This is a genomic window from Amycolatopsis sp. ATCC 39116, from assembly GCF_000231075.2.
GTDB classification, from domain to species: domain Bacteria; phylum Actinomycetota; class Actinomycetes; order Mycobacteriales; family Pseudonocardiaceae; genus Amycolatopsis_E; species Amycolatopsis_E tucumanensis.
On the sequence record NZ_AFWY03000006.1, the window covers coordinates 1 to 56050 of the forward strand.

At 72.1% G+C, this 56050-nt stretch carries 60 protein-coding genes, 1 pseudogene and 1 riboswitch (1 of these 62 cut by a window edge); of the genes and pseudogenes, 49 read left to right on the forward strand and 12 right to left on the reverse strand.

Features of this window, described 5'->3' with window-relative positions; all coding sequences use genetic code 11:
- The 10 genes and pseudogenes from AMY39116_RS46580 to AMY39116_RS47790 all read left to right on the forward strand — a co-directional run.
- Positions 1 to 724 (forward strand): annotated as a pseudogene (locus AMY39116_RS46580) (hypothetical protein); the annotation flags it as partial.
- Positions 725 to 749: 25 nt separating this feature from the next.
- Entirely contained in the window at positions 750 to 1523 is a 774-nt protein-coding gene (locus AMY39116_RS0309025; protein ID WP_020417368.1) for a sugar phosphate isomerase/epimerase, read from the forward strand.
- Between the two features lie 83 nt (positions 1524 to 1606).
- Positions 1607 to 2533, forward strand: coding sequence for a proline dehydrogenase family protein (locus tag AMY39116_RS0309030; RefSeq protein WP_020417369.1), 927 nt, complete (start codon positions 1607 to 1609; stop codon positions 2531 to 2533).
- The gene (locus tag AMY39116_RS0309035; protein ID WP_020417370.1) at positions 2530 to 3354 is read left to right on the forward strand and encodes a thioesterase family protein; all 825 of its coding nucleotides are present in this window, start codon (positions 2530 to 2532) and stop codon (positions 3352 to 3354) included. The genes AMY39116_RS0309030 and AMY39116_RS0309035 overlap by 4 nt, the downstream gene beginning before the upstream one ends.
- 324 nt (positions 3355 to 3678) lie before the next feature.
- Positions 3679 to 4485, forward strand: coding sequence for a pyrroline-5-carboxylate reductase (gene proC / locus AMY39116_RS0309040; RefSeq protein ID WP_020417371.1), 807 nt, complete (start codon positions 3679 to 3681; stop codon positions 4483 to 4485).
- Between the two features lie 189 nt (positions 4486 to 4674).
- On the forward strand, positions 4675 to 4887 hold the full coding sequence (locus AMY39116_RS0309045; RefSeq protein WP_017986393.1) for a helix-turn-helix domain-containing protein: 213 nt from the start codon (positions 4675 to 4677) through the stop codon (positions 4885 to 4887).
- Between the two features lie 234 nt (positions 4888 to 5121).
- Positions 5122 to 5223 carry a 30S ribosomal protein bS22 gene (locus AMY39116_RS45315; protein WP_017986394.1) on the forward strand — a complete coding sequence of 34 codons (102 nt, stop codon included), beginning with the start codon at positions 5122 to 5124 and terminating at the stop codon, positions 5221 to 5223.
- 191 nt (positions 5224 to 5414) lie between these two features.
- Positions 5415 to 6440 carry an NAD-dependent epimerase/dehydratase family protein gene (locus tag AMY39116_RS0309055; protein WP_020417372.1) on the forward strand — a complete coding sequence of 342 codons (1026 nt, stop codon included), beginning with the start codon at positions 5415 to 5417 and terminating at the stop codon, positions 6438 to 6440.
- A 28-nt stretch (positions 6441 to 6468) separates the two neighbouring features.
- Complete coding sequence (locus tag AMY39116_RS0309060) at positions 6469 to 7458, forward strand: lysophospholipid acyltransferase family protein (RefSeq protein WP_020417373.1); 990 nt, start codon at positions 6469 to 6471, stop codon at positions 7456 to 7458.
- 24 nt (positions 7459 to 7482) lie between these two features.
- Positions 7483 to 7614 (forward strand): hypothetical protein, encoded by a 132-nt coding sequence (locus tag AMY39116_RS47790; RefSeq protein ID WP_020417374.1) that lies wholly within the window; start codon positions 7483 to 7485, stop codon positions 7612 to 7614.
- Between the two features lie 247 nt (positions 7615 to 7861).
- On the opposite strand, the gene AMY39116_RS0309070 is transcribed toward AMY39116_RS47790, so the two are convergent.
- The gene (locus AMY39116_RS0309070; protein WP_223843283.1) at positions 7862 to 8698 is read right to left on the reverse strand and encodes an HAD family phosphatase; all 837 of its coding nucleotides are present in this window, start codon (positions 8696 to 8698) and stop codon (positions 7862 to 7864) included.
- Between the two features lie 182 nt (positions 8699 to 8880).
- Between AMY39116_RS0309070 and AMY39116_RS0309075 the strand changes: the two genes are divergently transcribed.
- A complete protein-coding gene (locus AMY39116_RS0309075) occupies positions 8881 to 10836 on the forward strand; it encodes an AarF/ABC1/UbiB kinase family protein (protein ID WP_020417375.1) in 1956 nt (651 codons plus the stop codon).
- 2 nt (positions 10837 to 10838) lie between these two features.
- Positions 10839 to 10901: riboswitch (guanidine-III (ykkC-III) riboswitch) on the forward strand.
- Between the two features lie 33 nt (positions 10902 to 10934).
- A complete protein-coding gene (locus tag AMY39116_RS0309080; protein WP_020417376.1) occupies positions 10935 to 11249 on the forward strand; it encodes a multidrug efflux SMR transporter in 315 nt (104 codons plus the stop codon).
- Here the strand turns inward: AMY39116_RS0309080 and AMY39116_RS0309085 are convergent.
- A complete protein-coding gene (locus tag AMY39116_RS0309085; protein ID WP_020417377.1) occupies positions 11246 to 12244 on the reverse strand; it encodes a DUF5667 domain-containing protein in 999 nt (332 codons plus the stop codon). The two genes, AMY39116_RS0309080 and AMY39116_RS0309085, sit on opposite strands and share 4 nt — an antisense overlap.
- Positions 12245 to 12283: 39 nt before the next feature.
- A complete protein-coding gene (locus AMY39116_RS0309090) occupies positions 12284 to 12874 on the reverse strand; it encodes a sigma-70 family RNA polymerase sigma factor (RefSeq protein WP_235716097.1) in 591 nt (196 codons plus the stop codon).
- Between the two features lie 212 nt (positions 12875 to 13086).
- Here AMY39116_RS0309090 and AMY39116_RS0309095 point away from each other — a divergent pair, with 212 nt between their 5' ends.
- The 14 genes from AMY39116_RS0309095 to AMY39116_RS0309160 all read left to right on the forward strand — a co-directional run bounded on the left by AMY39116_RS0309095 (position 13087) and on the right by AMY39116_RS0309160 (position 26220).
- The gene (locus AMY39116_RS0309095; protein WP_020417379.1) at positions 13087 to 14580 is read left to right on the forward strand and encodes an AMP-binding protein; all 1494 of its coding nucleotides are present in this window, start codon (positions 13087 to 13089) and stop codon (positions 14578 to 14580) included.
- A 7-nt stretch (positions 14581 to 14587) separates the two neighbouring features.
- A complete protein-coding gene (locus tag AMY39116_RS0309100) occupies positions 14588 to 14824 on the forward strand; it encodes a glutaredoxin family protein (protein WP_020417380.1) in 237 nt (78 codons plus the stop codon).
- A gap of 47 nt (positions 14825 to 14871) precedes the next feature.
- Entirely contained in the window at positions 14872 to 16386 is a 1515-nt protein-coding gene (locus AMY39116_RS0309105) for a molybdopterin-dependent oxidoreductase (protein ID WP_020417381.1), read from the forward strand.
- Between the two features lie 165 nt (positions 16387 to 16551).
- A complete protein-coding gene (locus AMY39116_RS0309110; protein WP_020417382.1) occupies positions 16552 to 17334 on the forward strand; it encodes a redox-sensing transcriptional repressor Rex in 783 nt (260 codons plus the stop codon).
- Positions 17335 to 18660, forward strand: a complete 1326-nt coding sequence (locus AMY39116_RS0309115; protein ID WP_020417383.1) for a glutamyl-tRNA reductase — start codon at positions 17335 to 17337, stop codon at positions 18658 to 18660.
- Complete coding sequence (gene hemC / locus AMY39116_RS0309120; RefSeq protein WP_020417384.1) at positions 18657 to 19613, forward strand: hydroxymethylbilane synthase; 957 nt, start codon at positions 18657 to 18659, stop codon at positions 19611 to 19613. The genes AMY39116_RS0309115 and hemC overlap by 4 nt, the downstream gene beginning before the upstream one ends.
- A gap of 55 nt (positions 19614 to 19668) precedes the next feature.
- On the forward strand, positions 19669 to 21204 hold the full coding sequence (locus AMY39116_RS0309125; protein ID WP_017986409.1) for a bifunctional uroporphyrinogen-III C-methyltransferase/uroporphyrinogen-III synthase: 1536 nt from the start codon (positions 19669 to 19671) through the stop codon (positions 21202 to 21204).
- Positions 21205 to 21375: 171 nt separating this feature from the next.
- Positions 21376 to 22347 (forward strand): porphobilinogen synthase, encoded by a 972-nt coding sequence (gene hemB / locus AMY39116_RS0309130; RefSeq protein ID WP_051123504.1) that lies wholly within the window; start codon positions 21376 to 21378, stop codon positions 22345 to 22347.
- 49 nt (positions 22348 to 22396) lie between these two features.
- The gene (locus tag AMY39116_RS0309135) at positions 22397 to 22915 is read left to right on the forward strand and encodes a hypothetical protein (protein WP_020417386.1); all 519 of its coding nucleotides are present in this window, start codon (positions 22397 to 22399) and stop codon (positions 22913 to 22915) included.
- Positions 22916 to 22918: 3 nt separating this feature from the next.
- Positions 22919 to 23341: a DUF3093 family protein gene (locus AMY39116_RS0309140; protein ID WP_020417387.1), complete on the forward strand. Its 423-nt coding sequence runs from the start codon at positions 22919 to 22921 to the stop codon at positions 23339 to 23341.
- Between the two features lie 12 nt (positions 23342 to 23353).
- On the forward strand, positions 23354 to 23698 hold the full coding sequence (locus AMY39116_RS0309145) for a hypothetical protein (RefSeq protein WP_020417388.1): 345 nt from the start codon (positions 23354 to 23356) through the stop codon (positions 23696 to 23698).
- Between the two features lie 25 nt (positions 23699 to 23723).
- Positions 23724 to 25025, forward strand: a complete 1302-nt coding sequence (hemL, locus tag AMY39116_RS0309150; protein ID WP_027935775.1) for a glutamate-1-semialdehyde 2,1-aminomutase — start codon at positions 23724 to 23726, stop codon at positions 25023 to 25025.
- Positions 25022 to 25648 (forward strand): histidine phosphatase family protein, encoded by a 627-nt coding sequence (locus tag AMY39116_RS0309155; protein WP_020417390.1) that lies wholly within the window; start codon positions 25022 to 25024, stop codon positions 25646 to 25648. The genes hemL and AMY39116_RS0309155 overlap by 4 nt, the downstream gene beginning before the upstream one ends.
- Complete coding sequence (locus AMY39116_RS0309160; protein ID WP_020417391.1) at positions 25645 to 26220, forward strand: TlpA disulfide reductase family protein; 576 nt, start codon at positions 25645 to 25647, stop codon at positions 26218 to 26220. The genes AMY39116_RS0309155 and AMY39116_RS0309160 overlap by 4 nt, the downstream gene beginning before the upstream one ends.
- Here the strand turns inward: AMY39116_RS0309160 and AMY39116_RS0309165 are convergent.
- Complete coding sequence (locus tag AMY39116_RS0309165) at positions 26157 to 26723, reverse strand: hypothetical protein (RefSeq protein WP_020417392.1); 567 nt, start codon at positions 26721 to 26723, stop codon at positions 26157 to 26159. The two genes, AMY39116_RS0309160 and AMY39116_RS0309165, sit on opposite strands and share 64 nt — an antisense overlap.
- 121 nt (positions 26724 to 26844) lie before the next feature.
- Here AMY39116_RS0309165 and AMY39116_RS0309170 point away from each other — a divergent pair, with 121 nt between their 5' ends.
- From AMY39116_RS0309170 to AMY39116_RS0309185, 4 genes are read left to right on the forward strand one after another with little or no spacing between them, the layout of a single operon-like run.
- Positions 26845 to 27618, forward strand: coding sequence for a cytochrome c biogenesis CcdA family protein (locus AMY39116_RS0309170; RefSeq protein WP_017986418.1), 774 nt, complete (start codon positions 26845 to 26847; stop codon positions 27616 to 27618).
- A complete protein-coding gene (locus tag AMY39116_RS0309175; RefSeq protein WP_020417393.1) occupies positions 27615 to 29216 on the forward strand; it encodes a cytochrome c biogenesis protein ResB in 1602 nt (533 codons plus the stop codon). The genes AMY39116_RS0309170 and AMY39116_RS0309175 overlap by 4 nt, the downstream gene beginning before the upstream one ends.
- 3 nt (positions 29217 to 29219) lie before the next feature.
- Positions 29220 to 30209, forward strand: a complete 990-nt coding sequence (gene ccsB / locus AMY39116_RS0309180; protein ID WP_020417394.1) for a c-type cytochrome biogenesis protein CcsB — start codon at positions 29220 to 29222, stop codon at positions 30207 to 30209.
- Positions 30209 to 31309 carry a MinD/ParA family protein gene (locus AMY39116_RS0309185; protein WP_020417395.1) on the forward strand — a complete coding sequence of 367 codons (1101 nt, stop codon included), beginning with the start codon at positions 30209 to 30211 and terminating at the stop codon, positions 31307 to 31309. Before ccsB ends, AMY39116_RS0309185 begins: the two co-directional genes overlap by 1 nt.
- Before the next feature lie 191 nt (positions 31310 to 31500).
- Here the strand turns inward: AMY39116_RS0309185 and AMY39116_RS46775 are convergent, their stop codons facing one another.
- Both AMY39116_RS46775 and AMY39116_RS0309195 read right to left on the reverse strand, forming a co-directional pair.
- Positions 31501 to 31674, reverse strand: a complete 174-nt coding sequence (locus AMY39116_RS46775; protein ID WP_017986422.1) for a hypothetical protein — start codon at positions 31672 to 31674, stop codon at positions 31501 to 31503.
- A 132-nt stretch (positions 31675 to 31806) separates the two neighbouring features.
- Positions 31807 to 32016: a BldC family transcriptional regulator gene (locus tag AMY39116_RS0309195; RefSeq protein ID WP_020417396.1), complete on the reverse strand. Its 210-nt coding sequence runs from the start codon at positions 32014 to 32016 to the stop codon at positions 31807 to 31809.
- Positions 32017 to 32228: 212 nt separating this feature from the next.
- Between AMY39116_RS0309195 and AMY39116_RS0309200 the strand changes: the two genes are divergently transcribed.
- From AMY39116_RS0309200 to AMY39116_RS0309210, 3 genes are read left to right on the forward strand one after another with little or no spacing between them, the layout of a single operon-like run.
- Positions 32229 to 32702 (forward strand): Lrp/AsnC family transcriptional regulator, encoded by a 474-nt coding sequence (locus AMY39116_RS0309200; protein ID WP_020417397.1) that lies wholly within the window; start codon positions 32229 to 32231, stop codon positions 32700 to 32702.
- Between the two features lie 11 nt (positions 32703 to 32713).
- Positions 32714 to 32995, forward strand: a complete 282-nt coding sequence (locus tag AMY39116_RS0309205) for a DUF4229 domain-containing protein (protein WP_020417398.1) — start codon at positions 32714 to 32716, stop codon at positions 32993 to 32995.
- Entirely contained in the window at positions 32979 to 34052 is a 1074-nt protein-coding gene (locus AMY39116_RS0309210; protein ID WP_039791359.1) for a PLP-dependent cysteine synthase family protein, read from the forward strand. The genes AMY39116_RS0309205 and AMY39116_RS0309210 overlap by 17 nt, the downstream gene beginning before the upstream one ends.
- Here the strand turns inward: AMY39116_RS0309210 and AMY39116_RS0309215 are convergent.
- Genes AMY39116_RS0309215 through AMY39116_RS0309230 form a run of 4 tightly spaced genes read right to left on the reverse strand, consistent with a single transcriptional unit; the run spans position 34045 to position 37192 of the window.
- Entirely contained in the window at positions 34045 to 34917 is an 873-nt protein-coding gene (locus tag AMY39116_RS0309215; protein WP_020417400.1) for a 1,4-dihydroxy-2-naphthoate polyprenyltransferase, read from the reverse strand. The two genes, AMY39116_RS0309210 and AMY39116_RS0309215, sit on opposite strands and share 8 nt — an antisense overlap.
- Positions 34918 to 34940: 23 nt before the next feature.
- Positions 34941 to 35081 (reverse strand): hypothetical protein, encoded by a 141-nt coding sequence (locus AMY39116_RS46780; protein ID WP_020417401.1) that lies wholly within the window; start codon positions 35079 to 35081, stop codon positions 34941 to 34943.
- Between the two features lie 31 nt (positions 35082 to 35112).
- Positions 35113 to 36261: an o-succinylbenzoate--CoA ligase gene (menE, locus tag AMY39116_RS0309225; protein ID WP_020417402.1), complete on the reverse strand. Its 1149-nt coding sequence runs from the start codon at positions 36259 to 36261 to the stop codon at positions 35113 to 35115.
- A gap of 7 nt (positions 36262 to 36268) precedes the next feature.
- On the reverse strand, positions 36269 to 37192 hold the full coding sequence (locus AMY39116_RS0309230) for a 1,4-dihydroxy-2-naphthoyl-CoA synthase (RefSeq protein WP_020417403.1): 924 nt from the start codon (positions 37190 to 37192) through the stop codon (positions 36269 to 36271).
- Between the two features lie 57 nt (positions 37193 to 37249).
- On the opposite strand from AMY39116_RS0309230, the gene menD reads away from it, so the two are divergent.
- Genes menD through AMY39116_RS0309250 form a run of 4 tightly spaced genes read left to right on the forward strand, consistent with a single transcriptional unit; the run spans position 37250 to position 41471 of the window.
- Positions 37250 to 38914: a 2-succinyl-5-enolpyruvyl-6-hydroxy-3-cyclohexene-1-carboxylic-acid synthase gene (gene menD / locus AMY39116_RS0309235; RefSeq protein ID WP_020417404.1), complete on the forward strand. Its 1665-nt coding sequence runs from the start codon at positions 37250 to 37252 to the stop codon at positions 38912 to 38914.
- Positions 38915 to 38970: 56 nt separating this feature from the next.
- On the forward strand, positions 38971 to 40470 hold the full coding sequence (locus tag AMY39116_RS0309240; RefSeq protein ID WP_027935776.1) for a M1 family metallopeptidase: 1500 nt from the start codon (positions 38971 to 38973) through the stop codon (positions 40468 to 40470).
- A gap of 24 nt (positions 40471 to 40494) precedes the next feature.
- Complete coding sequence (locus AMY39116_RS0309245; RefSeq protein WP_202961411.1) at positions 40495 to 40980, forward strand: DUF3592 domain-containing protein; 486 nt, start codon at positions 40495 to 40497, stop codon at positions 40978 to 40980.
- 23 nt (positions 40981 to 41003) lie between these two features.
- Positions 41004 to 41471, forward strand: coding sequence for a dihydrofolate reductase family protein (locus AMY39116_RS0309250; RefSeq protein WP_020417407.1), 468 nt, complete (start codon positions 41004 to 41006; stop codon positions 41469 to 41471).
- On the opposite strand, the gene AMY39116_RS0309255 is transcribed toward AMY39116_RS0309250, so the two are convergent.
- Both AMY39116_RS0309255 and AMY39116_RS0309260 read right to left on the reverse strand, forming a co-directional pair.
- Entirely contained in the window at positions 41468 to 41848 is a 381-nt protein-coding gene (locus tag AMY39116_RS0309255) for a zinc-ribbon domain-containing protein (protein WP_020417408.1), read from the reverse strand. The two genes, AMY39116_RS0309250 and AMY39116_RS0309255, sit on opposite strands and share 4 nt — an antisense overlap.
- Before the next feature lie 35 nt (positions 41849 to 41883).
- Positions 41884 to 42729, reverse strand: a complete 846-nt coding sequence (locus AMY39116_RS0309260; RefSeq protein ID WP_027932757.1) for an inositol monophosphatase — start codon at positions 42727 to 42729, stop codon at positions 41884 to 41886.
- 143 nt (positions 42730 to 42872) lie between these two features.
- Between AMY39116_RS0309260 and AMY39116_RS0309265 the strand changes: the two genes are divergently transcribed.
- From AMY39116_RS0309265 to AMY39116_RS0309320, 12 genes are all read left to right on the forward strand, one after another.
- Entirely contained in the window at positions 42873 to 43994 is a 1122-nt protein-coding gene (locus AMY39116_RS0309265) for a glycosyltransferase family 1 protein (protein ID WP_202961412.1), read from the forward strand.
- Positions 43995 to 43998: 4 nt separating this feature from the next.
- The gene (locus AMY39116_RS0309270) at positions 43999 to 45105 is read left to right on the forward strand and encodes a glycosyltransferase (RefSeq protein ID WP_020417411.1); all 1107 of its coding nucleotides are present in this window, start codon (positions 43999 to 44001) and stop codon (positions 45103 to 45105) included.
- 1 nt (position 45106) lies between these two features.
- On the forward strand, positions 45107 to 45811 hold the full coding sequence (locus AMY39116_RS0309275; RefSeq protein ID WP_020417412.1) for a demethylmenaquinone methyltransferase: 705 nt from the start codon (positions 45107 to 45109) through the stop codon (positions 45809 to 45811).
- Positions 45808 to 47079 (forward strand): geranylgeranyl reductase family protein, encoded by a 1272-nt coding sequence (locus AMY39116_RS0309280; protein WP_020417413.1) that lies wholly within the window; start codon positions 45808 to 45810, stop codon positions 47077 to 47079. The genes AMY39116_RS0309275 and AMY39116_RS0309280 overlap by 4 nt, the downstream gene beginning before the upstream one ends.
- A gap of 409 nt (positions 47080 to 47488) precedes the next feature.
- On the forward strand, positions 47489 to 48499 hold the full coding sequence (locus AMY39116_RS0309285) for an acyl-CoA desaturase (protein ID WP_020417414.1): 1011 nt from the start codon (positions 47489 to 47491) through the stop codon (positions 48497 to 48499).
- A 322-nt stretch (positions 48500 to 48821) separates the two neighbouring features.
- A complete protein-coding gene (locus AMY39116_RS0309290; protein ID WP_051079579.1) occupies positions 48822 to 49226 on the forward strand; it encodes an NADH-quinone oxidoreductase subunit A in 405 nt (134 codons plus the stop codon).
- Positions 49227 to 49238: 12 nt separating this feature from the next.
- Entirely contained in the window at positions 49239 to 49781 is a 543-nt protein-coding gene (locus AMY39116_RS0309295; protein WP_020417415.1) for an NADH-quinone oxidoreductase subunit B family protein, read from the forward strand.
- A 7-nt stretch (positions 49782 to 49788) separates the two neighbouring features.
- Positions 49789 to 50541 carry an NADH-quinone oxidoreductase subunit C gene (locus tag AMY39116_RS0309300; RefSeq protein WP_020417416.1) on the forward strand — a complete coding sequence of 251 codons (753 nt, stop codon included), beginning with the start codon at positions 49789 to 49791 and terminating at the stop codon, positions 50539 to 50541.
- On the forward strand, positions 50538 to 51920 hold the full coding sequence (locus AMY39116_RS0309305) for an NADH-quinone oxidoreductase subunit D (RefSeq protein WP_020417417.1): 1383 nt from the start codon (positions 50538 to 50540) through the stop codon (positions 51918 to 51920). Before AMY39116_RS0309300 ends, AMY39116_RS0309305 begins: the two co-directional genes overlap by 4 nt.
- Complete coding sequence (gene nuoE / locus AMY39116_RS0309310; RefSeq protein ID WP_020417418.1) at positions 51917 to 52651, forward strand: NADH-quinone oxidoreductase subunit NuoE; 735 nt, start codon at positions 51917 to 51919, stop codon at positions 52649 to 52651. The genes AMY39116_RS0309305 and nuoE overlap by 4 nt, the downstream gene beginning before the upstream one ends.
- Complete coding sequence (nuoF, locus tag AMY39116_RS0309315) at positions 52651 to 53931, forward strand: NADH-quinone oxidoreductase subunit NuoF (protein WP_020417419.1); 1281 nt, start codon at positions 52651 to 52653, stop codon at positions 53929 to 53931. The genes nuoE and nuoF overlap by 1 nt, the downstream gene beginning before the upstream one ends.
- Positions 53928 to 56050, forward strand: the 5' portion of a protein-coding gene (locus AMY39116_RS0309320) for an NADH-quinone oxidoreductase subunit G (RefSeq protein WP_020417420.1). The gene runs 346 nt beyond the window's last position; 2123 of the gene's 2469 nt are visible here — the first part of the coding sequence; its start codon is at positions 53928 to 53930; its stop codon lies beyond the right edge, outside the window. Before nuoF ends, AMY39116_RS0309320 begins: the two co-directional genes overlap by 4 nt.

Below are 56050 nucleotides of genomic sequence, written 5' to 3' on the forward strand. Positions count from 1 at the left end.
CCCGGCGCGGGTCACCCCGCCGCCGGACCCGAGCACGGAGCAGTTCGAGCCGGTCGGCGAGGTCAAGCCGGCCGAGGAGCCCGCCCCGGACGCGCCGCCCGCCGGGCTGTCCGCGCCGCCCGCGGGGCTGCAGCGCTGGCGCCGCGGCCGGGACGAGACCCCGGCGGAGGAGGAGACCGAGGTCGGCCTGATGCCGCCGGTGCGGGACGCGCCGGACCCCGACGAGCCCACCGGGTTCCACGCGCCGTTCGCGCCCGGCCGTCCGCCCCAGGACGACCCCGGCGAGGCGCTCGAGGCCACCGGGTTCCACGACCCGTTCGCCGACGATGACGACGACGTCGACGAGTTCGGCGACTTCGGCCCCGCCGAGGAGGCCGCCGAGCAGCCCTACGACTACGACGACGAGCCCGCGGCGGACGCCGACGAGCCCGCCCGCGCGAAGAAGCGGGAGCCGGAGCCCTCGCCGGCCAAGCAGTGGCTGTCGATGGCCGGCCAGCTGGCCGGTGGCGTGGTCGGCGGCGCGGCCGTGTGGCTGGGCTTCAACTGGCTGTGGGGCCAGATCCCGGCCGCCGCGCTGATCGCCGCGCTGGTCGTGATCGTCGGGCTGGTGTGGATCGTGCGGCGCATCCGCCGCGCGGACGACATCCAGACCACGGTGCTCGCGGTGCTGGTCGGTCTCGTGGTGACCGTCTCGCCCGCGGCGTTGTTGCTCTTGTCGAGGTAGCGCGAGCGTGCCGGTACCGATCGGGATGTCCACCGCGTCGGTCTGGCCGTTGCGGGCCGGCGCCGGTTTCGAGCTGGCCCAGCGGCTGGGTTACGACGGGGTCGAGGTGATGGTCTGGGTCGACCCGCTCAGCCAGGACGTCGGGGCGTTGCGGCGGCTGTCGCGGCAGACCGGGGTGCCGGTGCTGTCCGTGCACTCGCCGTCGCTGCTGATCACGCAGCGGGTCTGGTCGCCGGACCCGGCGGTGCGGCTGCGGCGCAGCGTCGAGGCGGCCATCGAGCTGGATGCGCGCACCGTCGTGGTGCACCCGCCGTTCCGGTGGCAGCGCCGCTACGGCGACATGTTCGCCGACCTGGTGGCCGAGCTGGAGGACGAGACCGGGGTCGAGATCGCGGTCGAGAACATGTTCAAGGTCCGGCCGCCGGGTGGCCGCAAGGATGCCCGGGTGTCCGCGTTCCGGCCGTCGATCGACCCTACGGAAGTCGGGTATCGCCACTACACGCTCGACCTGTCGCACAGCGCCGCGGCGGGGATGGACGCGATGGAGCTGGCCGAGCGGATGGGCCGCGGCCTGACGCACGTGCACCTCGCGGACGGGACGGGTGTCCCGAAGGACGAGCACCTCGTCCCGGGCCGTGGGAACCAGCCGTGCGCGGAGCTGCTGGAGAAGCTGGTCGCGGCGTCGTTCACCGGTCAGGTGGTTCTCGAGGTCAACACGCGGCGCGCGGTGAGCGCCGCGGACCGCGCCCGCGATCTTGCCGAAGCGCTGCTGTTCGCGCGGTTCCACCTGGGCCAGTGAGGCTCGTTACAAGATCAACTTCTCCCGTTCGGGGGCGGCGCGGATCATGGGCTTCCGATAGATGAACACGTAAAGTTTCCGCTGTGAACCCGCTGCGCTCGCTGATCCTCGCCGCCGCCGGAAGCGAGGTGGTCCGCCACCTCGTGGCGACAACCCCGGGAACGTCGGGAGTGGTGGAGCGGTTCGTCGCAGGGAACACGATCGCGGACGCGGTGACGCACGTCGCCCGGCTCGTGGACGACGGCCTGTGGGTGACGCTGGACTACCTCGGCGAGGACGTCACCGAGACCGGGCAGGCGGAGCGGACGGTCCAGACCTACCTGGCGCTGCTGGACCGGCTCTACGCCGAGGGCCTGGCGGCGCGGGTCGAGGTGAGCGTCAAGCTGTCCGCGCTGGGCCTGCGGCTGGACGAGCGGCTCGCGCTGGACAACGCGTACCGGGTGTGCGCGGCGGCCGAGCAGTGCGGCACCACCGTGACGCTCGACATGGAGGATCACACCACGACGGACGCGACGCTGCGCGTGCTGGCCGAGCTGCGCCGCACCTGGCCGTGGGTGGGCGGCGTGCTGCAGGCGTACCTGCGCCGCACCGAGGACGACGTGCGTGCGCTGGCGGTGGCGGACTCGCGGATCCGGTTGTGCAAGGGGGCCTACGCCGAGCCGGAGGAGGTGGCGTTCACGCGGGCGCACGAGGTCGACCTCGGTTATGTCCGTTGTGCGAACTCGCTGCTGGCCGGTGACGGTTACCCCATGTTCGCCACGCACGACCCACGGTTGATCGCCATCCTGGCCGAGCGCGCCCGCTGGTACGGCCGCAAGCAGGGCAGCTACGAGTACCAGATGCTCTACGGGGTCCGCCCCGACGAGCAGAGGCGCCTTGCCGGTGAGGGGGAGACGGTGCGCGTCTACGTGCCGTTCGGGGAGCACTGGTACCCGTACCTGATGCGGCGGCTGGCCGAGCGCCCCGCGAACCTGTCGTTCTTCCTGCGCGCGCTGGTAAGCCGTTCGTGAGCGCGGCAGAGGTTCCGGAGCCCGCGTCCTTCGAGGCCGCGTGCGCGGTCCGGTCGCTGGGCGACGGCACGTTGACGGCCGACCTGCGGCACGAGTGGTCGATCGGCACCCACCCGCACGGGGGATTCCTGATCGCGTTGATGGCCCGCGCGGCGCTGGCGGTGCTGTCCGAACGCGGCGAGCCCTCGACCGATCCGCTGGCCGTGAGCGCCGAGTTCCTCCGGCCGCCCGCGATCGGCCCGGCGCTGCTGCGGACCGACATCCGGAAGGTCGGCCGCCGGGCGACGGTCGTCGCGGTGCGGCTGGAGCAGCGGGGACGCAGCTGCGTCGAAGCGACGGTCACCACCGGGCGGCTGCCGGTGCGCCGGGCGGACTGGGCGGACCTGCCGCAGATGCCGGTCGAGCCGCCGCCGCGGGCGATCCACCTGGCCGGGGAGACGTCGGAGGGCGTGTTCAACCTGGCGAAGGGCTGCGACGTGCGGATCGACCCGGCGACCGCCGGGTACCTGGCAGGCCGCAACGGCGACCCGCGGCTGCGGCTGTGGGTGAAGCCGCGCTACTCGGTGCCGGACACGTACTTCGCGCTGCTCGCGGGCGACATCAACCCGCCGGTGGTGTTCAACCTCGGGCGGATGGGCTGGGCGCCGACGGCCCAGCTGACGGCGCTCGTGCGCGCCCGGCCGGCGCCAGGGTGGCTCCGCGTGCAGGTCGACTGCCGCACGGTGCAGGAGGCGTGGTTCGACTCGGACGCGACGGTCATCGACTCGGCCGGACGGCTGGTCTGCCAGGCGCGGCAGCTGGCCCTGGCACCGGCCCCCTGAGCGGGCTCGCCCGGGAGTCGGCGTCGTGCGCGCTGGGCGGCGCCGTTGCCGTTGCGATGCCTCACCTGAGGGCGAGGGCTGTTCCTCGATGCTGGGCCGGCCTTGCCCTGGGGCCCGCCGCTGCGCCACCCCAGCACGGTTGCCCGGGTGGTCGCGCCGCTCGTGGAGGCGGTCGCGCTCATCCTGGAGCCGGCCCCTGAGCGGGCTCGCCGATGGGCCGGCGTTGTCCGCCCCGGACGGCGGCGGGGTGGTCGCGCCGGCCGGGCCAGGCGTCGTGCTCACCCTGGCACCGGTGGGCCGAGCACGATTTGGCACGCTGGTGCCATGACGGTTATCGCGGTTCTCGGGGCGGGGAAGATCGGTGAGGCGCTGCTGGCCGGCCTGCTGCAGGGCGGTCGCAGTGCCGAGGAGCTGCTGTTCACCGAACGCCACCCGGAACGCGCCGCCGAGCTGACCGAGCGCTACGGCATCGCCGGGGTGGAGGTCGCCGAGGCGGCCAAGCGCGCCGACGTGCTCGTCGTCGCCGTCAAGCCGCAGGACATCGAGCCCGTGCTGGCCGAGCTGGCGCCGCTGGTCGGGCCGGGCTCGCTGGTCGTGTCGCTCTGCGCGGGCCTGCCCACCAGCCTCTACGAGCGTCGGCTGCCGGACGGCGTGCCGGTCGTGCGGGTCATGCCGAACACGCCGATGGTCGTCGGCGAGGCGATGAGCGCCGTGTCGCCCGGCAAGCACGCCACGCCCGGGCACGTCGCGCTGGTCAAGGAGATGCTCGGCACCGTCGGTCAGGTCGTCGAGGTGCCCGAGGCGCAGCAGGACGCCGTCACCGCGCTGTCCGGGTCCGGGCCCGCGTACTTCTTCTTCCTGGTCGAGGCCATGATCGACGCCGGCATCCTGCTCGGCCTGCCCCGCGCGGTGGCGGAGAAGCTGATCATCCAGTCGGCCGTGGGCGCCGCGAAGATGCTCGCCGAGACCGACGAGCACCCGGTGATCCTGCGGGAGGCCGTCACGTCCCCCGCGGGCACCACGATCAACGCGATCCGCGAACTGGAGAAGCACGGCGTGCGGGCCGCGCTGCTGGCGGCCATCGAGGCGGCCAGGGACCGGTCCGTCGAACTCGGCAAAGCCCACGAATAAACCCGCGCGCACCGCGTCTGACTAGGCCGAACGGGCTCCGCCGAGTGGGCTCTTTCGCGGGAAAGTACCGGCCGGGCGTCGCATTGGCCCCAGGTGTCCCGCTACCCTCAAGGGTGAAGCACGTGCGTGTCGGTACCGCCCGGTGGGGAAGCCGAGCGGCACGGCACGTGTCGAAGGGCACGGTGACGTATGCCGTCGAACAACAAGGACGTGCCCGCCGTCGGGCAGGTCCAGTTCCTGACGGTCGCCGAGGTGGCCTCGCTGATGCGGGTCTCCAAGATGACCGTCTACCGGCTCGTGCACTCGGGCGAGCTACCGGCCGTTCGCGTCGGCAAGTCGTTCCGGGTGCCCGAGAAGGCAGTCCACGAATACCTGGAGAGTGCCTACTTCGATGTGGGCTGAACAGTGGTGTGGAAGCAGCTTGCGTGGCGCTGCGGGTAGAGCAACCCGCTGCGATGCAAGTTGCGAGCGTGGTGCGAGCGGCTCCGCCGCTTCAAACACGCACTAGGCCGGGGGCCCGCGCTGGTGCGCGGGCCCGCCCGGTAACCTTAAAGGCCGCTCGTGCCTGTAGCGCTTCAACTCTTTGGACGTTGCGCTGGGCAGCGTGTGAAGCAGACGAAACGTGAAGGAGCACCTGTGGGCTCGGTGATCAAGAAGCGCCGCAAGCGCATGTCCAAGAAGAAGCACCGCAAGCTGCTGCGCCGGACGCGGATGCAGCGCCGCAAGCAGGGCAAGTAAATCCTGCGCGAACGCCTCTTCACGCGGCCCGTCCAGATCCTGGGCGGGCCGTGCGCTTTTTCCGGCGATCAGTGACCAAAGTCCCTGACCTGGGTTAATAGCGTGTTAGGCCTCCTGACTCCGGCCCGGGTCCGGGGTAGCATCGGCCACTGCCGCGAACACCACATCCCACACCCTTGTCAGGGGGTTTCATGGCGTCCAACGTCGTGCTGGTCACCGGGGTCGGCGGCGAACTCGGAGGCAGGCTGCTGGTACGGCTTGGCAACAACCCGGACCTGGAGCGGGTCATCGGCGTCGACACCGCGCCACCGCCCCGCAAGGTCCTGCAGCGCCTCGGCCACGCCGAGTTCGTCCGGGCCGACATCCGCAACCCGCTGATCGCCAAGGTCATCGACTCCGCGGGCGTCGACACGGTCGTGCACTGCTCGACCACCGTGCACCCGGCAGGCCCGGCCCGCCGCACGGCGATCAAGGAAGTCAACGTCATCGGCACGATGCGCCTGCTCGCCGCCTGCCAGCGCGCGCCCCGGGTGCGCAAGCTCGTCGTGAAGTCCACCGCCGCCGTCTACGGCGCCGGGCCCCGCTCTCCGGCCGTCTTCACCGAGGACTCCGAGCTGATCCCGACCTCGTCCAGCGGCTACGCCAAGGACGCCGTCGAGATGGAGGGCTACGTGCGCGGCCTGGCCCGCCGCAGGCCCGACCTCACCATCACCACCACGCGCTTCACCAACGTCATCGGGCCGGACGTCGACACCGTGCTGGCCCGCTACTTCGCGCTCCCGGTCGTGCCGACCGTGCTCGGCTACGACGCGCGCCTGCAGTTGCTCCATTCGTCGGACGCGCTGGCGATCCTGGAAAAAGCGACCCTGGAAGACAAACCGGGCGTGTTCAACGCCGGCGGCGACGGGGTACTCACACTGTCTCAAGCGATCCGGCGCGCGGGCCGGGTCGAGCTGCCGGTGCCGCGAACCATGGTGGGCACGGTGGCCAAGATGCTGCGTGGCGCGAGGGTCGACTTCTCGCCGGACCAGGTGCGCTTGCTGAACTACGGGCGGGTCGTCGACACGACGCGGCTGACCGACGTGTTCGGTTACCGGCCGCGGTGGTCCACCGAGGCGGCCTTCGACGACTACGTCACCGGGCGCGGTCTGCGGCCCGTGCTGGACGGTGAGCAGCTGGCCGGAGCGGCCGGCAAGGTGCTGGCGGCAGTCCGATGACCGAAGAGAGGAAAGCGGGGCAAGAGAAGTGACGACCAGCGCGCAAGCCCAGGTCATCCCCCTGCACGCACCCGGACGAGAGAAGCCGGCGGACGTCGAGGCGCGCGCCGGGGAAACCCCCGCCGACGCGCCCGTCGTGGCGTTCCCGACGAGGAGCGCGCCGGAGGAGCCGCCCGCACCGGAACCGGACGCGCTGAGCAGGTTCCTCGGGTTCCTGCGGCACCGGCTGACCGGCGACTACGAAGTCGACGAGTTCGGGTTCGACCCGGAGCTGACCGACAACCTGCTGCTGCCGCCGTTGCGGCTGCTGTACGAGAAGTACTTCCGGGTGACCACCCACGGCTCGGAGAACCTGCCCGCAGACGGCGGCGCGCTCATCGTGTGCAACCACTCCGGCACGGTGCCGCTGGACGCGGTGATGACGGCGGTCGCCGTGCACGACGAGACGCCGGGGCACCGGCACCTGCGCATGCTCGGCGCGGACCTGGTGTTCCAGACGCCGCTGCTCGGGGCGCTGGCCCGCAAGACCGGGCAGACGCTGGCGTGCACGGCCGACGCCGAGCGGCTGCTGTGCTCGGGCGAGCTGGTCGGGGTGTGGCCGGAGGGTTACAAGGGCATCGGCAAGCCGTTCTCGGCGCGGTACCGGTTGCAGCGGTTCGGGCGCGGCGGGTTCGTGTCGGCGGCGCTGCGGACGCGGGTGCCGATCATCCCGTGCTCGATCGTCGGGGCGGAGGAGATCTACCCGAAGATCGGCGACCTGAAGCCGCTGGCGCGGTTGCTCGGGCTGCCGTACTTCCCGGTGACGCCGTTCTTCCCGCTGCTCGGGCCGCTGGGCGCGATCCCGCTGCCGACGAAGTGGCACATCGAGTTCGGGGAGCCCATCCGGACCGACGGTTTCGCCGAGGAGGACCTCGACGACCCGATGCTGGTGTTCTCGCTGACCGACCAGGTGCGCGAGTCCATCCAGACGACGCTGTACCGGAGGCTGGCGCACCGGCGGAGCGCGTTCAAGGACTGAGCGGCTCCGTGCCATCCTGGTGGCATGGGGTTGATCAAGCGGATCGGGTACACGGTGGGCCGGGTGGTGGGCACCGTGCTGAAGGTGGCGAACCTGGTCACCGGCATCCCAGCCGGTGAGTCGACGCGGAACCGGCGACCGCAACGGCGGCCGTAGGTTCGCCGCGCCCGGTTGGGGCGTGCGGCGTCAGCGGCCGCCCGCCTGCGCGGCCGTTTTTCACTTCGGGGGCCGACACGCTGCCCGGAGCGGCCAACACGCCACCCGGGGATGGCCAACACGCCCCAGCAGGGAACGACTCGCCGCCGGGAACCGCCCATCCGGTGCCGGAGGGGCCAACTCGGTGTCCGGGGCGGCAAACACGGCGCGGGGCGGAGGTGCCGCGGGGGTCGCGCGGGGGCTGGGGTCAGCGGCGGCGGTAGGCCATTCCGGCCGCCACCGCGCCGGCCAGTGCGCCCGCCCCCAGCACCGACGGCACCCCGATCTTCGCGGCCTTCCGGCCGGTCCGGAAGTCGCGGATTTCCCAGCCGCGGGCGCGTGCCACCTCGCGCAGGCCGGCGTCCGGGTTGACCGCCACCGCCGTGCCGCACACGGACAGCATCGGGATGTCGTTCGACGAGTCCGAGTACGCCGTGCAGCGCCGCAGGTTCAGGCCCTCCCGCGCGGCCAGCGCCCGCACCGCGTGCGCCTTCGCCCGGCCGTGCAGCAGGTCCCCGACCAACCGCCCGGTGTAGACGCCGTCCACGTGCTCCGCGACCGTGCCCAGCGCGCCGGTCAGCCCGAGCCGCCGGGAGATGATCGCCGCCAGTTCGACCGGCGTCGCCGTCACCAGCCACACCCGCTGGCCCGCGTTGAGGTGCATCTCGGCCAGCGCGCGCGTGCCCGACCAGATCTTGTCGGCCATCAGCTCGTCGTAGATCTCTTCGCCGACCTGGTTCATCTCGGCGACCGTCTTGCCCGCGACGAACGACAACGCCTGCTCACGGCTGGACTGCACGCCGCTGTGCGACTCGCGCCCGCCGACCCGGAACTTGATCTGCTGCCACGCGAACCCGGCCAGATCGGAGGTCGTGAAGTACTTGCGCGCGGCGAGACCGCGGGCGAAGTGGAAGATCGACGCGCCCATCATCATCGTGTTGTCGACGTCGAAGAACGCGGCCGCGGTCAGGTCCGGCGGGGCGGGCGGCACGTCGAGCTGGGACTCCATGGCCACGGCGGCGTCGGCCGACGCCTCGCCGGCCATCTCGGCGAGCCGCTCGCGTTCCGGGCCGTCACCCCTGCTGCGCCACACGCACACCGCCTCCTGCGCTCGTCCCTGGGGTCAGCGTAGCGAGCACGTCACGGATCCGGATCAGGCGATCCCTCCGCGCCTGGCGCCGATGTGCTTCGATTCGGGGCAGTGACTGCGACCCCGGGGGAATCGTCATGTCGACCGTGCTGCTGGGGCTGCTCAGCGTGCCCGTCTACGTCCTGATGCTGTGGCCGCTCGTGGTCGCTTCGCGCCGCGTGCTCGGGGTGCGGATCGGGGCGTTGCGGGCGTTGCTCGGCGCGGCCGCCGGGTGGGCCGTCGCCGGGGGCCTCGCCGTCCGGATCGCGCCCCTCACCCGCGACTCCGACCCCGTCTACCTGGGCTTCCTCATCCCACTCGCGGGGTGCGCGTTCCTGGCGACGCTGATCTTTCTGTTCCTCGCCGAGATGGCGGTCCCCAGCGGCGGCGGGCTCGGGCTGCTCGGCCGCCTCCGGGCGCTGCGCGCGCGGTTCGCCCGGACCCGCCGGTACTCGCAGATCATGCGGATCGCGGTGAAGCACGGCATCGGGCCGTACCTGACCGGCCGTCGCGTCACCGACTCCGGCAGGCACGCCACCCTGGCGCGCTCGCTGCGGCGCGCGCTGGAGGACGGCGGCGCGACGTTCGTCAAGCTCGGCCAGGTCCTGTCGACGCGGCCGGACGTGCTGCCGCAGGTGTTCGTCGACGAGCTGAGCCTGCTGCAGGACCGCGTCGCGCCCGCCCCGTTCGCCGACATCGAGCGCGAGCTGGAGGCCGAGCTGGGCCGCCCGACCGCCGAGGTGTTCGCCGAGTTCGACCCCGAACCGCTCGGCGCCGCGTCGATCGCGCAGGTGTACCGGGCCCGGCTGCACAGCGGCGAGGACGTGGTCGTCAAGGTGCGGCGGCCGGGCATCGACCGGATCGTGGAGCGCGACCTGGACATCGTCTTCCGCGTCGCGCGCTCGTTGCAGCTGCGCGCGGCCTGGGCCCGGTCGCTGGGCGTCCTCGACCTCGCCGAGGGGTTCCGCGCCGCGCTCACCGAGGAGCTGGACTTCCGGGTCGAGGCCCGCAACCTCACCGCGGTCGCCGCCGCGGAGAACGGCACGGGGCTCGCGCTGCCCGCCGTGCACGCCAAGCTGTCCGGCGAACGCGTGCTGGTCATGCGGCGGCTGGACGGCGTGCCGGTGCGGGAGGGCATCGGCGACGTCCCGGCCGAGCGGCGCGCGGTGCTGGCCCGCGGCCTGCTCGACTCGCTGCTGCGGCAGGTCCTGCTGCACGGCGTCTTCCACGCCGACCCGCACCCGGGCAACGTCCTGCTGCTCGCCGACGGCAACCTCGGCCTCCTCGACTTCGGTTCGGTGGGCCGGCTCGACTCGTCACTGCGCGGCGGGCTGGCGAACCTGTTCGCCGCCGTCGACCGCGGCGATCCGGAGGGGCTGCGGGACGGGCTCTTGGAGATCGTGGACCGGCCGGACGAGATCGACGAGCAGCGCCTGGAGCGGGCGCTGGGCGCGCTGATGGCCAAGCACCTGTCGCACGGGCGATCGCCGGACGTGGACATGTTCACCGACCTGTTCCGGATCATCGCCGAGTTCCGGCTGTCGATCCCGCCCGCCATCGCGGCGGTGTTCCGCGCGCTGGCGACGGTGGAGGGCACGCTCGGGCTGCTGTCGCCCGGGTTCGACATCCTCGGCGAGTCCCGGAAGTTCGCCGGGTCCCTGGTGGGGGAGCGGCTGCAGCCGGGGTCCCTGCGCGGCGCGGCGACCGACGAGCTGCTCGCGCTGCTGCCGGTGCTGCGACGGCTGCCCCGCCGCGTGGACCGGCTGACGTCGGCGCTGGAGCAGGGCCGGCTGACCGTGAACGTCCGCACCTTCGCCGACGAACGGGACCGCGCGGTGGTCTTCGGCATGCTGCACGAGGTGCTGCTGGCCCTGACCGGCGCCGCGACCGGCCTGATGGCGGTGCTGCTGCTCGCGAGCACCGGCGGGCCGCGAGTGCTGCCGGAGCTGACGCTGAACCAGCTGTTCGGCTACAACCTGCTGGTGGTCAGCGCGCTGCTGGGGCTGCGGCTGCTGTTCGTGGTGTTCCGCGCCCAGCGACGCGGGCCGGGGTAACGTCGGCGGCGGTGGCGCGCCACCCCGGACGAGACGTCGTACCCGGCAGGACAAGACGACGTGGGAGGACGTCGGCTTTCGTTCGGAGGTTTCTCGTCGTGGCGTGGATCGTGCTCATCGTGTCCGGGATCCTGGAAACCGTCTGGGCCGCGGCGCTGAACGCGGCGCGCGGCTTCACCAGGGTGGGGCCCAGTGTGTTGTTCGTCGTCGCGCTGGTCGCCAGCATGGCCGGGCTCTCCTACGCGATGCGGTCGATCCCCATCGGCACCGGGTACGCCGTGTGGGTGGGCATCGGCGCGATCGGCACCGCCGTCTACGGCATGGTCGCGCTGGGCGAACCGGCCACCGCGGCCCGGCTGGTGTGTCTCGGGCTGATCGTGGCCGGGGTCGTGGGGTTGAAGGTCCTGCACTAGCCGATGCCGAGCCCCGGCAGGCCGGGGATCAGCGGCGGGATCGAGATCAGCGGCGGTGGCGTCGTGGTCGTCGGGGTGGGGAGCCGGGTGCTGGTCGGCGCGCTGATCGGCGGCGGCAGGACCGTCGGCGTCCATCCGCTGCTCGACGGGGGCACCGGGCCGGTCGCGGTGGGCACGACCGGGGCGCTGCTGCCCGGCGCGGTGGGCGTCGTGGCGATCTCCACCGGCGGCGGGGACACCGTGCTCACCGGCGGCAGCGGCGCGCCCGACGGGATCCCGAGCAGCGCGTCCGGCGGCACGGCGCACTCGCCGGTGGCCGGGACCGCGCCGAGGTCGTCCGCCTCGCCGGTGGTGATGCGGTAGCAGGACAGCCGCCCGGCCAGCGCCGCCGCCCGCGCGTCGATGCGGTTGAGCAGCGTTCCGGCCTGCGTGAACCCGTTGCGGGCGCCGTCCGGCACGTCGAGGGCGGCGAGCTTGCCCGCCTGCTCGCTCGCCCACGTCCGCAGCTGGTCCAGCCGGGCCGTGTCGCCCTGCACACCGAGCACCGTGAGCTGCGCCGTCCCGGCCGTCGCCTCCGCGGCGAATGCCGACAACGTTGTCAGAAAAGCGCCGGTGTCCGCCGACGGCATCGCGGCGAGTTCGTCCAGCCGGTTCGACGCGAACTGCAGGTGCTTGGACCCGCGCGCGGCTTCGTCGAAGGTGAGCTGCAGCTCGGCGTCCTCGCTCGCCAGCTTCATGCCGTAGAGCGGGTCACCGGGCAGCGAGCCGCGGGAGAGCAGCAGGCCGACCCCGCCGACGAAGACGATCAGCGCGGCCGCGCCGGCGAGGACGGTCGCCAGCGCGCGGCGCCGCCTGCTGGGTTCCGCATCCAGCTTCCGCGAGATCTCGGCGCGGATCCGCGCCTTGGTGTCGTCGTCCGGTTCGACGGCGCGACCGAGCCCGCGGAGACCGGAGATGACTTCCAGCTCGCGCGCCGTCCACCGGTGCTCGTCCACACCTGCTGCAACGACGCAAACCGTCCGGTTGTTACGCGTTCAGCGCCACCCGTCCGGGAGGAGCTGGGCGAGCTTGCGCACCGCGCGGTGCTGCAACGCCTTGATGGCGCCCTCGTTGCGCTTCATGATCTGCGCTGTTTCGGCCAGCGACAGGCCCTGGATGAACCGCAGGACGATGCATTCCCGCTGGTCCTCGCCCAGCCCGGCGATCGCGGACAACAGCGCGTCGCGCGTCGCGCTGGTGACCGCCTGCTGCTCCGGGCCCGGTTCCGCGCCCGAGGGCGCGGCGAACGGCGCGGATCCCGAGTCGGCCACCTCGTCGGTCACCACCTCGAGCTTGTACCGGCTGGACTTGAGGTGGTCGAGCACGATGTTGCGGGCGATGGTGACGAACCAGGCACCCACGTCGCGGCCCTGGTAGCTGACCGACGAGATGCGCCGCAGCGCCCGCAGGAACGTCTCGCTCGTGATGTCCTCGGCGAGCTCGCGGTCGCTGAGGCGGAAGTACACGTAGCGGTACACGACGTCGACGTACTGGTCGTAGAGCGCGCCGAAGGCGGCGGTGTCACCCTGCTGGGCAGCGCGGACCAGGGCCCACGGCCCCGCCTGCTCGTCCGGCACCTCGTGCACGCGGGTGACCGTGCCGACGTGCAGACCCGCTGGGCGGGCGGCAAGCCAGTTCGTCACGGCGACTCCTTCGTCCGACCCGAGTGATCATCACCACTACGACGCGAGAAGCAGCATACGGGTAGTTACCCGGAAGTAGGTAGTGGCGGGGGTCTCGGAAGAGCGACGATCGCCGAGCTTCCCCATGACGGGTGAGCTGGTGCCACACTGACCCCATGAAAACCGGCAACATCGCCGACCTGCTCACCGGCGCCGCGGAGCAGTGGCCGGACGCCGTCGCGGTGATCGACACCGCCGCCGGCGTCAGCCTGACCTGGTCGCAGCTGGACGCGGCCGCCGGTGGGCTCGCGCAACGCCTCGCGGACCGGGGCGTCGGTGCCGGCGACCGGGTCGCGCTGCGGCTGCCCACCTCGGCGGACTTCGCCGTCACCCTCTTCGGCGTCACCCGGTGCGGTGCGATCGCGGTGCCGGTCTCGCCGCTGGCCCCGCGCCCCGAGCTGGACACCGTGCTCGCCCACAGCGGCGCGCGCCTGGTGATCAGCCGGAACCCCGACGACGGGACGGACGACGCGCCGGTGCTGCGGCCGGAAATCGGTCCCGGTGCGAATTTCCCCGTCCGCGGCGGCGGTGAGGACATCGCCGTGCTGTCCTACACCTCGGGCACCACCGGGCCGCCGCGCGGCGTGATGCTGTCGCACCGCGCGCTGCTGGCCAACCTCGAACAGCTGGGCCGGATCGACCCGGCGCCGGTCGGGCACCCGGACCGGGTGCTGATCGCCATCCCGCTGTTCCACGTCTACGGCCTCGGCCCCGGCCTGCTGCTGAGCACCGCGGTGGGCGCGACGGCGGTGCTGGCCGAGCGGTTCGACGCGCGGCAGGCGCTGCAGGCGTGCGTGGACCACCGCGTCACCGTGATCGGCGGGGTCCCCGCGATGTACGCCGAGCTGGCCCAGCTGGAGCCGGACGAGCTGGCCGCAGGCCTCGGCACGGTCCGCCTGCTCACCTCGGGCGCGGCGCCGCTGCACCCGAAGGTCCTCGCCGCGATCCGGGAGAAGACCGGGCTGGGCGTCTTCGAGGGCTACGGGCTCACCGAGACCGCGCCGGTGGTGACGTCGACGCTGGTCACCGGCTACCCGAAGCCCGGCTCGACGGGCCGGCCGCTGCCCGGCGTCGAGGTCCGGCTGGTCGGGCCGGACGGCTCCGGCGAGCCGGTGCCGCTCGACCCGGACGACCCGGAGGACGTGTTCGAGGAGGACGGCGACGGCACCGGCCTGGTCGCGATCCGCGGCGCCAACCTGTTCTCCGGCTACTGGCCGGACGGGGCGCACGGGCCGGACGCGGACGGCTGGTTCCGCACCGGCGACGTCGGGTTCCTGGACAGCGACGGCGACCTGCACCTGGTGGACCGCGCCAACGACCTGATCATCGTGAACGGCTTCAACGTGTACCCGCACGAGGTCGAAGAGGTCATCGCCGGTCTGCCGGGGGTCGCCGAGGCGGCCGTGGTGGGGGTGCTCGACGAGCGCAGCGGCGAGGCGGTCAAGGCGGTCGTGGTGCCCGCGCCCGGTGCGTCGCTGTCCGAGCAGCAGGTCGTCGAGCACTGCGCGGAGCGGCTGGCCGGGTACAAGGTGCCGCACACGGTCGAGTTCGCCGAGCGGCTGCCGCATTCGGCGACCGGGAAGCTGCGCCGGGTCCAGCTGCGGGGATGATTTCCCCATGGCCCACGAAGTGACCGTGATGACCCGCCAGGGCTGCTCGTCGTGCGTCCAGGCGGAGCGGGACGTCGAGCGGATCTGCGCCGAGCTGGGCGTGCCGTGGCGCGCCGAGGACGTCGACAGCGACCCGGAGTGGCAGGCCGAGTACGGCGACCGGGTGCCGGTGATCCTGGTCGACGGCGCCGAGCACGGCTACTGGAAGGTCGAGGAGGACCGGCTCCGGGCCGCGCTGGCGTAAGCGATCGGTAACCCCTCGGGGGTGCCCCGCCGGGCCAGACTGGTGGCGTGAGCACGAACCTCGAGTCGCCGCGGCTGTCCGCGCCCGTCGCCGGGCTGATCGGCGTGATCGCCCTGGTCGCCGCGCTCGGGGCCGGGCACCTGGTGGCCGGGTTCGTCGGCGCGGGCGCGTCGCCGTTCTTCGCCGTCGGCAACGCGGCCATCGACCTGACCCCGGGCTGGCTCAAGGACTTCGCGGTGCGGGCGTTCGGCACCGCGGACAAGGCCGTGCTGCTGACCGGTATGGCCGTCGTCGCGCTGGTGCTCGCGGTGGCCGCCGGGCTGGCCTCCCGCCGCCGGGCCGCGCCCGGGCTGGTGTTCGTGGCCGTGGTCGGCGTGCTCGGCGGAGCCGCCGTGTTCACCCGTCCCGACCTGGGGCAGATCGCGTTGCTGGCGCCGGTGGTCAGCCTGGTCGCCGGGCTCGCGGTGTTCGCGTGGCTGCACCGCACCGCGCTCGACGGGCAGTACTCGTCGGCCGCGCGGCGGAACTTCCTGATCGCCGTGGCGGGCGCCGGCGTGGCCGGGATCGCCGGGCAGCTGGTCGGCACGAGCAAGGACGCCGAAGGGTCCCGGGCGGCGGTCGGCCCGCTGGTCCCCGCGCGGACCGCGCCACCGGTCCCGGCCGGCGCGGACTTCGCGAAGTTCGGCACGCCGGCGTTCCTCACGCCCAACGCGGACTTCTACCGCATCGACACCGCGCTCGTGGTGCCCCAGGTGCGCACCGAGGACTGGTCGCTGCGGGTCCACGGCATGGTCGACCGCGAGATCACCTACTCCTGGTCCGACATCCGGAACCGGCCGCTGGTCGAGCGGATCGTGACCCTGTGCTGCGTGTCCAACCCGGTCGGCGGGCCCTACATCTCGACCGCGCGGTTCATCGGCGTCGACCTCGCCGAGCTGCTGGCCGAGGCCGGTGTCCGGCCGGGCGCCGAGCAGGTGTTCTCCACCAGCGCGGACGGCTGGACCGCGGGCACGCCGGTGGCCGCGATGGCCGATCCGTCCGTCGGCGCGATGCTCGCGATCGGCATGAACGGCGAGCCGCTGCCCATCGAGCACGGCTTCCCGGCGCGGCTGGTCGTGCCCGGGCTCTACGGCTACGTCTCGGCGACGAAGTGGGTCACCGACCTGGAACTCACCACCTGGGACGCGCGCACGCCGTACTGGCTGCAGCGCGGCTGGGCGCGGCAGGCGCCGGTGAAGACCGAGTCGCGGATCGACGCGCCGCGCGGCCCGGTCGCCGCCGGGCAGGTGCGGATCGCCGGGATCGCGTGGGCGCAGCACACCGGGATCGACCGGGTCGAGGTGAGCGTGGACGACGGCCCGTGGGCGACGGCGGAGCTGTCCACCGAGGTGACGGTGGACGCCTGGCGCATGTGGTGGGTGGACGTGCCGGTCGCGCGGGGTAGCCATGCCGTGCGGGTGCGGGCGACCGACCACAGCGGCTACACGCAGACCGATCAGCTCGCCGACGTCGTCCCGGACGGCGCCACCGGCTGGCACACGATCACCTTCACCGCGCGCTAGATGTGCTTTCGGTCATGCCGTTGACCAGCCACTTTGTGCCTGCGTTCACAAGTGGCTACCGTATTGCCGGTACCCCTCACGGCGGCCGTGCATCAAACCCGACTTCGCGGCCCGGGTCAAGAGGGATTTCGAAGCTCATCGAGGGCGTGGAACGAGGAGGCCGGCGTGGTGTCACAGCGTGGCCGGCGAAACGGTTCGGCCGTCGCCCGGAAGCTGTCCACCCCGGACGCCGACAACGCCCCCACCGCGGAGATGCCCGCGGTCACCGAGAACGGCGCCGAGGAGGCCAGGGTCCGCGCGATCCCGGAGGCCGCCGTCGCCCGTCTCGCCGTGTACCTGCGCGTCCTGTCCGCCATGTCCGAGCAGGGCGCGACCACCGTGGCCAGCGAGGAGCTCGCCACCGCCGCCGGCGTGAACTCCGCCAAGCTGCGCAAGGACCTGTCCTACCTCGGCTCGTACGGCACCCGCGGCGTCGGCTACGAGGTCGCGGTGCTGGTGGCCCAGCTCGAGCGCATATTGGGACTCACGCGACAGCACAAGGTCGCCGTCGTCGGAATCGGTAACCTCGGTCATGCGTTGGCCAATTACGGAGGCTTTCCCGGCCGGGGGTTCCCGGTCGAGGCGCTGTTCGACATCGACCCCGACCTGATCGGCGTTCCGGTCGGCGGGATCCCGGTGTCGCACCTCAACGACATCCCCGAGGTGTGCTCGGAGCGGGGGATCTCGATCGGCGTCATCGCGACGCCGCCGCCCGCGGCCCAGACGGTCGCCGACCGGCTGGTGCAGGGCGGGGTGCAGTGCATCCTGAACTTCGCGCCGGTGGTCCTCCAGGTGCCCGACCATGTCGAGGTGCGCAAGGTCGACCTGGCCGTGGAGCTGCAGATCCTGTCGTTCCACGTCGCCCGGCGAGCGGAGAACGTGGGTGGTAACGGAATGGTGGTGCGCTAAGTGAGTGTCCTGGCCGTCGGGCTGTCGTACCGCACTGCCGATCTCCGGACGCTGGAGAAGGTCGCGGTGCCCGCGACCGAGCTGGAGAAGGTGCTGCACGAGCTCCAGCAGTCGCCGCACGTGAACGAGGTCATGCTCGTCTCGACGTGCAACCGCATCGAGGTCTACTCGGTGGTCGAGGCGTTCCACGGTGGTCTGGCCGACATCTCCGAGGTGCTCGCGCGCCAGGCCGGCTGCGACGCCGCCGACCTCTACGACAACTTCTACGTGCACTACGCGGGCGCCGCCGTCGAGCACATCTTCTCCGTGGCCTCCGGCCTGGACTCGATGGTCGTCGGCGAGACCCAGATCCTCGGCCAGGTGCGCAACTACTACGCCGCCGCGCGCGAGGCCGGCACCGTCGGCCGCACCCTGCACGAGCTGATCCAGACCACGCTGCGCGTCGGCAAGCGCGTGCACACCGAGACCGGTCTGGACCACCTCGGCGCGTCCGTGGTGTCCGAGGCCCTCGGCGAGGCGCCCGACCTGGCGGGCAAGCACGCGGTGATCGTCGGCGCCGGCTCGATGGGCGCGCTGTCCGCGAGCCAGCTGCGCAAGAGCGGCATCGGCCGCATCACGGTCGTCAACCGCACCCTGGCCAACGCCGAGCGGCTCGCGGCCAACGTGACCGAGCAGGGCGTGCCCGCCGTGGCCGCGGGCATGGACGAGCTGACCGCCCGCCTCGCCGACGCCGACGTCGTGGTCGCCTGCACCGGCGCGCAGGACGTCGTCATCACGCCCGCGCACCTGGCCGGCCGCGGCGAGCGCCCGGTGGTGGTGTGCGACCTCGGCCTGCCACGGGACGTCCACCCCGACGTGGACAGCCTGCCCGGCGTCCGCCTCGTCGACCTGGAGACCGTCCGGAAGCGGATGGACTCGCTGGGCTCGGCGGGCAGCGCCAAGCAGATCGCCAAGGCCAACGGCATCGTGCTGGACGAGGTGCGCGAGTACCTCGCCGCCCAGCGCAGCGCCGCGGTCACCCCGACCGTCACCGCGCTGCGCAAGCGGGCCGCCGAGGTCGTCGACGCCGAGATGCTGCGGCTGGACAACCGGCTGCCCGGCCTCGACGCCGAGGTCCGCGACGAGTTCAACCGGACCGTGCGCCGGGTCGTGGACAAGCTGCTGCACGCGCCGACGGTGCGTGTGAAGCAGCTCGCCGCGGAAACCCAGGGCACGGACTACGCCAACGCGCTGCGGGAGCTGTTCGAGCTCGACCCGGCATCGCCTGCCGTCGTGTCGAGCCCGACCACCGAGCGCCTGCCCAGGACAGACGGTGAAAGCAAGTGACGAGGACCATTCGGATCGGGACGCGGGGCAGTGCCCTCGCCCTGACCCAGACCGGCACGGTCGCCGACGCGCTGCGCAAGGCGGGCCTGGAGGTCGAGATCGTCAAGGTCTCGACGCCCGGTGACCGCTCCAGCGCGCCGATCGCGGAGATCGGTGTCGGCGTGTTCACCTCCGCGCTGCGCGAGGCCCTGCTGAACAAGCAGGTCGACGTCGCGGTGCACTCGTACAAGGACCTGCCGACGGCGCCCGAGCGCGGCATCGTGCTGGCCGCCGTGCCGCCGCGGGAGGACCCGCGTGACGCGCTGATCGCCCGCGACGGGCTGACGCTGGGCGAGCTGCCCCCCGGCGCCCGCATCGGCACCGGTTCGCCGCGCCGCACGGCGCAGCTGCGCGCGCTCGGCCTCGGCTTCGAGGTCGTGCCCATCCGGGGCAACATCGACACCCGGCTGAACAAGGTCTTCGACGGCGAGCTGGACGCCGTCGTGCTCGCCCGCGCCGGCCTGGTCCGCCTCGGCAGGGCCGACGTGATCACCGAGACCCTGGACCCGATCCAGATGCTGCCCGCGCCCGCACAGGGCGCGCTGGCGGTGGAGTGCCGCGTCGACGACGTGGACATCGAACACCTTCTTCGGTCCATTGTGGACGACGAAGCGACACGGGCCGCGGTGACGGCGGAGCGGGCCATGCTGGCCGCGCTCGAAGCCGGCTGCAGCGCGCCCGTCGGCGCACTCGCCGAGGTGGTGGAGGATCTCGACGCGGACGGCTCGGTCATCGAGAACGTGTCGCTGCGCGGGGTCGCCGCCGCCGGCCTCGACGACGAGGGTGTGCAGCTGCTGCGCGCCTCGGCGGTCGCCGGCAAGAGCGAAGCGGAGCAACTCGGCCGCGACCTGGCCGCGGAGCTGCTCGACCTCGGAGCCGGCGCGCTGTCCGGCCCGGGCCGCGAATCACGGTGAAACAGTTCCTCGAACGGTTCGGCGCGCTCGCGCCGACTCATAGGAGAAAGACACGATGACCCCCGCGCGGACAACCGCTGGGCGCGTCGCCTTCGTGGGCTCCGGCCCCGGCGACGCCGGACTGCTGACCGTACGTGCCCAGGAGCTCCTGGCGAAGGCCGAGGTCGTGGTTACCGACCCGGACGTGCCCGCCGGCGTGCTCGCGGGCGCCAGCGCGGACGCCGAGGTCAGGCCCGCCGTCGGCGAGCCCGCCGAGGTCGCGAAGGACCTCGCCAACGAGGCCAAGGGCGGACGGCTCGTGCTGCGCCTGTCCAGCGGTGACCCGCTGACCAGCGCCGCCGCCGTCGCCGAGGTGCAGGCCGTCGCGAAGACCAGCGCGGTCTTCGAGGTCGTCCCCGGCATCACGCCGGGCTCGGCCGTGCCCGCCTACGCCGGCATCGCGCTCGGCGGCAGCTACACCGACGTGGACGTCCGCGGCGACGTCGACTGGGCGAAGGTGGCCGCGGCGCCGGGCCCGATCGTGCTGCACGCGACGTCCGGCCAGCTGGCCGAGGCCGCGGGCGCGCTGACCGAGCACGGCCTGGCAGGCACCACCCCGGTCGCCGTCACTGCCAACGGCACGATCAACACCCAGCGCACGGTCGACACCACGCTGGCGAGCCTGTCGCAGGACGCCGGTGAGCTGGTCGGCCCGCTCGTGGTGACCGTCGGCGAGCAGGCCGGGCAGCGGTCGAAGCTGTCCTGGTGGGAGTCGCGCGCCCTCTACGGCTGGAAGGTCCTGGTGCCGCGCACCAAGGAGCAGGCCGGTGAGATGGCCGAGCGGCTGCGCATCCACGGCGCCACCTCGCACGAGGTCCCGACCATCTCGGTCGAGCCGCCGCGCAGCCCCGCCCAGATGGAGCGGGCGGTCAAGGGCCTTGTCGACGGCCGCTACCAGTGGATCGTGTTCACCTCGGCCAACGCGGTGAAGGCCGTGTGGGAGAAGTTCGAGGAGTTCGGCCTCGACGCCCGCGCCTTCTCCGGCGTGAAGATCGCCTGCGTCGGCGAGGCCACCGCGGCCCGCGTGCGCGCGTTCGGCATCAACCCGGAGATGATCCCGCAGGGCGAGCAGTCCAGCGAGGGCCTGCTGGCCGAGTTCCCGCCGTACGACGACGTGCTGGACCCGGTGAACCGCGTGCTGCTGCCGCGGGCCGACATCGCCACCGAGACCCTGTCCGCCGGCCTGGTGGACCGCGGCTGGGAGGTCGACGACGTGACGGCCTACCGGACCGTTCGCGCCGCGCCGCCGCCGGCCGAGACCCGCGAGATGATCAAGACCGGCGGGTTCGACGCGGTGTGCTTCACCTCGTCGTCGACCGTGCGGAACCTGGTCGGCATCGCGGGCAAGCCGCACACCCGCACGCTGGTCGCGTGCATCGGGCCGAAGACCGCGGAGACCGCGGTCGAGTTCGGCCTGCGGGTGGACGTGCAGCCGGAGGTGGCCGACGTGCCGCACCTGGTCGACGCGCTCGCCGCGCACGCCGCCAAGCTGCGCGCGGAGGGCGCCCTGCCGCCGCCGCGGAAGGCGAAGCGCACCCGGCGTTCTTCCTGATCGTCCGGTGTTCCGGGGCCGTTCGTGGATTGCCACGGGCGGCCCCGAGCCATTTCCGGGGGACGGGTAAGCGCACCCGGCGTTCTTCCTGATCGTCAGCCCGTTGGGGCCGTCCGTGAGATCCCACGGGCGGCCCCGAGCGCGTTCCGCCGCCGGAGTACCGTCGATGGGGTGTTTCCCGAGCATCGTCCCCGCCGGTTGCGGAGCACGGCGGCGCTGCGGCGCCTCGTCAGTGAGACCACCCTCCGGCCGCGTCAGCTGATCCTGCCCATGTTCGTCGCCGAGGGCGCCACCGCGCCGCGGCCCATTTCGAGCATGCCGGGCGTCGTCCAGCACACCCGGGACACGCTGCGCAAGGCGGCCGTCGAAGCGGTGCAGGCCGGCGTCGGCGGGCTGATGCTCTTCGGCGTTCCCGCGAACCGCGACGCGACCGGCTCCGGCGCGGTCGACGAGAACGGCATCCTCAACGTCGCCCTGCGCGACCTGCGTGCGGAACTCGGCGACTCGACGGTCCTGATGGCCGACACCTGCCTGGACGAGTTCACCGACCACGGCCACTGCGGCGTGCTGGACGACCGCGGAGCCGTGGACAACGACGCGACGCTGGCGGTGTACGCGGACATGGCCGTGGCCCAGGCCGAAGCCGGGGCGCACCTGCTCGGGCCGAGCGGCATGATGGACGGCCAGGTCGGCGTGATCCGCCGGGCGCTCGACGAGGCCGGCCACACCGAGACCGGCATCCTGGCCTACTCCGCCAAGTACGCGAGCGCGTTCTACGGCCCGTTCCGCGAGGCGGTGGACTCCCAGCTCAAGGGCGACCGCAAGACGTACCAGCAGGACCCGGGCAACGCGCGCGAGGCGCTGCGCGAGATCGAGCTGGACGTCGAAGAGGGCGCCGACGCGATCATGGTCAAGCCGGCGCTGTCCTACCTGGACGTGATCCGCCTGGCGGCCGACGCGTCCCCGGTGCCGGTCGCGGCGTACAACATCTCCGGCGAGTACGCGATGGTCGAGGCGGCCGCGGCGAACGGCTGGCTGGACCGCGAGCGCACGATCCTCGAGGTGCTGACGTCCATCCGCCGGGCGGGCGCGGACATGATCCTCACGTACTGGGCCACGGAAGCGGCGGCCTGGCTCGACTGAGCCAGCGGCCGCTGCCAGTGCCCTCCACGTGCGCAGTAGGCTCTTCAGGGTGACCGCAGGGAACGAATCGGACGACGAGCGCCGCGCCCAGGGCCTGCCCCCGGCGCCGAGCCTGCCGGGCGACGAGGTCGAACGGCCCGAGCCGCCGAGGCCGGTGCAAGTGTCGTTCTGGTTGTGGGTCGCCTCCGCGGTGGTCCTCGTCATCGCCTACCTGGTGGTGTTCCTCGCCCGCCAGCAGGTCATCGACACCCTGGTCAAGGCCAACACGAACACCCAGATCACCCCGGACAAGATCGCCTCCGGCACCACGGTGCTGTTCGCGATGCTGCTGGTCGGCTCGGTGTCGTTCGCGGCCTTCTTCGTGCTGTTCGCCTGGAAGGCGCGGCAGGGCACCCGCTCCGCGCGCACCGTCCTGACGGTCCTGGTGGCGATCACGCTGGTGTTCCAGTTCGTGATGCAGGCCTACACCGGCATCTCGCTGATCGCGACGCTGCTCAGCCTCGTCGCGCTGGCGCTGATGTACATCCCGTCGGTGCAGCCGTTCTTCCCGAAGGTCGGCCGCCGGTAAGCCGTGGACCGGTACCTGGAGCGCGGAGCGAGCTGGACGGCCCTCGCGTACGGGCCCGGCTTCGCCCTGCTCGGGTTCCTGGCCGAGCTGCTCACCGGCGCCACGCACACGGTCGCGTGGGTGATCGTCGGCCTCGGGCTGGCCGCGATCACCGCGCCCTGGGTCTACGCGCGGCGGCGGTTCCTGACCGTCCGCGTCACCGGCGACGCGCTGTGGCAGGGCCGCGAACGCCTGCCGCTGACCGACATCGCCGAGGTCACCGACGTCGGCGCGCCGACCGGGGCGCGGGTCCTCGGCGGCGGCTGGACCACCCCGAACAAGTACGAGGCCCTGCCGATCCGGCTCACCGACGGCACCGTCGTGCTCGCCTGGGCCAAGGACGTCGAGGCGCTGCGGACCGCGCTGCGCCAGGCGCGGACGGCATGAGAGGCTGCTCACGTGACTGAACAGGCCCGCCTCAACCAGCCCGTGCGCGCGGTGGTCGCGCTGGCCGAGGTGCTGCTCGCGGCGGTCGCCGTGTGGGGCGCGTTCCAGTTGTGGCAGCAGGGCGTGCACACGGTCGTGGTGACCCTCACCGACGGCACCGTCCTGACCAGCACGCGCTGGGTCGGGAGCTGGATGTCCGGCGCGATCGGCCTCGGCGTGGTCGCCGGGGTCCTGCTGGTCGACGCCGTGCGCGAGGTCCTGCTCGCGGTCCGCGTCAAGCGCCGCCGCAAGAGCCGCGAGTCCGAGCGCGACGAGGACGACTTCGGCTACTTCACCGGACACCTGAACCAGGCCTGACGGGACCTTTGCAAGACTGGGGTCTGTGACGCAAGCAGTCGACAAGTCCAGGGCATGGTTCGACCGGGCCGCCGCTGTGACGCCGGGTGGGGTGAACTCCCCGGTGCGGGCGTTCAACTCGGTGGGCGGCACGCCGCGGTTCATGGTGCGCGGCGAGGGCCCGCACCTGTGGGACGCGGACGGCAACCGCTACGTGGACCTGGTGTCCTCGTGGGGGCCGATGATCCTCGGGCACGCGCACCCGGCGGTCGTCGAGGCGGCCCGCGCGGCCGCGAGCTCGGGCCTGTCGTTCGGCACGCCGACGATCGGCGAGGTCGAGCTGGCCGAGGAGATCATCGACCGGGTCGACCCGGTGCACCAGGTGCGGCTGGTCAACTCGGGCACCGAGGCGACGATGAGCGCGATCCGGCTGGCCCGCGGGTTCACCGGCCGCAGCAAGATCATCAAGTTCGCCGGCTGCTACCACGGGCACGTCGACGCGCTGCTCGCCCAGGCCGGGTCCGGCGTCGCCACGCTCGGCCTGCCGACCTCGCCCGGGGTGACCGGGGCGCAGGCCGCGGACACGATCGTGCTGCCCTACAACGACATCGAGGCCGTGCGGCAGTCGTTCGCGGAGAACCCGGACTCGATCGCGGCGATCATCACCGAGGCCGCCGCGGGCAACATGGGCGCCGTCGCGCCAGCCGGCGACTTCAACGCGCAGCTGCGCGACATCGCGCACGACAACGGCGCGCTGCTGATCATGGACGAGGTCATGACCGGCTTCCGGGTGTCCCGGTCCGGCTGGTTCGGCATCGAAGGCGTGCCCGGCGACCTCTACACCTTCGGCAAGGTCATGTCCGGCGGGCTGCCCGCCGCGGCGTTCGGCGGCCGCTCCGACGTGATGGCCCGGCTCGCCCCGACCGGCCCGGTCTACCAGGCCGGCACGCTGTCCGGGAACCCGGTCGCGGTGGCCACCGGCCTGGCGACCCTGCGCGCGGCCGACGACGAGGTGTACCGCCGCCTCGACGCCAACTCGCAGCGCCTCGGTGCGCTGTTCAGCGAGGCGCTGACCAAGGCGAGCGTGCCGCACCACGTCGCCTACGCCGGGAACCTGCTCAGCGTGTTCTTCCGCGAGGAGCCGGTGCGCGACTACCACGACGCCACCAGCGCGGACACCTGGCGCTTCCCGCCGTTCTTCCACGCGCTGCTGGAACGCGGCGTGTACGGGCCGCCGAGCGCGTTCGAGGCCTGGTTCGTCAACTCCGCGATGGACGACGCGGCGTTCGAGGTCATCGAGGCCGCGCTGCCCGCGGCCGCGAAGGCCGCTGCGGAGGCCCGTCAGTGACGACCATCGTGCACCTCCTGCGGCACGGCGAAGTGCACAACCCGGAGGGGATCCTCTACGGCCGCCTGCCCGGCTTCCACCTGTCCGAGCGCGGCCGCCGCCAGGCGCTGACGGTCGCCGAGGCCGTCGCCGCCCACGACATCACCCACGTGGTCGCCTCGCCGCTGCAGCGCGCGCAGGAGACCGCGGCCCCGATCGCCGCGGCGCACCGGCTCGACGTGCAGACCGACGAGCGGCTGATCGAGGCGGGCAACATGTTCGAGGGCCAGAAGGTCGCGGTCGGCGACGGCGCGCTGCGCCAGCCGCGGCACTGGTCGAAGCTGCGCAACCCGTTCCTGCCCTCGTGGGGCGAGCCGTACGTGGAGATCGCCCACCGGATGCTCGGCGCGGTCCTGCGGGCCCGCTCCAAGGCCGAGGGCCACGAGGCGCTGTGCGTGTCGCACCAGCTGCCGATCTGGACGCTGCGCCGGTTCCTGGAGGCCAAGCCGCTGTGGCACGACCCGCGCCGCCGCCAGTGCTCGCTCGCGTCGCTGACCAGCCTGGTCTTCGACGGCGAGGAGCTGGTGAAGATCGTCTACAGCGAGCCGGCCGGCGCCACCGACCCGAAGGTGACCGGGGCATGAAGCGGATCCTCGCGGCCGTGCTGGCGAGTGTTTGCGTGCTCGCCGGGTGCAGCACCGGGAACGACGCGGTGTCGCAGGGCAGCAACTTCGAGTTCGTCGCGCCCGGCGGCAAGACCGACATCCTCTACGAGGGCGCCGACCGGCAGCCGATCCCGAACCTGTCCGGCGAGGACCTGATGACCGAGGGCAAGACGATCTCGGTCGCGGACTACGCCGGCAAGGTCGTCGTGATCAACATCTGGGGCCAGTGGTGCGCGCCGTGCCGCACCGAGGCGCCGGAGCTGGAGAAGCTCTACCTGGCGCACCAGGCCAACGGCGTGCAGGTGCTCGGCCTCGACGTCCGCGACGACGACCGCTCGGCGCCGCAGGACTTCGTGCGCAACCGGCAGCTGACCTACCCGTCGATCTACGACCCGCCGGGCCGCAGCCTGCTGCAGCTGTCCGGCTACCCGCGCAACGTCGTGCCGTCCACGATCATCCTGGACAAGCAGCAGCGGGTGGCCGCGGTCTACCTGCGGTCCATCCTGGCCAGCGACATCGAGCCGGTGGTCCAGCGGCTCGCGGCCGAATAACCCGAGCGCAGGAAGACCCCGAGCGCCAGCGCGCCGCCGAACAGCAGGAACGCGGTCCCGGCGACCGTCGGCGGGTGCGGTGTCGCGAGCTGGGGCGAGACCCGCGCCCACTGCTGGATCGCGACGGCGGCCGCGGCGGTGGACAGCGTCAGCCCGGCCACGCCCAGCGGGGCGCCCCACTTCCCGGCGCCGCGCAGCACGATCACCAGCACCGCGAGCACGCCGGCGACCTGCACGGCGGGCAGGTTCACCACCTCGGGCCGGGCGACGAGGTGGTCCATCGCGAGCTGCGCACCGGCCGAGCCGAGCACGCCGGCGGAGGCCATCAGCGCCCCGGCCCACCACCGCAGGTGCAGCGCGGCCCACGGCGCGGCGGCGGTCAGCGCGCAGCACAGCAGGAACGGGACCGAGCGCCAGGCGACTTCGGTGCGGGTGATTTCCCACACCAGCGGGGCTCCGACCAGCACGGACAGCGACGCGTGGACACGCAGCGGAATCGTCATGGGCGAAAAGGTATGGTGCGGACCACGGCGCCGGCTTCGGTCGAAGAGCTCGCCGTCCTCGGCCGATCGGCCGAGACCATCCCGGTGAACTCACACCGAACTCACTGCTTACCCTCGAACCGTGAACTCCGTGACCGAGCTGGCGACCTCCGGGCCGCTGCTGCTCGCCGCCGGGGTCGCCCTGCTCGCCGGCGCCATCTCGTTCGCCTCGCCGTGCGTCGTCCCGCTCGTGCCGGGTTACCTCGCCTACCTCGCCGCGCTGGTCGGCGCCGACGCGCCCGCCGTGACCGCGGACGAGGACCGCAAGAAGGGCCGCTACGCCGTCGTCGGCGCGGCCGGCCTGTTCGTCCTCGGCTTCACCGTCGTGTTCGCCGCGGGGGTCGGCAGCCTGGTGTGGCTCGCCGACGCCCTGCTGGTCAACCAGGACCTGCTGCAGCGCGTCGGCGGCGTGGTGACGATCGCGATGGCCCTGGTGTTCCTCGGCCTCATCCCGGCCCTGCAGCGCGACGTCCGGTCGCACCGCGTGCCGCGCGGCGGCCTGCTCGGCGCGCCGCTGCTGGGTGCGGTGTTCGGTCTCGGCTGGACGCCGTGCATCGGCCCGACGCTGTCCGGGGTGCTCGCGCTGGCCGCGGGCACCGGCTCCAGCGGCGCCCGCGGGTTCCTGCTGGTCCTGGTCTACTGCCTGGGCCTCGGCCTGCCGTTCCTGCTCATCGCGTTCGGCGCGCGCTGGGCCGTGCGCGCCACCGACTGGCTGCGCCGCAACGGCCGCCGGGTGCAGATCTTCGGCGGCGGGCTGCTCCTCGTCGTCGGGGTCCTCCTGGTCACCGGCCTGTGGGGCGAGCTGGTCAGCTGGCTGCGCGACGCCTTCGTCACGGACACGGTGCTGCCGCTGTGACCGCCACCGAAGCGCCCCCGGACCCCAAGCCGTACCGCAACTCGCCCGCCAAGCGCGTCCTGGCGTTCCTGCGCAACACCTGGCGCGGGCTCACCGCGATGCGCACCGCGCTGATCCTGCTCTTCCTGCTCGCGCTGGCTGCGCTGCCCGGCGCCCTGCTGCCGCAGCGCACGCTGAACGCCCCGAAGACCGAGCAGTACATCGCCGACCACGGCTGGTGGGGCACGCTGCTGGACCGCCTGCAGTTCTTCGACGTCTACTCCAGCGTCTGGTTCTCGGCGATCTACCTGCTGCTGATGATCTCGCTCATCGGCTGCCTGCTGCCGCGCAGCGTCGAGTACTTCAAGTCGATGCGCGCCAAGCCGGTGCTGACCCCGCGCAACCTGTCCCGGCTGCCGCACTTCGCCGAGGCCACCACGCCGCGCGACCCGGACGAGGTCATCGCCGCCGCTCGCGATCGGCTCAAGGGCTGGCGCAGCGTCGAGCGCGCGGAGGAGGGTGGGGCCCGCACGATCAGCGCCGAGCGCGGATACCTCCGCGAGACCGGCAACCTGGTCTTCCACTTCGGGATGCTCGGGCTGATCATCGCGTTCGCGCTCGGCAAGATGTACACCTACGAGGGCCAGGTGATCGTCCAGGCCAACGGGTCCCAGTTCTGCAACTCCGGGATCTACGCCTACGACTCGTTCACCCCCGGCCTGCGCGTCGACGGCACCGACCTGAACCCGTTCTGCGTCAAGGTCAACGACTTCACCGCCGAGTTCACCGAGGCCGGCCAGCCGATCCAGTACAAGTCGAACGTCCAGTACCAGGCGGGCGCGGACCTGGAGACCGGCACCTGGCGCGACTACCTGCTCGAGGTCAACTCGCCGCTGCGCCTGGCAGGCGACCGCGTCTACCTGCTGGGCAACGGCTACTCGCCGATCTTCACGATCACCTGGCCGGACGGCACCACCCGCACGCAGGCCACGCAATGGCGCCCGACCGACGGCACCGGGACGCTCAACGAGGGCGCGACCAAGTTCGACCCGCCGAACATCACCGACCCGTTCGAGCGGCGCACCAAGCAGCTCGCGATCACCGGCCTGTTCGCGCCGGACGGCCTGCTGCACGGCGGGGTGCTGACCGGCGGCGGCCCCGAGATGACCAACCCGATGGTCGCGGTCGACGTGATGCGCGGCGACCTCGGCCTCGACTCCGGGCAGAGCCAGTCGATCTTCTCCATCGACCAGTCCATGGTGGACGACGGCCGCCTCAGCCGCGTCGCCCGCTCGAACCTGAACGTCGGCCAGTCGGTCACCCTCGACGACGGCACCGTGGTGCGGTTCGACGGGGTGCAGCGCTTCGTGTCGCTGCAGATCTCGCACGACCCGACCCAGACCTACGTGCTCGGGTTCGCGGTCGCGATGTTCCTCGGCCTCGGGTTGTCGTTGCTGATCAAACGTCGCAGGCTGTGGGTGCGGGTCGTCCCGGCCGGCGAGGGCGGGACGGGTACCGTGGTCGCGGTGGGCGGGCTCGCCCGCACCGACCAGGCGGGCTACGGCGAGGAGTTCACCCGGATCGCGGAAGAGCTGCTCACAGGCAAGAAGAAGAGGTAGGTAATGCCGGTCAACGAAACGTTGTCCCAGTACAGCGACTGGTCCTACACGACGGCGACCGCGATCTACGTACTGGCGCTGGTCTTCTTCCTCATCGAACAGTCCTTCGGCGCCAAGGGGCGCCGCGCGGCCGAGCGCACCCGGGAGCGGGCGCGTGAACTCGTCGGCGCCGGCGGCCCGGACAGCACCGAGACCGTCACCCCTCCGGCTGAAACTCCCGCGGCCCGCGCCGCCCGTGGCCGCGCCGAGCGCATCGGCCGCATGGGCGCCGCGCTGACCGTCCTGGGCGTGCTGCTGCACCTGGCCGCGCTGGTGCTGCGTGGCCTGGCGACGCACCGCGTGCCGTGGGGCAACATGTACGAATACATCATGGCGGTGACGTTCATCGCCGTGGTGACCTGGCTCGTGGTGATCCGCAAGTTCCCGGCCCGCCACCTGTCCGGCTTCCTGCTGCTGCCGGTCGTCATCCTGATGTTCGTCGGCGGCACGATGCTCTACACCGTGGCCGCGCCGGTCCAGCCCGCGCTGCAGTCGTACTGGCTGGTCATCCACGTCTCCGCGGCGGCCGCGTCGTCCGGCATCTTCCTGGTGCCCGGTGTCGCCAGCATCCTGTACCTGGTCCGCTCGGCGCACGAGCGCGACCCGAAGCGCTTCGCCCGGTTCGGCTCGCGGCTGCCCGCGGCCGACGTGCTCGACCGCATCGCCTACCGCACCACCGTGTTCGCGTTCCCGCTGTTCACGTTCGGCGTGCTGTGCGGCGCGGTGTGGGCCGAGGCCGCCTGGGGCCGGTTCTGGGGCTGGGACCCGAAGGAGACCACCGCGTTCATCGCGTGGATCGTCTACGCCGCGTACCTGCACTCGCGGGCCACGGCCGGCTGGCGCGGCACCCGCGCGGCGGTCATCAACACCGTCGGCTTCGCGGTGACGGTGTTCAACCTGTTCTTCGTCAACCTCGTCACCACGGGCCTGCATTCCTACGCCGGGGTCGGCTGATGACCGAGCCGCGCGAACCCGAGTCCTACTTCTCCGACGAACGAACCGACTCCACCTCGCACCCGGCTCCTCCGCCGCCGCGGCACCAGCAGCCCGGCTACGACCCGAACCTGCCCCCGCTGCAACAGCAGCAGTACGGGCAGCCGCAGTACCCGTACCCGCCGTTGCCGCAGCCCTCGCGGCCGCGTCACGCCGCGCCCGACCGCCCGGTGCGGCCGCCGAAGCGCGTGCCCCAGTCGGGCTGGCGCAAGGCGGTCTACGTCGCCTCCGGCAAGCTGATCAACCCGGGGGAGAGCCCGCAGGAGCAGCGGCAGCGGGAGCTGGTCGCGCGGGTGAACCAGCCGCTGCGCGGGTGCTTCCGCATCGCGATGCTGAGCCTCAAGGGCGGGGTCGGCAAGACCACGATCACCACCACGCTCGGCTCGACGTTCGCGGCGCTGCGTGGTGACCGGGTGATCGCGGTGGACGCGAACCCGGACCGCGGCACGCTGTCGCAGAAGATCCCGATCGAGACCACGGCGACGGTTCGGCACCTGCTGCGGGACGCGGACAAGATCACGCGCTACAGCGACGTCCGGGCCTACACGTCACAGGGGTCGAGCCGGCTGGAGATCCTCGCCAGCGAGCAGGACCCGGCGGTGTCGGAGGCGTTCTCCGAGAGCGACTACCTGCGCACGGTCAACCTGCTGGAGCACTTCTACAACATCGTGCTCACCGACTGCGGCACCGGTCTGATGCACTCGGCGATGAAGGGCGTGCTGGACGCGGCCGACGCGCTGGTCGTGGTGTCGTCGGGTTCGGTCGACGGTTCGCGCAGCGCCTCGGCGACGCTGGACTGGCTGGACGCCCACGGCTACGGCGACCTGGTGAAGCGGTCGGTGACCGTGATCAACTCGGTCCGCCCGAAGGCCGGCTCGGTGGACCTGGACAAGCTGGCCGCGCACTTCGCGGCGCGGACCCGCGCGGTGTGCCGGATCCCGTTCGACCCGCACCTCGAAGAGGGCGCGGAGATCGAGCTGGAGCGCCTGACACCGGAGACGCGCATGGCGCTCCTGGAGTTGGCGGCCACCATGGCGGACGCCTTCCCCGGTAAACGGTAGAGAGAATTCCAGAGGCGGCCCACGTAGCGGTGCGGGTAGCGGAACCTCGGAATCCCGCCCGCCACCCGACCACCGCCCCTCATCGAGGCGCTTCGCGCGACAGTGCCGTCACCACGTCGGCGCTGTCCTCGCGAGGGGGCTCCTGAGAACCCGCGGCGGTGCGAGTTGCGCACGTGGAGAAGAGCAGGCGATCAGTCTTCCTCGGACTTCGGCGGCTTCTGCTCGCCGAGCTTGCGCAGGAATTCGGGGTCGTCGTCCGGCGGGACGGTCGCTCGCGAGGACACCCCGACGTGCTCGGGGCCGAAGGCTCGCCACAACAGGACAGCGATGGTGAGCGCTCCGATCGCTGCGAGCAGGTAGATCATCCCCGCTCCCTTCCGAGTGCGTTGGCGCGGAACTGCTGTACCGAGGGTAACCCCTCCGGCGTGAGTTCCGGTTGACGCGCCCGGGCCCCGCGGGTCCGGCTGGGCCGGTCCGCGGGGTTCTCGCCCACCTGCTCAGACGCGCGCGGGTTCGTTCGCGTCCGTGGTGAGCTCGGCCAGCAGGGCGTTGACCTCGGACTCCCGGAACCGCCGGTGCCCACCGGGGGTGCGGATCGAGCCGATGCGGCCCGCGGTCGCCCACCGGGTCACGGTCTTCGGGTCCACCCGGAACAACGCGGCGACTTCGCCGGGCGTCAGCAGGCGCCCTCCCGTGCTAGCGGTCATTTTCCGCCTCCTTCACGACCAAACTGCTAAACCGGAGGTCGAAGCCCCGGTTCGATCAACACGGCAATCGTGGCATCTCACCCGCCAGGTACTCGAACGGTTGTCGAAGAGTAAAGGGTAAGTAATGGACAAAACGCCCAGCTTGTGGACGCTAAGCAACGGTGCCGGCAGCGGTCGCGGGCCGTGGGTAAAGGCCGCCTAGGCTGGTCCGCGTGGATGCCCTGGACCGCAAGATCATCGCCGCGTTGCGCTTGAACGGCCGTGCCACCTACGCGGAGCTGGGCAGAACCGTGGGCCTGTCCGCGTCGTCCGTGCACGAGCGCGTCGGCAAGCTGGAGGCGGCCGGGGTGATCACCGGGTACCACGCGACCGTCAACCCGAGCACGGTCGGTCTCGGCGTGACGGCGCTGGTCGGCATCCAGCCGACCGACACCGCCGAGGACAACGACGTGGCCGACGAGCTGGGGGCGCTGCCCGAGGTCGAGAGCTGCTACGCGGTCGCCGGGGACGAGGCGTTCGTGGTGAAGGTGCGGGTGCCGACGGTCGACGACCTGGAGCACACGCTGGGCAGGCTGCGCCGGATCGCCGGGGTGGCGCGCACGCGGACCACGGTGGTGCTGTCCACGCGCTTTGAGGGCAGGCCGAACAACACGGTGCTGGAAAACCCGCCGCAGACCGGCGCGTAGGCTCGTCAAACGTGAGCGAGACCCGTACTCATCTGGGCCGTGACCTGACGCTTTACCTGCTCGCGCGGTTCGGGCTGATCGTCGTCGTGGCGGCCGTGCTCGTCCTGGTGAAGGTGCCGTTGCTGGTCGCCGTCGCCGTCGGTGTGGTGGTCGGCCTGCCGGTCGGGCTGCTCGTGTTCCGCAAGCTGAACGCGCGGGTCACCGCCGGTCTCGCGGTGCGCAACGAGCACCGGGCGCGGGAGCGCGCGAAGCTGCGGGCCCAGCTGCGGGGCGAGGATGCCGGCGACGAATAGGGCGTGGGTGCGCGAGGCGATCCGCCTGATCGAGGCCGACGCCAACCGCAGCGCCGACACGCACCTGCACTGCTTCCCGCTGCCGCCCGAGTGGGGCGTGGACCTGTACCTGAAGGACGAGTCGGTGCACCCGACCGGCTCGCTCAAGCACCGGCTGGCGCGGTCCCTGCTGCTCTATGCGCTGGTCAACGGGCAGATCGGCCCGGAAACGACGTTGATTGAGGCGTCCAGCGGTTCGACCGCGGTGAGCGAGGCGTATTTCGCGCGGATGCTCGGGCTGGACTTCGTGACGGTGGTGCCGCGCAAGACCAGCCGGGAGAAGATCGAGCTGATCGAGTTCTACGGCGGCCGGTGCCACTTCGTGGACGTGCCGTCCGCGATGTACAGCGAGGCCGAGCGGCTGGCCGCGGAGTGCGGCGGGCACTACCTCGATCAGTTCACCTACGCCGAGCGGGCGACGGACTGGCGCGGCAACAACAACATCGCGGAGTCGGTGTTCGCGCAGATGCGCGCGGAACGGCATCCGGTGCCGTCGTGGATCGTGGTGGGCGCGGGCACCGGCGGGACGAGCGCGACGTTCGGCCGGTACGTGCGCTACCGGCGGCACACCACGAAGATCGCGGTGGCCGACCCGGAGAACTCGTCGTTCTACGGGGCGTGGCAGACCGGCGCGATGGACTACACCACGGGCATGCCGTCACGCATCGAAGGCATCGGACGGCCGCGCGTGGAGCCGTCCTTCGTGCCGACGGTCATCGACCACATGATCCAGGTTCCGGACGCCGCGTCCATGGCGGCGATCAGGCTGCTGCGGGAGCGCACCGGCCACTGGGCGGGCGGCTCGACGGGCACGGCGCTGTACGCCGCGTTCGAGATCATCGCGGGCATGCTCGAAGCCGGCCAGGTGGGCAGCGTGGTGACCCTCATCTGCGACGGCGGCGAGCGGTACGCGCACACCTACTACAACGACGACTGGATCGCCGAACAGGGCTTCGACCTGACCCCGCACACGGCCCGCATGGAGCGGTTCCTGGCGACGGGCAAGTGGATCAGCTGACCGCGAGTCCCACGGCGGTCAGCACCGACCAGGCCAGCATCGCCAACCCGGTGTCCTTCAGCACCGGGATCAGCCCCGGCCCGTTCCCCCCGCCGGTGATCACCCGCACCGGGGTCCGCAGCAGCGGCGCCGTCACCAGCGCGATCAGCAGCCAGGGGTGCCACACCGCCAGCAGCACCGTCACCACGTACGGCACCGCGATCAGCGCCAGGTAGAACCGCCGCGTGCCGGCGTCCCCAAGCCGCACCGCGAGGGTCACCTTCCCGGCCACCCGGTCGGTCGGGATGTCCCGCAGGTTGTTGGCCACCAGCACGGCCATCGAGAAGCACCCGACGGCCACCGCGGCCCCCAGCGCTTCCCAGCTGATCCGCCCGGCCTGCACGTACACGGTGCCCAGCACGGCGGCCAGGCCGAAGAAGATGAACACCGCGACCTCGCCGAGCCCCGCGTAGCCGTAGGGCTTCCGGCCGCCGGTGTAGAACCAGGCGCCGAGGATGCACGCGGCCCCCATCGCGAGCAGCCACCACCGCCCGGTGACCGCCACCAGCACCAGCCCGAGCACCCCGGCCACGCCGAAGCAGGTCAGCGCGGCGGTGAGCACGAGCTTCGGCGCCGCGGCACCGGAGCCGACCAGGCGGAGCGGCCCGACCCGGTCGGCGTCCGTGCCGCGGATGCCGTCGGAGTAGTCGTTGGCGAAGTTGACGCCGATGATCAGCGCGAGCGCCACGAGGAGCGCCAGCAACGACTGCCACCAGGTGAACGCCCCCAGCTGGATCGTCGCCCCCACGCCCGCCACCACGGGAGCCACCGCGTTGGGCAGCGTCCGCGGCCGGGCACCCTCGATCCACTCCGTCACAGTCGCCATGACTGCATTCTCGTCGAGCGCGCTTACTCCGCGGCGACCGGTACGGACCAGGTGAGCGTGCCGGAGTCCGGCAGGGGCGGATCGGCCGCCGCCGTGCCGGCCACCGCGAGGACGGCGAACGCGGCACCGACGGCCGCGACCAGGAGACGTTTCAGCGAGATCATTGGCTAACTGAAAAACGGCCCGCCCCGGATGTCAACCAACCGGGGGAAAAATCTGCTCCGCGACCGCTGTTCGGTCGATTTTGCCGGGCCCGCGCAGCGGGAGTGTGGTAACGAACTCGACCCGCTTCGGCACGGCCGCCGCACCCGCCGCCGAGCGCACCGCGGCCCGCAGCTCGTCCACGTCCGGCGCCTCGCCCTCGGGCACGACCGCGGCCGCCACGACCTGGCCCCACTCCGCGTCCGGCAGCCCGACGACGCACGTCTCCCGCACCCCGGGCAGGGACGTGATCAGGCGTTCCACCGCCGCCGCCGACACCTTCACCCCGCCGGTGTTGATCACGTCGTCGAGGCGGCCGAGGACTTCCAGGCGCCCGTCGCGTAGCTGCCCGCGGTCCCCGGTGCGGAACCAGCCGCCGTCGAACGCCGCCGCGGTGAGGTCGGGCCGCAGCCGGTAGCCGTGGGTGAGCACCGGCCCGGAGATGAGGATCCGGCCGTCGTCGGCGATCCGCACGTCGACCCCGTCCAGCGGCACCCCGTCGTAGACGCAGCCGCTCGCGGTCTCGCTCATCCCGTAGGACGGGACGATCCGCACCCCGGCCTCCTTGGCGCGGGCGCGTAAGGCCGGGGTGGTCGCGGCGGCGCCGAGGATGATCGCGTCGAACGCCTTTGCCGCGTCCAGGCCGGGGCCGCCGGCGTCGAGCAGCCGGGTCAGCTGGGTCGGAACCATCGCGGTGTAGCGCGGCCCGTTCCCGGCGAGCACCGGCCGCGCGGCCTCGGCGAAGCGTTCCGCCCGGAACGGCCCGGGCGGCAGCACCGCGAACGGCTGTCCGGCCAGCATCGACCGGACCAGCACCTGCAGGCCGCCGATGTAGTTCGCGGGCGTGGCGAGCAGCCACCGTCCCGGCCCGCCGAGCCGCGCGTGCGTGGCCGCCGCGGAGGCCTGCAGCGCCTCGGCGGACAGCAGCACGCCCTTGGGCTCGCCGGTGGACCCGGAGGTCGCGATGATCACCGCGGTGCCCGGCTCCACCGGCTCGTCCGGCCGCATGCCCGCCAGCAGCCCGGCGGCCTTGGGGTCGCCGCCGTCCAGCGGCAGCACCGCCTCGCCCCCGTCGAGCGCCGCGGCCAGTGCCCCGGCCAGCTCGTCGACCGACTCCGGACCCCGCAGCCAGACCTCGCGCACGCGCACCTCAGTAGTAGTAGGGGAAGGCGGACCAGTCGGGGTCCCGCTTCTGCAGGAACGCGTCCCGCCCCTCGACGGCCTCGTCCTGCATGTAGGCCAGCCGGGTGGTCTCGCCCGCGAAGACCTGCTGCCCGACCAGCCCGTCGTCGATCAGGTTGAACGAGTACTTCAGCATCCGCTGGGCCGTCGGCGACTTGCCGAGGATCTCCCAGCCCCACTGCAGCGCCTCGGCCTCCAGCTCGGCGTGCGGGACGACCGCGTTGACCGCGCCCATCCGGTGCATCTGCTCGGCGGTGTACTCGCGGCCGAGGAAGAAGATCTCCCGCGCGAACTTCTGCCCGACCTCGCGTGCCAGGTAGGCCGACCCGAACCCGCCGTCGAACGAGCCGACGTCGGCGTCCGTCTGCTTGAACCGCGCGTGCTCGGCCGAGGCGAGGGTGAGATCGCACACCACGTGCAGCGAGTGCCCGCCGCCCGCGGCCCAGCCAGGGACCACCGCGATCACGACCTTCGGCATGAACCTGATCAGCCGCTGGACCTCCAGGATGTGCAGGCGGCCGGCCCGCGCGGGGTCCACCGTGTCGGAGGTCTCGCCGCTCGCGTACTGATACCCGGACCGACCGCGAATACGCTGGTCACCACCGGAACAGAACGCCCACCCACCGTCCTTCGGCGAGGGACCGTTCCCCGTCAGGAGGACGCAGCCGACATCTGAGCTCATCCGCGCGTGGTCGAGAGCGCGGTACAGCTCGTCGACGGTGTGCGGGCGGAAGGCGTTGCGAACCTCGGGGCGGTCGAACGCGACGCGCACGACGCGTTTGCCGGAGCGGGCCTCGACGGAACGGTGATAGGTGATGTCGGTGAAACCGAAACCCTCGATTTCGGTCCAGGCGGACGGGTCGAACAGCTCGGAAACCTGGGCGTCATGCACGTTTGGGAGAATAGGCCGTGTGACTGTGGTGACGGGTGACACGCCGGGGGGTCCCCGGTGAATCCGTCGACCGCCCAGGCCAAGGTGATCGTGGACGAACTCGTCCGCAACACCGTCTCGCACGTGGTGCTTTGCCCCGGCTCGCGCAACGCGCCGTTGTCGCTGGCGCTGTACGACGCGGCCGCCGCCGGGCGCCTCCAGCTGCACGTCCGCATCGACGAGCGGGGCGCGGGCTTCCTCGCGCTGGGCATCGCGGCGCGCACCGGACGACCGGTCGCCGTGGTCTGCACCAGCGGCACCGCGGCGGCGAACTTCCACCCGGCCGTCCTGGAGGCCGACCGCGCCGGGGTCCCGCTGATCGTGCTCACCGCCGACCGCCCGCCGGAGCTGCGGGCCGCGGGCGCCAACCAGGTCATCGAGCAGCAGCGGCTCTACGGCGGCGCGGTGCGGTACTTCGACGAGCTGGCCGTCGCCGAGCGGCGCGGTGGCCAGAACGCGTACTGGCGCAGCCAGATCTGCCGGGCGTGGAACGCGGCGTACGGCGAATGGCGGTGCGGCCCGGTCCACCTGAACGTCCCGTTCCGCGAGCCGCTGGTGCCCGACGGCGACGATGAGTGGTTCGAGTCGCTGGAGGGCCGCCCCGGCGGGGAGCGCTGGACCGAGCTGCCGGACTTCGGCGCGCTGCCGTCGTTCGTGGTCCCGTCGGCGCGCTGCGGTCTGGTCATCGCGTGCGACAGCGGGGTGCGGGCCGCCGGTGAGTGGGGTGAGCAGCACGGCTGGCCGGTGATCTCGGAGACGGGCGGGCTCGGCCTGCTCGGGACGTCGGCGATCTCGTCGGGCGTGTGGCTGCTCGGCGCCGAGGAGTTCATCCGGCGGCACAAGCCGGAGCAGGTGCTGTGCCTGGGCAGGCCGACGGTGTTCCGCCAGATCCAGCAGCTGCTGTCGGACTCCGACGTCGAGGTGCTGCTGGTTCGCCCGGACTCGGACTGGCCCGCGCCCGCCCACAACGTGCGGCAGGTCGGGCAGTGGTTCGACTCGCCGACCAAGCCGGCCGATCCGGAGTGGCTGGCCGCGTGGCAGCGGGCGGACGCGCTGGCGAACGAGGCGGTCGGCACGGCGTTGCGGCGCGAGCAGTGGCCGAGCGGGCTGCGGCTGGCGTCCGAGCTGGTCGACGCCCTGCCACCGGACGCGCTGCTGGTGGTCGGCTCGTCCAACCCGGCGCGGGACGTGGCGCTGGCCGGCCGGATGCGGCCGGACGTGCTGGTGCACCGCAACCGCGGCGTGGCGGGCATCGACGGCACGGTGTCGACGGCGATCGGAGCGGCGTCGGTGCACCGCGGGCAGTCGTACGCGCTTCTCGGCGACCTCACGTTCCTGCACGACGTGAACGGTCTGCTGGCCGGGCCGCCGGAGACGCGCCCGGACCTGACGATCGTGGTGCTCAACGACGACGGCGGCGGGATCTTCTCGCTGCTGGAGCAGGGGGCGCCCGAGCACCGGGACGCGTTCGAGCACGTGTTCGGCACCCCGCACGGCGCGGACCTCTCGGCGCTGTGCGCCGGGTTCGGCATCCCGCACGTGCGGGCCGGGACGATCGAGGAGTTCCGCGAGGCGCTGCGCCCGGCGCCCGGTCTGCGGGTGGTCGAGGTGCAGGTGGACCGGTCGCGCCACCGCGACCTGCACGCCCGCATCCGCTCGGCGGTGTCCACCGCTCTCAGTTAGCGGGAACCATCTTTCGGACGTGTCCGGTGGGAAGTTTTCCCGCTAGCGTCCCCGCCATGCGTCTGCGAACTCGCGCCGGCCTGGGGGCCGTGACCACCGGAATCGCGATTGTGCTCCTCGCTTCGACCGCCTCCGCCGCGCCCGCCCCGGGCGCTCCCGGAGCCGGCGACCCCTACTACCCGTACGCCGGCAACGGCGGCTACGACGTCGCCCACTACGACATCCGCCTCACCTACCAGCCGGCGACCGACCAGCTCGCCGGCACCACGACGATCCTCGCCACGACCACGCAGGAGCTGTCCAGCTTCGACCTGGACTTCGGGCTTCACGTGAGCGGCATCCGGGTCAACAACGTGCCCGCCGCCTTCCGGACCGTCCGCGAGGGCGAGCTGGAGGTCACCCCGGCCAAGCCGCTCGCGAAGAACCAGCCGGTCACCGTCGTCGTCACCTACGCGGACACCCCGTCGAAGGTCGTCATCGACGGCTACACCGCGTGGAAGAAGACCCCGGACGGCGCGCTCGCCGTCGACGAGCCGCAGAACTCGCAGTGGTGGTACCCGGCCAGCGACCACCCGACCGACAAGGCCACCTACGACGTCTCGGTCGAGGTGCCCGACGACGTCGCCGCCCTGTCCAACGGCACGCTCGTCCGCAAGACCAAGCAGCGGGCCGGCTGGACGCGCTGGAACTGGCGCAGCACCCAGCCGCAGAACACCTACGCCACCACCCTCGAAGTCGGGAAGTTCGAGGTCAACCAGGCCACCACCCCCGGCGGGCAGCCGTTCGTCACCGCCTACGACCCGGCCACCGGCGATTCGCTGGGCGCGGCGAAGGCCAGCGTCGAGCGCACCCCGGAGATCGTCGAGTTCCTCGCGAGCCAGTTCGGCGAGTACCCGTTCGAGGCTCAGGGCGGGGTCGTCAGCACCGGCCTGACCTTCGCGCTGGAGGCCCAGACGCGGCCGGTGTACAGCAACAAGTTCTTCGTCTCCGGGACGAACACCTCGGTCGTCGCGCACGAGAACGCGCACCAGTGGTTCGGCGACTCCGTCTCGCTGGGCCGCTGGAGCGACATCTGGCTCAACGAGGGCTTCGCCAGTTACGCCGAGTACCTGTGGTCGGAGCACCAGGGCGAGGGCACCGCGGCCGAGCTCGCCCAGTACGTCTACGACTCCTACCCGGCCGACGACCCGTTCTGGCAGGTCCTGCCCGGCGACCCGGGCGCGGCCAACCAGTTCGACGACGCCGTGTACGACCGCGGCGCCCTGGCCGTGCAGGCCCTGCGGACCGCCGTCGGCGACGACGCGTTCTTCACGATCCTGCGCACCTGGGTCGCCCGGCACCGGGGTGACGACGCCCGCATCAGCGACTTCGTCGCGCTGGCCGAGGAGGTCTCCGGCAAGCCGCTGCAGCAGCTGTTCCAGACCTGGCTGTTCACCGCGGGCAAGCCGGCCACCGGTCCGAACGGCGCGGCGACCCTGCGTGCCGCCGCTCAGCCGCGGTCCTACCCCGCCATCCAGCGCACCCACCAGCTGCTGGCGGCCGGAGACAGCCGTTAACCCGCACCTTCTATGCTCGGTGGAGTGACGGCGAGGACTCTGTGGTGGCTGAAGATCGGCCGTCGCTGCGTGCTCGCCGTCGCCGTCGTGATCACCGTGCTGTGCGCCGGGCTGCTGCTCGCCGCGATCCGCAACGACCAGGCGATCACCGGCAACCTGGGCACGGCGACGGCCGAGGTGGACGCGGTGGCCTGGGACCGGACGATCATCCGGTTCGAGACGCCGGACGGCATCGTGCACAGCCCGTCCAACGGCGTGCTCTACCCGGGCGGCCTGGTCGCGGGCGACCTGGTGCGCATCGAGTACGACGCGACCGACCCGGACCTGGCGCGCGTCGCGGGCCGCACGGCCACGTTGACGCTGCTGCCGCTGGGCACCACGATCCTGATCACCTGGGTGGTCGCGGGCGCGGTGGCCTGGCTGATCCGCCAGCGACTGCGCCGCGAGCCTGCGGTGACCGAGCCGGAGGTCGCCGTCGCCGAGGCCGAGACCCCGGTGAAGTCCGGCTGACCTCCGGCAGCCAGGGGGCTCCCGTGCGCAGCGTCACCTACTCCATGTCCGTCTCGCTGGACGGCTACATCGTCGGGCCGGACGGCCGGTTCGACTGGTCGGCGCCCACCGAGGAGGTCTTCCGCCTCGCCATCGAGGAGGTGCGCGGCGTCGACGCGATCTGGAAGGCGATGCCCAAGGTCGTGTTCTCCACCAGGCTGTCCGCGGTGGAGGGCAACGCGCGGCTGGCTTCCGGCAGCCCGGACGAGGAGATCGAGCGGCTGCGCGCCGAGCCGGGGGACGGCGACATCGCGATCGGCGGCGCGACCCTCGCCGCCGAGGTCGCCGCGGCCGGGCTGATCGACGAGTACCTCGTGCGGGTCCACCCGGTGCTCGTCGGCGGTGGCACCCCGTTCTTCGCCCGCCGGGAGCGCCGGGTGGACCTCGAACTCGTCGAAAACCGCACTCTCAGCGGGAAGGTCGCCTTCCTCCGCTACCGCGTGGCGCGTTAGAACCCCTGGCGCGGCGGCTGGATCTGCTGCTGCGGGTACTGCTGCACGTGTTGCTGCGGCGCGTGACCCGGCTGCGGGTACCCGGCCTGCGGGTGTCCGGCCTGCGGGTAACCGGCCTGCGGCACGGGCGGCTGCGGCGCCTGCTGCTGCATGGCCTGGACCTGCTGCGCCTCGTCCTTGGTCAGCTTGTTCGTCATGCCGCAGAAGGTGCACACCGTGAAGTACTTCGAGCTGATCGGGAACAGCGGGATGAAGAACAGCGTGAACTTCGTGACGGCGCGGCGCAGCGCGTGCGCGCTCGGGTTCTGGCAGTTCCCGCACAGGTAGGTCGCGGTGGCCAGCTCCTGGACGCTCTTGCGCCAGCCGTAGATCAGCATGTGGTGTTCTCCCGGGTCCGTGATCTTGTGCGGACCTAGGACGCGCGGATGCCCCGTTCGGTTTCCTGCCACCACGACAGGACTTCCTCGGCGACGCTGGGCGCGGCGACGAGCAGGCCGTCGGTGGGCAGCGGGCTGTCCGACCCGCGCCGGTCGAGCACGACGGCGCCGGCCTCGATGGCCAGCGCGACCGACCCGGCGACGTCCCACTCGTGGTAGCTGTGCAGCACCGCGGCGATGGCGTGCCCGAGCGCGACCTGCGCGATCGACAACGCGGCCGAGCCGAGCACGCGGACCCCGGCGTGCGCCTCCGCGGCGCGTTCGATGAACGAGCCCATGCCCGGCCACGGCCCCTTGCGGGCCAGCTCGGTGCACACGATCGACCCGGCGATGCGGTCCCGGTCGACCAGCTTGACCGGCTTGCCGTTGGCGCGCGTGCCGCGGCCGCGGGCGGCGGCGTAGATCTGGGCGCGGTAGGGGTCGGCGACCACCCCGACGACGGGTCCGGACGCGTCGACCAGCGCGAGGCTGTAGGCGCACCACGGCACCCCGGCGACGTAGTTGGCCGTTCCGTCGACCGGGTCCACCACCCAGCGGTAGGCCGCCGAGTCCGCGCCGGTGTCGGCCCCGAACTCGCCGCCGACGACGGGGATGCCGGGGAACTCCGCGGTCAGCACGCGGCGGGTGTGCCGCTCCAGGATGCGGTCGGTGTCGGTGACCCAGTCGAACGGCGAGTCCGCCACGTCCGGGTGGGCGCCCCGGCCCGCGGTCGCCGTGATCACGTCGGTGGCGTCGTTGGCCAGCCGCCCGGCGACCTCGAGCGCTCGCGACAGCAAGCCCGGTTCGACCGGGTGGGGTGGACGGGCGGAGAGGAGGGTCACGCCAGCCGAGTGTGGCGGCAGCAGATGTCCGGGACGCGACACCCAGGTGAAGCGGAGAAAGCTTCGTGAAGTTCGGGCACCGTTGGTCCCGTGGTCACGCGGGCTTTTCTCCCCGAACCGGACCGGCTGCCACGGTGGGGATCGTGCGCGTCGCCATCGTCACCGAAAGCTTCCTCCCGCAGGTGAACGGCGTGACCAACTCCGTGCTGCGGATCATCGAGCACCTCACCGGCACCGGCCACGACGTGATGGTGGTCGCGCCCGGCCTCACCGGGCCGACGCACTACCGGGGCGCGCCCGTGGTGCGGATCCCGGCGCTGGACCTGCCGGTGGTCAACTCGCTGCCGATCGGCCTGCCCACCCGCACGGTGCTGACCGCGCTGACCGCGTTCGGGCCGGACGTGGTGCACCTGGCCTCGCCGTTCGTGGTCGGCGCCCGCGGGCTGGCCGCGGCCCGGCGGCTGCGGGTGCCCTCGATCGCGGTGTTCCAGACCGACATCGCCGGGTTCGCCACCGCGTACGGGCTCGGCCTCGGCGCGCGGGCCGCGTGGCGATGGGTGCGCCGGCTGCACACCAAGGCCGACCGGACGCTCGCGCCGTCCACCCAGTCCGTGGAGGACCTGCGCGCGCACGGCGTGCCCCGCGTGCACCGGTGGGGCCGGGGGGTGGACGTCGAGCGGTTCTCGCCGGAGCACGCGGACCCGGACCTGCGGGCCCGGCTCGCGCCGAACGGGGAGCTGCTGGTCGGGTTCGTCGGGCGGCTGGCGCCGGAGAAGGAGGTCGGCAGGCTCGCCGCGCTGGCCGGGGTGGACGGCGTGCGGCTGGTGGTCGTCGGCGACGGGCCGGACCGCGAGGAGCTGGCCGAACGCCTGCCCGGCGCCGCCTTCCTCGGCGCCCGCTACGGCGACGAGCTGTCCGCGGCCTACGCGAGCCTGGACGTGTTCGTCCACACCGGCCCGCACGAGACGTTCTGCCAGGCGGTGCAGGAGGCGATGGCGTCCGGGCTGCCGGTGCTCGCGCCGGACGCGGGCGGCCCGCGGGACCTCGTCCTGCCCGGTCGTACCGGCTACCTGCTGCCGCCCGACCCGGCCGGCTTCGCCGAGGAGCTGGTGCGGCGCGTGCGCGACCTGCGTGACCCGGCGCTGCGGGAACGGCTGGGGACCAAGGCCCGCAAGGTCGTGCTCCGCCGGACGTGGCCCGCGGTGTGCGCGGAGCTGGTGAACCACTACGAGGTGGTCACCGGCCGCGTCGCGCGAGCCGCCTGATGCCATGCACATCGTCCAGCTGGCGAACTTCTACGGGCCCAGGTCCGGCGGTCTGCGCACGGCGCTGCACCACCTGGGCGCCGGTTACGTGGCGAGCGGCCACCGCGTGACGCTGGTCGTGCCGGGGCCCCGGCACGCCGAGGAACGGCTGCCGACCGGGGTGCGGCGGATCAGCCTGCCCGCGCCGAAGATCCCCGGCACCGGCGGCTACCGCGCGGTCGACCCGTACCGGGTGCGGGCGCTGCTGTCGGCGCTGCGCCCGGACCGGCTGGAGGTGTCGGACCGGCTGACCCTGCGCGGGATGGGGGTGTGGGCGCACCGGCGTGACGTGCCCAGCGTCGTGATCTCACACGAGCGGCTGGACCGGCTGCTGGAGCAGTTCCTGGTGCCCGGTCCGCTGGCCCGCCGCGTCGCCGACGCCGCCAACCGGCGCATGGCGGGCAACTACGACACGGTCGTCTGCACCACGTCGTTCGCCCGCGAGGAGTTCGACCGGATCGGCGTCGCCAACGTCCGCCAGGTCCCGCTCGGGGTGGACCTCGCGGCTTTCCGCCCCGCGCACCACGATCCCGGGCTGCGGCACGAGCTGGCCTCCGGCGCCGACGCGTTGCTGGTCCACTGTGGACGGCTGTCGCCGGAGAAGCACGTGGAGCGCAGCGTGGACACGGTCGCCGAGCTGACCGAGTCGGGGGACCGGGTGCGGCTGGTGATCGCCGGGGACGGGCCGCGCCGCCGGGCGCTGGAACGGCGGGCGCGCGGGCTGCCGGTCACGTTCCTCGGGTTCGTGTCCGACCGGGCCGCCGTGGCCCGGCTGCTGGCCAGCGCGGACGTCTCGCTCGCGCCCGGTCCGCACGAGACGTTCGGGCTCGCGGCGCTGGAGGCGCTGGCGTCCGGGACGCCGGTGGTGGTGTCGCAGTCCTCGGCGCTGCGCGAGATCGTCCGGCCCGGATGCGGGGCCGCGGTGCCGGACGTGCCGCGGGCGTTCGCGTCCGCCGTGACCGGCCTGCTGGAGAGCCCGGAGGACCTGCGACGTGCGGCTTCCCGGGCGCGGGCGGAGGAGTTCGCGTGGCCCGCGAGCGTGCAGGGGATGTTGTCTGTTTTAGGCTCCTGACATGAGCCGTGCGAGCCTCGACAAAGATCCGCACGAGGTCGCCGCCATGTTCGACGGCGTCTCGGAGGGCTACGACCGGGCGAACTCGGTCATGACGTTCGGGTTCGACCGGCGATGGCGCACGACGACGTCCCGCGTCCTGGACGCCCGCCGCGGCGAGCGGGTGCTCGACCTCGCCGCGGGCACCGGGGTGTCCACCGCCGAGTACGCCCGCGGCGGCGCGTGGTGCCTCGCCGCGGACTTCTCCCTCGGCATGCTCCGCAGCGGCAAGCACCGCCGCGTCCCGATGGTCGCCGCCGACGCGCTGCACCTGCCGTTCGCCGACGAGAGCTTCGACGCCGCGACGATCAGCTTCGGCATCCGCAACTTCGTCGACACCAAGGCCGCGCTCGAAGAGATCGCGCGCGTGGTCAAGCCGGGCGGCCGGCTGGTCATCTGCGAGGTGTCGACCCCCACATTCCCGCCGATCCGGTTCGTCTACAAGAAGTTCATCCTGCGGGCCATGACGCTGCTCGGCCGGTTCTCCTCGACCAACCCCGAGGCCTACTCCTACCTGGCCGAATCGATGGCCGCGTGGCACGACCAGCGCAGCCTGGCGCAGATCATCGCGAGCGCCGGCTGGACGAAGGTGGAGTGGCTGAACCTGACCTTCGGCGTCGTCGCCATCCACCGTGCGATCAAGCCGCCCGTAAACTCCGAGGCATGACCCAGGACGCTCAGGTAATCGTCGTCGGCGCGGGCCCGGCCGGATCCACCGTCGCGACGTACCTGGCGCGCGCCGGGATCGACGTCCTGGTGCTGGAGAAGACCGAGTTCCCGCGCGAGAAGGTGTGCGGCGACGGCCTCACCCCGCGTGGTGTGAAGCAGCTCATCGACCTGGGCATCGACACCAGCCAGGAGGCCGGCTGGGTGCACAGCCGCGGCCTGCGGATCCTCACCGCGGAGCTGACGCTGGAACTGGACTGGCCGGAGCTGACCAGCTACCCGCCCTACGGCGTCTCGCGCACCCGCCAGGACTTCGACGACCTGCTGGCCAAGACCGCGGTCAAGGCCGGCGCCCGGCTGCTGGAGCGGACCACCGTGACCGGCGCGATCACCGACGAGCGCACGGGCCGCGTGATCGGTGTCGAGGGCAAGCAGGGGCCCGAGAAGACCCCGGTGCGCTACCACGCGCCGCTCGTGCTGGCGTGCGACGGCGTGTCCGCGCGACTGGCCCGCTCGATCGGCATCGAGACCGACGAGAAGCGCCCGATGGGTGTCGCCGTGCGCCGGTACTACAAGAGCCCGCGGCACGACGACCCGTTCATCGAGGGCCACCTGGAGCTGTGGGACCGCAAGGACCCGCGCAACCCGCAGCTGCTGCCCGGGTACGGCTGGGCGTTCCCGCTCGGCGACGGCACGGTGAACGTCGGGCTCGGGATGCTGTCCACCTCGAAGTCGTTCCGGAACATGGACTACCGCGCGCTGATGCGGCAGTGGCTGGACTCGACGCCGGAGGAGTGGGGCTACCGCGAGGAGAACGCGATCGGCCGGATCGGCGGCGCCGGTCTGCCGATGGGCTTCAACCGCACCCCGCACTACCGCGACGGCCTGCTGCTGCTCGGCGACGCGGGCGGCATGGTGAGCCCGTTCAACGGCGAGGGCATCTCGGCGGCGATGGAGTCGGCGCAGCTCGCGGCGGAGTTCGTGGTGCAGGCGCTGGCCCGGCCCGAGGGCTCGTCGCGGGAGCGCGCGCTGCGTGGCTACCCGCTGGCGCTGAAGGAGCTGATGGGCGGCTACTACCGCCTGGGCAACGTCTTCGCGAAGGCGATCGGCAACCCGAAGGTCATGCGCGCGGCGACCAAGTACGGGCTGCGGATCAACCCGCTGATCCCGCTGATCTACAAGGGCCTGTCCGGCTGCTACGACGCCAAGGGCGGCGACGCGGTGGACCGGATGATCTCCCTCGCCGCGCGGTTGACGCCCAGCGCCTGAGGAATGACGGGCGTTGGTGTCCCGTCGAGCGACGACATGGAACCTCCAGCAGACAGTCGCTGACTCAAGCGGCGAGTGTCCGCCGCTCTGAGCTGGTGATTCCCGTGTTCCTGCTGATCCGGCCAGTTGATCAGAACGGTTCGCGAGGGGCAGAAGGTGGCTTCCCCTGGGGCGACTCGGTCCCACCGCTCGTCGACGGTGATGGCTTCCATCGCCCTTCGCACTTCGAGAACGACCGCGACCTGTGGAACCGAACCTTCGAGGCCCCGCCGATGGCTTCTCGACGAAGCCCCGTTCTGACTCCCTCGCCGCGCGGTTGACGCCCAGCGCCTGAGGTGGGGTCTGCCCCACCGCGGACCCGGGTGCGCACCGGCTGCCGGATCTTCGTGCCGCGCAACAGACTCGGTGCGTGCCCACGACACAAGCCGAAACCGGCAGCGACTTCGCCCACCTCGCCCGCCGCGTCAAGCAGGCCGGTCTGCTGAACCGGCGCCCCGGCTACTACGCCCTGCGCGCCGGCCTGGTCACCGTCCTGTTCGCCTACGCCTGGGCGTTGTTCGCCTGGATCGGCGACTCCTGGGCGACCCTGGTCGTCGCCGTGCTGCTGGCCGTCCTGTTCGGCCAGATCGCCCTGCTGTCGCACGACCTCGCGCACCGGCAGGTGTTCCGCACCCGCCGCCCCAGCGAGGTCGCCGGCCGGATCGCGGGCAACCTCGGCATCGGCCTGAGCTACGGCTGGTGGATGGACAAGCACACGCGCCACCACGCCAACCCCAACCACGAGGAACTCGACCCGGACGTCGCGCCGGACATCCTGGTGTGGTCGCAGGGCCAGGCGAGGGCCAGCCGCGGCCTGCCCCGGTTCATCGGGCGCCACCAGGCGGTCCTGTTCTTCCCGCTGCTCACGCTGGAGGGCCTGAACCTGCACTGGTCGAGCATCCGCGCGGTGCTCAAGCCGGGGCTGAAGCAGCGGTGGCTGGAAGCCGCCCTGCTGTTCACCCACTTCGCGGTCTACCTGGGCGCGGTGTTCCTCGTGCTGTCGCCGGTCAAGGCGCTGGTGTTCATCGCCGTGCACCAAGGCCTGTGGGGCGTGTACCTGGGCTCGATCTTCGCGCCGAACCACAAGGGCATGCCGACCCTCACCGGCGGCGAGCGGCCGGACTTCCTGCGGCGGCAGGTGCTGACCTCGCGCAACGTCCGTGGCGGCCGGTTCGTCGACGTCGCGATGGGCGGCCTGAACTACCAGATCGAGCACCACCTGTTCCCCAGCATGCCGACCCCGCACCTGCGGCTGGCGCGGCCGATCGTGCGGCGGTACTGCGCCGAGATCGGGGTGCCGTACTCGGAGACCGGTCTGGTCGACTCCTGGGCGCGGGCGCTGCAGCACCTCCGCGAGGCCGGTGAGCCGCTGCGCGGATGACTTCCGTCACACCTCCGCCGGCGTGATCTTGCGCGCAACCGGCGGAGGTTGGCCGCGCTCACCGTGGGTTACGTCACACCAGTTCTGCGTTGCGTGATCGGGATGATCCTTTTCGTGCTGGTCTCGGGCTTATGGCCGTCCACCAGGGCATCCTTTGGTTAGGTTCGCCTTACCCGAAACACCCCGCGACAACAATGTGAGCCACGTCCTACACTGCCCCTATGCTTTGTGAACCGCTTCACAACCCCGCAAGGGAGATTGTGAACAGTTTCACAAGCGGCACGTTCGCAACGGCGCGGAAAGGACGGCATTCACCGTGCTGATGTCGCAGTTCCACCTCGCGCAGGCCGCCTCGGGGCCCGGCCTCGAGATGTACCTGCCGCTGGTCCTCCTGTTCGTCCTCGCCGCGGCCTTCGCGGTGTTCTCCGTGCTGCTCGGCCCGCTGGTGGGCCCGCGCCGGTACAACCGGGCGAAGCAGATGGCCTACGAGTGCGGGATCGAACCGTCCCCGCAGCCGCTGGTGGGCGGCGGCCGGATGCCGGTCGCCTACTACATCACCGCGATGCTGTTCATCCTGTTCGACATCGAAATGGTCTTCCTCTACCCGTTCGCCGTCTCGGCGGACGCGCTCGGCCTGTTCGGCCTGGTGGAGATCGTCTTGTTCATCGCGACCGTCGGCTTCGCCTACGCCTACGTCTGGCGTCGCGGCGGGCTCGACTGGAACTAGGGGAGGGACGTCATGGGACTCGAAGAGCAGCTCCCCAACGGCATCCTGCTGGCCAGCCTGGAGAAGCTGGTCAACTGGGCGCGCAAGAACTCGCTGTGGCCGGCCACCTTCGGGCTCGCCTGCTGCGCGATCGAGATGATGACCGTCGGCGGCTCGCGCTACGACATCGCGCGATTCGGCATGGAGCGGTTCTCCGCCACCCCGCGCCAGGCCGACCTGATGATCGTCGCGGGCCGGGTCACGCAGAAGATGGCCCCGGTCCTGCGTCAGATCTACGACCAGATGGCCGAGCCGAAGTGGGTGCTGGCCATGGGTGTCTGCGCCTCCTCCGGCGGCATGTTCAACAACTACGCCGTGGTGCAGGGCGTGGACCACATCGTGCCGGTCGACATGTACCTGCCGGGCTGCCCGCCGCGCCCGGAGATGCTCCTCGACGCGATCCTCAAGCTGCACGCCAAGATCCAGGACGAGCCGCTGGGGCCGCGCCGCGCCGCCGCGCTGGCCGGGCACCAGACCGAGCTGATCCCGTCGTCGATCAAGTACGCGAAGAAGTGATGCGCTCATGACCGAGGAAAAGCCCGAACCCGGCGGGGAACAGTCCAGCGCCCAGCGCCCGGACACCGGCCTGGAGCCGCGTGGGCCGCGCCCGGCGCAGCCGATCGTCGCGGGCCGTGAGCGCCGCGGGATGTTCGGTGTCTCCGACAGCGGGGACACCTCCGGTTACGGCGGCCTGCGGCTGCCCGCCTACCTGCCGCCACCGGCGGAACGGCCCTACGGCGGCTGGTTCGACGAGTTCGCCGACCAGTTCTTCGCCGCGCTGGCCGAGAACGACGTGCCCGCCGACGCGGTGCACCAGGTGACCGTCGACCGCGGCGAGATCACGCTCTACGTCGACCGCGCGCACCTCGTCGCGATGTGCCGCATCCTGCGCGACGACGCCGGGCTGCGGTTCGAGCTGTGCAGCTCGGTGTCCGGTGTGGACTACGGGCCGGACGTGCCGCAGCGGTTGCACTCGGTCTACCACCTGACGTCGATGACCTACCGGCGGCGCATCCGGCTGGAGGTCGCCGTCGACGTCGAGGACGCGCACATCCCGTCCATCGTGGAGGTCTACCCGACGGCCGACTGGCAGGAACGCGAGGCGTGGGACCTGTTCGGCATCGTCTACGACGGCCACCCGGCCCTGACGCGGATCCTCATGCCGGACGACTGGGACGGCCATCCGCAGCGCAAGGACTACCCGCTCGGCGGGATCCCGGTGGAGTACAAGGGCGCGGAGATCCCGCCCCCCGATCAGCGGAGGTCGTACTCGTGACTACCGATCGACTCGCGGACGTCAGCACCGGCACCGACACGAGCGACGCCGGCCGCGACAGCGCCGACAGCACCGCCGAATACGCCGAATCGCGCGACACCACCGAAGGCCGCATCTACCACGTCAGCGGCGGTGACTGGGACGACGTGCTGGAGGACGCCCAGCACGACGAGCGGATCGTCATCAACATGGGCCCGCAGCACCCGTCGACGCACGGCGTGCTCCGGCTCGTGCTGGAGCTGGAGGGCGAGACCGTCACCCAGCTCCGCTCGGTCATCGGCTACCTGCACACCGGCATCGAGAAGAACTGCGAGTACCGGACCTGGACCCAGGGCGTCACGTTCGTGACGCGCATGGACTACCTGTCCCCGCTGTTCAACGAGCTGGGCTACTGCCTCGGCGTGGAGAAGCTGCTCGGCATCCGCGCGCCGCGCCGGGCCGAGCTGATCCGCGTCATGCTGTGCGAGATCAACCGCATCGGCTCGCACCTGGTCTACATCGCCACCGGCGGCATGGAGCTGGGCGCCACCACCGCGATGACCTTCGGGTTCCGCGAGCGGGAAGAGGTCCTGCACCTGCTGGAGTACCTGACCGGGCTGCGCATGAACCACGCGTTCATCCGCCCCGGCGGCGTCGCGCAGGACCTGCCGACGGACTGGAAGGAGAAGGTGAGCGAGTTCGTCAAGACGATGGACGAGCGCCTTCCCCTGTACGACAAGCTGTTCACCGGTCAGCCGATCTGGCGCAACCGGCTCAAGGGCGTCGGGTACCTGCCGGTCGACGCGTGCCTCGCGCTCGGCGTCACCGGGCCGGTGCTGCGGTCCGCGGGCCTGCCGTGGGACCTGCGCAAGATCGAGCCGTACTCGCGCTACGACGAGTTCGAGTTCGACGTGCCGACCTCGACCGAGGCCGACTGCTGGGGCCGGTACCTGTGCCGGGTCGAGGAGATGCACCAGTCGCTGCGGATCATCCGGCAGTGCCTGAAGAAGATCGAGCCGGGCCCGGTGATGGTGGAGGACCGCAAGATCGCGTGGCCCGCGCAGCTGTCGATCTCCAGCGACGGCATGGGCAACTCGCTCGAGCACGTCCGCAAGATCATGGGCCAGTCGATGGAGTCCCTGATCCACCACTTCAAGCTGGTCACCGAGGGCTTCAAGGTGCCTGCGGGCCAGGTGTACTCGCCGATCGAGTCGCCACGCGGCGAGCTGGGCTTCCACCTCGTCTCCGACGGCGGCACCCGCCCGGTGCGCGTGCACGTGCGGGAACCGAGTTTCGTCAACCTGCAGTCCCTGCCGGCGATGTCAGAGGGCGGCCTGGTGGCGGACGTGATCGCGGCGGTCGCGTCCGTGGACCCGGTGATGGGCGGAGTGGATCGATGACTACTGCGAAGGAACTGTTCGACGCGGACACCGTGGCCAAGGCGCAGGAGCTGATGGCCCGCTACCCGCAGTCCCGGTCGGCGCTGCTGCCGATGCTGCACCTGGTCCAGTCGGTGCAGGGGTTCGTCAGCCAGGAGGGCGTGACGTTCTGCGCGCAGCAGCTGGGACTGTCCGAGGCCGAGGTCAGCGCGGTCGTCACGTTCTACACCATGTACAAGCGCAAGCCGTGCGGTGAGCACCTGGTGAGCGTGTGCACGAACACGCTGTGCGCGGCGCTGGGCGGGGACGCGATCTACCGCACCCTGCAGGAGCACCTCGGCGAGGATGGGAAACCGCTGGGGCACGAGGAAACCGCGGGCACCCCGGGCGAGCCGGGGTCGATCACGCTGGAGCACGCCGAGTGCCTGGCTGCCTGCGACCTCGCGCCGGTGCTGCAGGTCAACTACGAGTACTACGACAAGCAGACGCCGGACAGCGCGGTCGAACTGGTCGACGCCCTGCGGCGCGGCGAGAAGCCGCAGCCGACGCGCGGTGCGCCGCTGGGCGACTTCAAGAGCGCCGAGCTGCAGCTGGCCGGGTTCTTCCCGGAGGACGAGGAGACCTACCGGTCGCAAGTGGACGGACCGTCCCAGGCCCCGGAGACCCTGATGGGCGCGCGGATCGCGCAGGAGCGGGGCTGGACGGCCCCGGCCATGGCGGACGCCCCGTTGCCGGAAGTGGAGAAGAAGTAATGGCTGATCCCATCACCCCGGTGCTCACCAAACGCTGGCTGTCCCCCAACTCCTGGCGGCTGTCCACCTACGAGCAGCTGGAGGGCTACACCGCGCTGCGCAAGGCGCTGAGCGGCACGCCCGAGCAGCTCGTGCAGCTGGTCAAGGACTCGGGCCTGCGCGGCCGCGGCGGCGCGGGTTTCCCGGCCGGCGTGAAGTGGTCGTTCATGCCGCCCAACGAGGACAAGCCGCACTATCTCGTCATCAACGCCGACGAGGGCGAACCGGGAACCTGCAAGGACATCCCGCTGATGATGGCCGACCCGCACTCGCTCATCGAGGGCTGCATCATCGCCGCCTACGCGATGCGGTCGCACCACTGCTTCATCTACGTGCGCGGCGAGGCGCTGCACCCGTACCGGCGGCTCAACGCGGCGGTGCGCGAGGCCTACCGCGCCGGGTATCTCGGCAAGGACATCCTGGGCTCCGGGTTCGACCTGGACATCACGGTGCACGCCGGGGCGGGCGCGTACATCTGCGGTGAGGAAACCGCGCTGCTCGACTCGCTCGAAGGCCGCCGCGGCCAGCCGCGGCTCAAGCCGCCGTTCCCCGCGGCCGCCGGTCTCTACGCGGCGCCGACCACGGTGAACAACGTGGAGACCATCGCGAGCGTTCCGTTCATCGTCAACGGCGGCGCGGACTGGTTCCGCAAGATGGGCCGGGAGAAGTCGCCGGGCCCGAAGATCTACTCGATCTCCGGGCACGTCGAGAAGCCCGGCCAGTACGAGGCGCCGCTCGGCACGACCCTGCGTGAGCTGCTGGAACTGTGCGGCGGCATGAAGGACGGCATCCCGCTCAAGTTCTGGACGCCGGGCGGGTCGTCGACGCCGATGTTCACCGCCGAGCACCTGGACATCCCGCTCGACTTCGAGGGCGCCGCGGAGGCCGGGTCGATGCTCGGCACCACCGCGGTCCAGGTGTTCAACGAAACCGTGTCGGTGCCGTGGGCCGTGATGAAGTGGACCCAGTTCTACGAGCACGAGTCGTGTGGCAAGTGCACGCCGTGCCGCGAGGGCACGTACTGGCTGGCGCAGATCCTGGAGCGGATGGTCGACGGGCGGGGCACGGCCGAGGACATCGACACGCTGCTGGACGTCTGCGACAACATCCTCGGCCGGTCGTTCTGCGCACTCGGTGACGGCGCGGTCAGCCCGATCACCAGCGGGATCAAGTACTTCCGCGACGAGTTCCTCGCCCTGTGCGAGAGCAACAAGCGCGAGTTGGTGGGAGCACAGGCATGACGATCGCGCCAGAGAACCTCAAGACCGAGACGCCGGTGCCGGAAGGTCACGTCAAGCTGACCATCGACGGCGAAGAGGTCATCGCGCCCAAGGGCGAGCTGCTGATCCGCACGGCGGAGCGGCTCGGCACCGTGATCCCGCGGTTCTGCGACCACCCGCTGCTCGACCCGGCCGGGGCCTGCCGCCAGTGCCTCGTCGAGGTCGAGATGGGCGGGCGGCCGATGCCGAAACCGCAGGCGTCGTGCACGATGACCGTCGCCGACGGCATGGTGGTCAAGACGCAGCTGACCTCGCCGGTCGCGGACAAGGCCCAGCAGGGTGTGATGGAGCTGCTGCTCATCAACCACCCGCTGGACTGCCCGGTGTGTGACAAGGGCGGCGAGTGCCCGCTGCAGAACCAGGCGATGGCCCACGGCCGCGCCGACTCGCGGTTCCGCGACACCAAGCGCACCTTCCCGAAGCCGCTGCCGATCTCCACGCAGGTGCTGCTCGACCGCGAGCGGTGCGTGCTGTGCCAGCGCTGCACGCGGTTCTCCGCGCAGATCGCCGGCGACCCGTTCATCGACCTGCTGGAGCGCGGCGCGCACCAGCAGATCGGGACGGCCGAGACGGCAGACGTGTTCGACCTCGCCTCGCGCACGTCGTCGGGAGCGCCGTTCCAGTCGTACTTCTCCGGCAACACCATCCAGATCTGCCCGGTGGGGGCGCTGACCAGCGCGCAGTACCGGTTCCGGTCGCGGCCGTTCGACCTGGTGTCCGCGCCGAGCGTGTGCGAGCACTGCTCGTCCGGCTGCGCCGAGCGCACCGACTACCGGCGCGGCAAGGTGATGCGCAAGCTTGCCGCCAACGACCCCGAGGTCAACGAGGAGTGGATCTGCGACAAGGGCCGCTTCGCGTTCCGGTACGCCACGGCGGCGGACCGGATCCGGCGGCCGCTGGTTCGCGACGCCTCCGGCGAGCTGCGGGAGGCGCCGTGGACGGAGGCGCTGCGCATCGCCGCGGAGGGGCTGGCCAAGGCCCGCGACAGCCGCGGCGCCGCGGTGCTCGCGGGTGGCCGGCTGACGCTGGAGGACGCCTACGCCTACGCGAAGTTCGCGCGCGTCGCGTTGCGCACCAACGACGTCGACTTCCGGGCGCGGGCGCATTCGCCGGAGGAGCTGGACTTCCTCGCCGCCGAGGTGGCAGGCACGACGCCGGAGCACGGCGTCACGTTCGGCGCGATCGAGAACGCGCCGACGGTGCTGTGCGTGGCGTTCGAGCCCGAGGAGGAGGCGCCGATCGTCTTCCTCCGGCTGCGCAAGGCCGCCCGCAAGAAGCGGACCCGGGTGGTCCACTTGGGACAGTGGACGACGCCGTCGGTGCGCAAGACCTTCGGCGAGCTGCTGGCCTGCGTGCCAGGGTCGGAGGCCGCGGCGCTGGACGGGATCCCCGAGCACGCGCCGGACGTCGAGTCGGCGCTGGGCGCGGACGGCGCGGTCGTGCTGGTCGGCGAGCGGGCGGCCGAGGTGCCGGGCCTGTTCGCCGCGGTGCGGCGGCTGGCCGCGCGCACCGGCGCGAAGGTGGCCTGGATCCCGCGCCGCGCCGGCGAGCGCGGCGCGCTGGAGGCCGGTGCGGCCCCGACGCTGCTGCCCGGCGGACGGCCGGTGACCGACGAGGCCGCCCGCGCCGAGGTCGAGGCGGTGTGGGGCGTGCCCGTGCCGGCCGAGCCGGGCCGCGACACGAACGACATCATCGGCGCGCTGGCAGGCGGGTACCTGTCCGGCGTGGTGGTCGGCGGCGTCGACCTGGACGACCTGCCCGACCCGGCGCTGGCGCGGCAGGCGCTGGAGCGGGCCGAGTTCGTGGTCAGCCTGGAGATGCGGGCGAGCACGGTCACCGAGCACGCCGACGTGGTCCTGCCGATCGCGCCGGTGGTCGAGAAGTCCGGCAGCTTCGTCAACTGGGAGGGCAGGCGCCGCGAGTTCGACGCGACGCTGGAAGGCACCGGCGCGCTGCCGGACTGCCGGGTCCTGGACACGCTGGCCGTGGAGATGGACGCGGACCTGTTCACCCAGACCCCGGCCGCCGCGTACGGCGACTTCGCCCGGCTGGGCACGTCGGGCGCGTCGCACGGCAGGTT

Coding starts and splice junctions, on each gene's coding strand:
- AMY39116_RS0309195 (WP_020417396.1), bottom strand. CDS start 32,016: ATGACCGCTAGCACGGGAGGGCGCCTGCTGACGCCCGGCGAAGTCGCC.
- AMY39116_RS46775 (WP_017986422.1), bottom strand. CDS start 31,674: ATGATCTACCTGCTCGCAGCGATCGGAGCGCTCACCATCGCTGTCCTG.
- AMY39116_RS0309275 (WP_020417412.1), top strand. CDS start 45,107: ATGAGCCGTGCGAGCCTCGACAAAGATCCGCACGAGGTCGCCGCCATG.
- AMY39116_RS0309270 (WP_020417411.1), top strand. CDS start 43,999: ATGCACATCGTCCAGCTGGCGAACTTCTACGGGCCCAGGTCCGGCGGT.
- nuoE (WP_020417418.1), top strand. CDS start 51,917: ATGACTACTGCGAAGGAACTGTTCGACGCGGACACCGTGGCCAAGGCG.
- AMY39116_RS0309160 (WP_020417391.1), top strand. CDS start 25,645: ATGAAGCGGATCCTCGCGGCCGTGCTGGCGAGTGTTTGCGTGCTCGCC.
- AMY39116_RS0309100 (WP_020417380.1), top strand. CDS start 14,588: ATGGCCCACGAAGTGACCGTGATGACCCGCCAGGGCTGCTCGTCGTGC.
- AMY39116_RS0309070 (WP_223843283.1), bottom strand. CDS start 8,698: ATGGCCGGCGAGGCGTCGGCCGACGCCGCCGTGGCCATGGAGTCCCAG.
- AMY39116_RS0309125 (WP_017986409.1), top strand. CDS start 19,669: ATGACCCCCGCGCGGACAACCGCTGGGCGCGTCGCCTTCGTGGGCTCC.
- AMY39116_RS0309185 (WP_020417395.1), top strand. CDS start 30,209: ATGACCGAGCCGCGCGAACCCGAGTCCTACTTCTCCGACGAACGAACC.
- nuoF (WP_020417419.1), top strand. CDS start 52,651: ATGGCTGATCCCATCACCCCGGTGCTCACCAAACGCTGGCTGTCCCCC.
- AMY39116_RS46780 (WP_020417401.1), bottom strand. CDS start 35,081: ATGATCTCGCTGAAACGTCTCCTGGTCGCGGCCGTCGGTGCCGCGTTC.
- ccsB (WP_020417394.1), top strand. CDS start 29,220: ATGCCGGTCAACGAAACGTTGTCCCAGTACAGCGACTGGTCCTACACG.
- AMY39116_RS0309215 (WP_020417400.1), bottom strand. CDS start 34,917: ATGGCGACTGTGACGGAGTGGATCGAGGGTGCCCGGCCGCGGACGCTG.
- AMY39116_RS0309295 (WP_020417415.1), top strand. CDS start 49,239: ATGGGACTCGAAGAGCAGCTCCCCAACGGCATCCTGCTGGCCAGCCTG.
- AMY39116_RS0309075 (WP_020417375.1), top strand. CDS start 8,881: ATGTCGACCGTGCTGCTGGGGCTGCTCAGCGTGCCCGTCTACGTCCTG.
- AMY39116_RS0309240 (WP_027935776.1), top strand. CDS start 38,971: ATGCGTCTGCGAACTCGCGCCGGCCTGGGGGCCGTGACCACCGGAATC.
- AMY39116_RS0309255 (WP_020417408.1), bottom strand. CDS start 41,848: ATGCTGATCTACGGCTGGCGCAAGAGCGTCCAGGAGCTGGCCACCGCG.
- AMY39116_RS0309095 (WP_020417379.1), top strand. CDS start 13,087: ATGAAAACCGGCAACATCGCCGACCTGCTCACCGGCGCCGCGGAGCAG.
- AMY39116_RS0309290 (WP_051079579.1), top strand. CDS start 48,822: ATGTCGCAGTTCCACCTCGCGCAGGCCGCCTCGGGGCCCGGCCTCGAG.
- AMY39116_RS0309055 (WP_020417372.1), top strand. CDS start 5,415: ATGGCGTCCAACGTCGTGCTGGTCACCGGGGTCGGCGGCGAACTCGGA.
- AMY39116_RS0309300 (WP_020417416.1), top strand. CDS start 49,789: ATGACCGAGGAAAAGCCCGAACCCGGCGGGGAACAGTCCAGCGCCCAG.
- AMY39116_RS0309165 (WP_020417392.1), bottom strand. CDS start 26,723: ATGACGATTCCGCTGCGTGTCCACGCGTCGCTGTCCGTGCTGGTCGGA.
- AMY39116_RS0309025 (WP_020417368.1), top strand. CDS start 750: ATGTCCACCGCGTCGGTCTGGCCGTTGCGGGCCGGCGCCGGTTTCGAG.
- AMY39116_RS0309045 (WP_017986393.1), top strand. CDS start 4,675: ATGCCGTCGAACAACAAGGACGTGCCCGCCGTCGGGCAGGTCCAGTTC.
- AMY39116_RS0309280 (WP_020417413.1), top strand. CDS start 45,808: ATGACCCAGGACGCTCAGGTAATCGTCGTCGGCGCGGGCCCGGCCGGA.
- proC (WP_020417371.1), top strand. CDS start 3,679: ATGACGGTTATCGCGGTTCTCGGGGCGGGGAAGATCGGTGAGGCGCTG.
- AMY39116_RS0309210 (WP_039791359.1), top strand. CDS start 32,979: ATGCCGGCGACGAATAGGGCGTGGGTGCGCGAGGCGATCCGCCTGATC.
- AMY39116_RS47790 (WP_020417374.1), top strand. CDS start 7,483: ATGGGGTTGATCAAGCGGATCGGGTACACGGTGGGCCGGGTGGTGGGC.